Raw genomic sequence first — 57,671 nt, 5'->3', positions numbered from 1 at the left:
AATTTAGAAGAAACGCTTAGTATTTTTGGAGAAAAAGGTACAGTTTGTATTGGCGGACTTGCAGTTAATAGAATTGAAACTTGGAGATTTGGAGATGAGTTAGACTCAGAGGATGAAATTATTAGGGCTCAAGAAGGAGATCCAGATAGTGTATATGGTTATGGTCATACTCCTTTATTTAAAGATTTCATAGATGCCATTAAAGAAGATAGAGAGCCTTTAATTAGTGGAGAACAAGGGGAAAAAGCTTTGTCAATAATTCTTGCAGCATATAAATCTAGAAAAACAGGATTACCTGTGAAATTTCCTTTAGAAGATTTTTCAACTATGGAAATGATAGATAACATAATTAAATAGTTCGGAGGTAATCAAATGAATTATATTTCAGAGAAAGCAGCTCTAGGTAAGAATATACAAATAGGGAAATTTGTAGTTGTTGAAGATAACGTGAAAATAGGAGATAATTGCATTATAGGGCACAATGTTGTAATAAAAGAAAATAGTGTTGTAGGGAATAATATTAGAATAGATGAAAATACAGTAATTGGTAAAAAACCTATGAGGTCTGTAAATAGTATATTTAAAGACGAGAAAGAATTACCACCATGTCGTATCGAAGATGAATGTCTAATAGGGGCAGGAGTAGTTATTTATTGTGGCTGCACTATTGGAGAAAAGACATTGGTAGCTGATTTGGCAACAATTCGTGAGAATGTAACTATAGGCACTAAAACAATTGTAGGTAGAGGAGTTGCTGTTGAAAATTTTTGTACTGTAGGTAGCTATTGTAAATTAGAGTCAAATGCATATATAACAGCATATTCAACTATTGAAAACAATTGCTTCATCGCACCTTGTACGGTGACATCTAATGATAACTTTGCAGCAAGATCTAAAGAAAGATATAGTAACTTTAAGGGAGTTACTGTTAAAAAAGGCGGTAGAATTGGCGCTGGAGCAGTGATTTTACCAGGTAAAGTTATAAATGAAGATGGATTTGTAGGGGCAGGTAGTGTGGTCACTAAAGATGTTGAAAGTAAAAAAATAGTAGCAGGAAATCCAGCTAAAGAGTTTAAAGATGTACCAGAGGAGCAGTTGCTTCAAAATCAATAAAAGTATAGCATTAAACACAAACAAAATAGATATTTTAATATGGAGTTGTTTGATATGTATAATAGTAAAAAAATATTAGCTATTATTCCTGCTAGAGGCGGCTCAAAAGGAATTCTAGATAAGAATATAAAAGAACTAGATGGAAAGCCATTGATTAATTATACAATTGAAGCAGCAAAAAGATCCAAATATATTGACAAGACTATTGTTTCTACTGATAGCGAGAATATAAAAAAAATAGCTGTTGAAGCATTAGCAGAAGTCCCATTTATAAGACCGGCATCTTTATCAGATGATAATGCTAAGTCTATTGATGTTGTAATTCATACGATAGAATTTTTAGAGGAAAATGGAGAAAATTTTGATTTAGTAATTCTATTACAACCAACATCACCTTTAAGAGATGAAAAAGATATAGACCAGGCATTAGAAAATATGATTTTGAGTAAAGAAAATTCCTTAGTTAGTATCTGCGAAGTTTCAGAAAATCCTATATTAATGAGGAGAACTGAAGAAAATAAGCTCAAACCAATATTACATAGTGATTTGACTAATCTCAGAAGACAAAATTTACCTAAATTTTATATTTTTAATGGAGCAATTTATATAAATACTGTAGATATGTTAAAGAAAGAAAAAATATTTGTTAATGATAATACAATGCCTTTTATTATGGAAAAGGAAAAATCAATAGATATTGATGATATTATTGATTTTAAACTGGCAGAGTTATTAATGAAAGAGGAAATAGTATGATGAAGATTGGTAATAAGTTTGTAGGAACTGAAGTTCCTTGCTATATTATAGCAGAAATAGGGGTTAATCATAATGGCAATATTGAATTAGCAAAAATATTAATTGATGAAGCAGTAAAATCTGGAGCAGATGCTGTTAAATTTCAAACCTTTAAAACTGAAAAGCTAGTTACAGAGTATGCTAAAATGGCAGAATACCAAAAAGCTAATCTTAAAAAAGATAGTAGTCAGTTTGAGATGCTAAAAAAACTTGAATTATCCTATGAAGATTTTAGTGAACTAAAAGAATACTGTGATATTAAAAATACTACATTTTTATCGACACCATTTGATATTGAAAGTGCTAAATTTTTAAATTCTATTGGAGTTGAAGCTTTTAAAGTAAGCTCTGGAGATTTAACTAACATTCCATTAATTGAATACATAAATAGTTTTAATAAACCAATAATTATATCAACAGGCATGGCAAATTTTGAAGAAATAAACGATGCCTATAATGTGATAGAAGATAAAAATAACCTTGCAATATTACACTGTACATCAAATTATCCAGCTCCTTTTGATAGCCTAAATCTAAATGTATTAAAAATCATGAAAGAGAAATTTAATAGTATTGTAGGTTATTCTGACCATACAGAAGGCATTATTGTACCCTCTACAGCTGTTGCACTTGGAGCTAAAATAATTGAAAAACATTTTACTGTTGATAAGTCAATGGAAGGTCCGGATCATAAAGCTTCTATTGAACCAAAGGAATTTAAGGAAATGGTTAACAATATTAGAATTATTGAGATGTCATTAGGTTCAAGTGAAAAAGTGATACAAGAATGTGAAATTAGTACAACAAAAGTAGCCCGTAAAAGTATTGTGGCGGCAAGAAATATAAATAAGGGTGATATGATTACCATAGAAGACTTGGATTATAAGAGGCCAGGAACAGGATTAAGCCCTAAATATTATAAGGATTTAGTTGGAATGGTTGCAAACACCGAAATTAAAAAGAATGAGCAAATAGATTTTGAAATGATTAACAATTGATAAAGGAGATCCTATGAATAGAAAAATTGCAGTGATAACAGGAACAAGAGCTGACTATGGTTTGTTTTATTATGTTTTAAAAGCTATAGAAGAACATCCTAATTTAGATTTAGAATTAATTGTTACAGGAATGCATTTATGCCCTGAATATGGAATGACAGTAAATGAAATAGAAAAAAATGGATTTAATATTTCGGAAAAAATAGAAACTATATTAGCATCTGATACAGGGGTATCAATGGCTAAAACTGTTGGATTATCAATTGTTGAAATTTCACAAGCATTAAATAGAATTAATCCTGACATTTTAGTAATATTAGGAGATAGAGGAGAAATGTTAGCTGGAGCTATATCGGCTATACATTTAAATATCCCTATTGCTCATATCCATGGAGGAGAGGTTACGGGAACAGTAGATGAATCAGTAAGACATGCAATCACAAAACTTTCGCATATACATCTCCCTGCAAATGAAGATAGTAAAGAAAGAATTATTAAGCTTGGTGAAAAAAAAGAAAACATTTTTGTTGTAGGAGCTCCTGGACTTGATTACATAAGAAATGCAGAGTATTTGTCTAGAGAAGAAATAAACAAACGATTTGCTTTAGATGACTCAGAGTTTATTATTATGACACAACATCCTGTAACAACTGAGAGAGAGCAAGTAAGAAATCAGATAATAGAAACTATGGAAGCTGTTAAAGAATTGAGAAAGCAAATAATAATTAGTTATCCTAATAGTGATAATGGTGGAAGAGAAATTATAGAGATTATTGATGAATATAGTGAAAAATATAGTTTTATAAATACATATAAAAACTTAAGCCAAATTGAATATTTAAGTATTTTAAAGTACGCAAGTGTTATGGTTGGTAATTCATCTTCGGGAATAATTGAAGCTCCTAGTTTTAAACTTCCTGTTGTAAACATAGGAACAAGACAAAACGGTAGGCTTAGAGCCAATAATATAATTGATGTTGAAAATAACAAAGAAGAAATTAAAAAGGCTATTGAATATGCCTTATATAATGAAGATTACAAGAAAATTTTAAATCAATGTGTTAATCTTTACGGAGATGGGAAATCAGGTAAAAGAATAGCGAAGATACTAAATGATATAAAAATAGATAGTAGCTTAATTCAGAAAAGAATTACATATTAGGGAGATTACATGGATAAAATTGTTTTAATAGGTGCTGGTGGACATTGTAAAGTAATTATTGATATTATTGAAAACTCATATAATTATGAGATAGTAGGTGTTTTGGATAAAACAAAAAAAGGGTATATAAATGATACCCCTATTATCGGTAATGATGATGAATTATTACAGCTCTTTAATAATGGGGTAAAAAATGCCTTTGTGTGTTTGGGCGCATTAGATAATTTAATTATTAGACAAAAAATATATAATAAATTAAAAAAAATTGGATTTGAAATTCCTACTTTGATTCATAAAAATTCAATTGTATCTAAATTTGCAACAATAGGTGATGGTACAGCAGTGATGCCTTGTTCTGTAATAAATTCGGGAGCTATTATTAAAGAGAATTGTATTATTAATACATCAGCAGTTATTGAACATGATTGTGTTATAGGCGCAAACTGTATGATTTCTCCTAGAGCAGCTTTGGCAGGAGGGGTAACAGTAGGTGATAATTCTTTAATAGGTATAGGTAGTTCTATCATTCAAGGTGTAAATATTGGATCAAATACAATTATTGGAGCTGGTGCAGTTGTAATAAGAGATATAGAAAATAATGTAGTTGCCGTTGGAGTTCCAGCTAAAATACTTAATAAGAGAGGATAGTTATGAAAAATATAATTGAAAAATATTGTATTGACGAGTACTCAACTATAAGAGAGGCAATGTTCAAGATAGATAGAAATCTTATTGGTGGAACTTTTGTAATAAATGCTACTAACAAAGTCTTAGGGGTAATTACTGATGGGGTTATAAGAAGGGCATTGCTTAAAGGATGTACACTTGAAGATAAGGTTAATGATATATATATAAATGAATTTAAATTTGTAAATAAGGAAACAGAAAAAAGAAAAGTAAAAGAAATTATGTTAGATTATAAAATTAGGCAAATTCCTGTTCTGAATGAAAAAGGGCAGATGATAGATTTATACTTTATAGATGACGTAGTATCTTATGGTGATAAGGATAATTATGTATTTATACTGGCAGGTGGTCTTGGCACTAGATTAAGACCTTTAACAGAAAACATTCCAAAACCAATGCTTAACATTGGAGAAAAACCAATTCTACAGAGAATTATTGAATCCTTTAAGGAATATGGTTTTAGGAATTTTATTATTTCTCTTAACTATAAAGGAGATATAATAGAAGAATATTTTGGTAAAGGTGATAGATTTGGAGTTAATATTGAATATGTTTGGGAGAAGAAAAAATTAGGGACGGCAGGGTCAATTAAATTGGCAGAAGAACTAATTAATAAACCATTTATAGTGATAAATGGAGATATACTCACTGGACTTGATTTTGATAAATTTATCAACCATCACATAGAGAATGATAATGATATAACTGTTGGTGTAAGGAATTATGAAGTTAATATTCCCTACGGAGTGCTACTTACAGAGAATGATAAAATCACTTTTTTAAAAGAAAAACCTACATATAATTATTACATAAATAGTGGTATTTATTCTGTTAACCCTGATATGATTAAACATATACCATATGAAAAAAGTTATAATATGACAGACTTAATTGAAGATATTATGAAAAATGAAGGAAATGCTGGAGTGTATCAAGTTACAGAATACTGGACAGATATTGGGCAACATGAAGATTTTAAAAGAGCAAATCAAGAATTTCATAAACATATATAATGGAGGTAGACATGGAATTAAAGGGGAAGAAAGTTTTAATTACAGGATCAGAAGGATTTATAGGAAGTCATTTAACTGAAAAATTAGTATCTCTCGGTGCAGAAGTTACTGCATTAGTGCAGTATAATTCCTTTAACAATTGGGGATGGATAGATACGTTAGATAAAAAAATTGTAGATAATTTGAATGTTGTTACTGGGGATGTTAGAGAGTATGATGGTATAAGTAAAATTATTAAAGGACAGGATGTTGTTTTTCATCTGGCTGCTTTAATTGCTATTCCATATTCATATTTGTCTCCAATGGCATATGTACGAACTAATGTTGAAGGAACAACAAATGTTCTTGAAGCATGCAGAGAATATGATATTGAAAAAATAGTGCATACATCTACTAGTGAAACCTATGGGTCAGCTTTGTATGTTCCTATTGATGAAAAACATCCTATGCAAGGACAATCACCATATTCAGCGTCTAAAATAGGGGCAGATAAGATGGCAGAAAGCTTTTATAGATCTTTTAATATGCCTATTGCTACAATTAGACCTTTTAATACATATGGACCTAGACAATCTGCAAGAGCAGTAATTCCAACGATTATTTCTCAAATTTTAGCTGGGAAAAGAGAAATTAAACTTGGTAGTTTGACACCAACGAGAGATTTCAATTATGTAAAAGATACAGCAGAAGCTTTTATCAAAATTGCTGAAAGTGATAAAACTATAGGTGAAGTTATAAATGCTGGGTCAAATTTTGAAATAAGTATAGAGAACCTAGTAAAAGAAATTATAGATATTATAGGTGAAGACGTTAAAATTTTATGCGATGAAGATAGATTAAGACCTGAAAAAAGTGAAGTGAACAGACTATGGGCTGATAATAAGAAAATAATTTCTTTAACAAATTGGAAACCAGAATATACGCTAAGAGAAGGTTTGGTTGAAACAGTTCAGTGGATAAAAGAGAATATGAAATATTTCAAGACAGATATATATAATGTATAGATTCGTATCTTAACTTTGATAAATGAAAAAATTAATAAAAAATAATAAAGTGGGTGATTATATGATACCTTTATGTATACCTGAAATAAGAGGTAATGAGTGGGAATATGTAAAAGAGTGTATTGATACTAATTGGATATCTTCAGTGGGTAGTTATGTTAACCTTTTTGAAAAAAGATTCCAAGAATATTTAAAAATTAATAAGGCTATAGTTACTATGAACGGTACTGCTGCACTTCAATTAGCTCTCGAGACTATGGGAGTAGGAGAAGGCGATGAAGTAATAGTTTCTTCAATGACTTTTATTTCTCCGGTAAATACTATAAAATATGTTGGTGCTACACCAGTTTTTGTTGATTGCTGTAGAGATACGTTTGTTATGGATGTAGAAAAAATAAAGGAACTTATTACTGAAAAAACAAGAGTTATTATGCCTGTACATATATATGGCCATCCTGTTGATATGGATGCTATCATGGAAATTGCAGAGAAATATAATTTATATGTAATAGAAGATGCAACAGAAGCTTTAGGATCTAAATATAAAGGGAAAATGGTTGGAACAATTGGGCATATGGGTGCTTTCAGCTTCAATGGAAATAAACTTATTACTACAGGAGCAGGAGGAATGCTTGTAACAAATGATGAAAACTACGGAGAAAGAGCTAAATTTTTATCTACACAAACTAAAGTTGTTTTAGATAACAAAGCATTTTATCATCCTGAAATAGGGTATAATTTTAGGATGCCTAACCTATTAGCAGCTTTTGGAGTAGCTCAACTTGAAAATATTGATGAGTACCTAAAAATAAAAAGAGAAAATGCTAAATATTATAATGAAATTTTAAAAGATGTAAAAGGAATAACTGTTCCAATGGAAAAAGAATGGGCAGAAAACTGTTTCTGGCTTTATTCAGTAGTAATTGAGGATGAATATCCTTTGAGTAGAGATGAATTAATACAAAAATTCGAAGCATGTAGTATACAAACTAGACCGTTTTTTATGGCAGTGCATAGTATGCCACCATTTAAGGATAATAAATGTGGAGATATGAGTGTTACTGATGAATTAGTTGCAAAAGGTCTTAATTTACCAAGCTCTGTATCATTAACTAAAAAAGAAATTGAAGAAATTTGTAGTATTATTAAAAAATATAATAAATAGAATGATGGAGTAAAATATGCTTAAACAGTTAAGTGTAAAATTATATAATAATAAACTTGTAAAAAGTGGAATTTGGTATACTATAGGTAATTTTTTTATACAAGGAATATCATTTTTAACAATAGGGATATTTACCAGATTATTAAGCACTAGTGACTACGGGATAATAACACTTTATGGCACATGGCTTTCTATAATTACAGTGATATCTAGTTTGGGTTTAGAATCTTGTGTTAGCAGAGGCAAATTTGATTATGAAGGTGAATACGATGATTTTTTATCTTCTACGCTTTTATTAGCAACTATATCATTTGGAGTAGTTTTTATAATAGTATTGTTGTTCAAGGCTCAGTTTGCAGCAATTTTTTTTAGAAAATCTATCTCGGAAATTACATTAAATGATAAGATACTTGTTTTGTTTCTTGTTTTTCAAAGTTTTTTCTCATTTGTAATTAATTTTTGTAATACAAAATTCACCACGCTGTACAAATATAAAAAATATTTGACTGTAGCGATTACTAGTGCTTTATTAAATGTAATACTAGCAATAATATTTATTTATAATTTGAATGAAAATAAATATATGGGCAAAATAGGTGCAGGGGTAATTATTGCAGTTATTCTAGGTACAATTTTATATTTTAACACAATAGTTAAAGGGAAAATACAGATTAGTAAGAATTATTGGAAATATGCATTAGCCATATCGATACCACTTATTCCGCATAGTTTATCATCAATTATTCTAGCACAGTTTGATAGAATTATGATAAATAGCAATAGTGCTAGGGGTATATACAGTTTTGCATATAATATCGGATTGATTTTGACTGTTATATGGGCGGGATTAAATAAAGTGTGGGTTCCTTATTTTTTTGAAAATATGAAATCTAAAAATTATAATGATATAAAAGAAAAATATAAGTACTATATTTTCCTTTTTTCGATGATAACTTTTATGATAATATTTATATCACCGGAAATAGTGAAGATAATGTCACCTAGTTCATATAGTGATGGATTAAGTATAGTTCCAGTTATAATTATTTCTAACTTTTTCATTTTTTTATATAGTTTTCCTTCTAATATGGAGTTTTATGAAAAAGAGACAAAATATATTTCTATAGGTACTTTTATGGCCGGATTCACTAATATTGTTTTGAATATGGTATTTATTCCAATGTTAGGCTATAAAATAGCAGCATGGACAACATTAGCAGCGTATATACTTCTTTTTATATATCATTATATTATAGCAAGTAAAATATCAAAGATAAAAATTTTTGATATTAAATACTTTCTCTACAGTATAATTTTTGTAACTTTTATTAGTCTGATTTTTTATATATTTAGAAATGATTGGATTCCAAGATATTGTTTTGTTTTTTCAGTATTCTTTATAATAATATATAAATCCAAAGATTATATAAAAAAATATATAGCAAAAACTTAAAAACCAGGAGAATTTATATGATGGCAAAAATTATATATAATAATAATAATAATAAAATTTTGCTCGCAAATGACGAAAATATACAATTAGATAAATATATAGAAAATACTGATATTGATAATATAGCTTTTAATTATCTTAGAAATCTTGAAATTCAGCAGATTTATAATGAAAATCTTGAGGATTTATATGTATATGACGGGATACCACTATATTATTTTGAGAGACCATCACTTTATCTTAAATTAAAGCATATGCTTACATGTTTTATACTAGTGAAAAATATATTAGATGATATAGATGATGAAATTTATGTTGAAACAGACGACGATATAATGTTTGATATATGTAAATATATCTTTAAGATTAGATGTAATTTATTAGCGTATAATTCACGTGAAAAACAAAAAAAGCATATTGTAGGAAAAGTGTTTTTAAGACAAATAAAAGGGTTCCATAATTATTTGAAGTTTAAAATTAATAAGAGTAAAAAAGAAAATATTCTAGTAATTTCAAATATAATAAATGTGAATTATATAAAAAAGCACAATATAAATCAATTGGTTGATACACAAATTGGCAGTGTTATAAATGTGCTGAATAATTCATTTAATATTATAAATTTGCAAGGGTTGTTTAATCTTGATTATATTGATAAATCATTAAAATATAAAGAAGACTATGTTCCTTTTGAATCCTTTATATTATACAAGAAGTTCTTTTCTAAAAAAATTCTTAAAAATAGTTTTCTTAAAAATAATTTAAATAATATAGAATTATTAGATTTTTCATATGATAATTATGATTTCAAAGAAGTTATAATTAAATACATATTTAATAATATAGAAAATAAATACTTAGAAGATTTAAAGGAAATTCTTGCTGCTGAACAATTCATCAAAAAGCATAAAATAGTTAAATGCATTGTTACAGATGAAGGGGATAGACCAAGATGTTTTATTGCAGCGGCACATAGAATGAAAATAAAATCTTATGCTCTTCAACATGGAGTAATAAATGACACTTCTCCTGCTTATACAATAATTACTAAATATAAAAAGAGTATTATTCCTGACAACACTTTTTTGTGGGGAGAAAAATATAAGAAAATGCTAATGCAAAACACAAATTTATATAATAATGATAATTTATTTGTTGTGGGTCAAGTAAGAACGGATTTATTAGTTAACAATAATAAAGTAACGAAACAATATAAAGATAATAAAATTAAAATATTATATGCTACACAGTATTTTAAAGATTTGTTAATACAAGCAACTGATATGTTATTTCAAGCATTATCTTTATTAGAAAAAGAATATGAACTGATAATTAAGCTTCATCCGGCAGATAACTATTTTAGTATTTATGAGGAAATGATTAGTAAATATAATATAAAAAACGTTAGAATTGTAAAAGATGAAGATTTATATGAACTTCTCAATTGGTGTGATACGGTAGTAAGTGTTCATTCTACAGTTATTGCTGAAGGAGCCCTCCTTAAAAAGCCATCAGTGTGCATAAAATTACCAAAATACGATGATGCTGCAAGTTTTATAAAAGATGGATTATCTGTAGGAGTTAAAAATAAGTATGGATTGAGAAACTTTTTTGAAAATATAGATAAATATGAATTTGACGAAAAGTTTAATAACTATATAGAAAATAATTTTTATTGCGTTGATGGTAATGTATCTCAAAGAATAGTTGACTTAATAAAATAATTACAAAGGAATAACTTGGAGGTTAAGATGGAGTTTTTTACAGACTTAAAAGAATATATGGGCTATTTAAAAAAAAGATTATTTATAATTCTCGGCTTATATTTTTTCATTGAATTATTTATATTTATGCAGTTATGGACTACTAATAAGTTTATGTTCATTAGTAGTATATTTATTACCTTATATATGATTGTTAGTATTTTTCTTTGTTTCAAAGATTTTGAAACTACAATAAAAGTCTATGTGCTATCTATACCTATAGTTCCAATACTTTTATATTTATGTTTTAGATTAGGCATTGTTTGGGTTGGTACTGGAGTATATTGGTTATATTTTATTTTGTTTATTGTAGGTACATTTAAAGCATACAAGAAAAATGAAATAGACTTTGACCAAATATCTTTTAAAGGGAAGTATAGAAGAGTTTTAATAATTTATTCTGTGCTAACAATAATAAGTATGATTTCGTCTTTTTTAAGCTATAGTAAGATTGAATCTTTTAATTTAACATTATTGGCAATAGTTTCTATTATTTTGATTAGTTTGATTTTATTATCGTATAAAGGAATGAATAGAAGATTTATTGAATCAATAATAACATATTTATGTATAGGAGTTTCTATATCATCTATACCTGATATAACGGTTTCAGTATATAGCTTGATTTTTTCAGGGAATAATATACATTTATACGGTGTTTTAGGAAGTAATTTTATGCTAGGATATACTATTATTATATTGCCGTATATATTATATTTTGCAGTAAATAAGAATATTTGCAATAGATACAATCAGATTTTCAAAGTATTGTTACTGATTGAAATCTTGAATTTATCAACTCAATTATCTAGAGGAATTTTATTAACAGTATTTATATGTATATTGTTAATAATATGTATAGATAGAGAAAATTTTAAAAAGTATTTGCTGGTTTCAATTATTATTTTTACTTGCCTAGGTTATAATGTTACTCATAGATGGGAATTTAATCAAATTAAAGATGATATAAAAGTAGAAGGCATTCAATTTATTATTGAGGATGAAGGGATATTATCTAAGATAGCTCAACAATTTAAAAGTAGACGACCTATCTGGATTGTAGCTACAAATATGATAGAAGATAACCCCTGTTTTGGTGTTGGTTTAGGTAGTTTTAAGTATAGATACTTATATTATGGTGGAAGTGAATCAAGACTTTATATTGATTCTCATAATATTTTTCTAAATGTAGCTACGGAGCTTGGATTGATATTTGCTTTAGTTTTATTTTCTTGCTTGTTTATATTTTTATTTACTAGTTTTATTAAAAATTTAAAATTCAAAGAGTTTGCAAGTATTATATTTCCTGGAATAATAGGTATAATTTCTTTGCTTGTATACGGTAATATAACAGGGCAAGCCTTTATTACCTCAACATTTCCTGTGAGTATAGTTCCAGTATTTGTTTTTACAGTTGTAGTTACTATTATTATTAAAATGAATTCACTAAGGGAAGGAGAATAAAATGAAAAATGTTTTGGTTATAGCATATTATTATCCACCTAAAGGTGGTGCAGGAGTGCAAAGGACTTTGAAATTTGCAAATTATTTATGTTATATGGGTTACAATGTTAGTGTCTTAACGGTTAAAGAAGAAAGTAACGGTATAATAGATAAATCGCTTAATCAAGGAATAGAGGAAAGAATAAAGATTTATAGGACAGATATAAAAGAAACAAATGTAATAAGTACAGTGAATAATTTATTATTCAGTAAAAAGTTAAGTAATAATGTGGTTGACAGTAGTAATTCTCAAGATGAGTTTTTGCATTTAAACAGTATACAAAATAAAATTAAAAAAAATATAAAACATATTGGGAAAAAAGTGTTTTTAGATGTTTATAATTTAGTGTATATACCTGATGATAAAAAAGGATGGATAGATTTTGCAGTTGAAGAAGGTAGAAAAATTATAAAAGAAGAAAAAATAGAAGTTATATATACAACTTCGTGTCCTTATTCTACACATTTAATAGGATACGAACTTGCAAAAGAGATACCTATTAAATGGATTGCTGATTTTAGGGATCCGTGGGTGAGTAATCCATTTATTAAAAATGGGCCTATACTAGAGAGGATAAATATAGGATTAGAACAAAAAGTTGTAAAGAAATCTGATAAGGTTATTAGTGTTAGTAAGCCTATAATTGATAATTTTATTAAAAGATATAAGAAGGAAGATAAAAATAAGTTTGGTATTATAACAAATGGATATGATGAAAAAGATTTTATTAGTTTAAACCTTTCCTTAGGAGAAAAAAATGAAAGGTTTTTAATATTGTATAATGGTGCTTTATATGGAAGACGATCACCTGAAAAGATATTGAAAGCAATTGATACATTAATAAAAACTAATAGAATAGATAAGGAAAAAATAAGAATTAAATTTGTAGGTGAGATAGGGAAAGAACATATGAATATAGTTAATTATTATAGTTGCAAATTCCCTGAAGTAGTAGAGCAACAAGAGTATTTACCTCATGAAGAAAGTTTAGAGCAACTATGTATGGCAAATGCACTTTTGCTGATAATTGATGAAGGTGAAGGAAGTGAAGGAATATACACTGGTAAAATATTTGAATATATTAGAACAGGAAAACCAATTTTGGCAGTTGTACCAAATGGAGTGGCTAGAGATTTGATTTTAGAAACTAATACAGGTTATGTTGCTTATCCTTCTAGAATAAATGAAATAGAAAATATAATATATAAAGCGTATTCTACATTTGTTTTGGGTGATATTGCTATTGAACCTAAATGGGATATAATAAAAAAGTATAGTAGAGAAAAGCTGACCAAAGATTTAGTTGAAGTTATGAATGATATTAAATAAAATTCAAACAAAAGGTGATATAGTATGAGAATTTGCTTTTTAGGGGATGGAAATAGCGTACATATTAAGAGGTGGTTATCCTTTTTTAGAAATAAAGGGTATGATGTTCACCTTATAACATTTTCAACAGTTGTATATGAAAATATAACTGTCCATAAAGTAGGAAAACATAATATAAATCAGAATGGTGGAAATTGGAAAAGCATATTTAGTACTTTAGAAATAAAAAAAATATTAAAGGAAATAAAACCAGATATAATTAATGCTCATTACGTTACTAGTTATGGTTTTATAGCAGCATTGACAGGAATTAAACCTTTAGTGATTTCAGCATGGGGAAGCGACATACTTGTAACACCTAAACAAAATAAGTTCTATAAAAATATAACAAAATTTACATTAAATAGAGCTGACTTAATTACATCAGATTCGGATATTATGTCTAAAGAAATTAATCAGCTTTCTAGGAGTAAAACTATTACTGTTCCTATGGGAGTAGAAAAAATACTTTGTGATTTTGAAAGAAAAGACAATATTAATGAAATTAAGATATTAAGTTTGAGGACATTGAACAAGAATTCTAATATTGATACAATAGTAAAATCTTTTTCTAAGATTGTAAAAGAATATAAAGATATGACATTAAAATTAATAATAATTAACGATGGTCCTGAGAAAAACAATATTAGAAATCTTATTGAAGAATTAGGTATTTGTGAGGACATAGAAATGAAAGGTTTTGTTTCAAGAAAAGAACTTTTAGATTTAATGATTTCATCACAGATATATATATCTATTCCTACTTCTGATTCTACATCTGTTACTTTGTTAGAAGCTATGGCTTGTGGCATTCCAATTATTGTCTCAGATTTACAAGCAAATAGAGAATGGATTGAAAATAGAATCAATGGATTGGTACTTAACAGAATAGATGAAGAAGTTCTTTATGAAAATATTAAGAGTATTATTAACAACAATAAATTAAAAGAGGATTTCTTTAAAATTAATAGAGATATAATTTTAAAAAGAGCTATTTGGGATGATAATATGGAAACGGTAGAAAGAGAGTATTTATCTCTCTTAAAGAAATAATATGAAAGTTATAGATATATAGATTAATTAATAATTTGTATTAGTATAAATCAAGTATTACAGCGAAAACACTATAATACGATAGAATGGAAGGATGAAAACATGAAAATACTAACAATAGTAGGAGCAAGACCACAATTTATAAAAGCGGCGGCAGTTTCTAATGTTATTAGAGAACAACATGATGAAATATTAGTACATACAGGTCAGCATTATGATGATAATATGTCAAGAGTATTCTTTGAAGAACTTGGCATTCCAAAACCTGATTATAACTTAGCCATAGGATCCGGAAATCATGGAAAGCAAACTGGCGAAATGCTTATTAAACTTGAGGAAATATACTTAAAGGAAAAACCCGATTTTGTTTTAGTATATGGTGATACTAATTCTACACTCGCTGGAGCTTTATGTGCCAGTAAATTGCTTATTCCATTAGCGCATATAGAAGCTGGATTAAGAAGTTTTAATATGACAATGCCTGAAGAGCAAAATAGAATTCTTACTGATCATTTATCAAATATTTTGTTTGTTCCTACTTCTTCTGCTGAAGAAAATTTGAAGAAAGAAGGTATAGATAAAAAAGTTTATAATGTTGGAGATGTTATGTATGATGCTGTACTAAATTTTAAAGAGTTATCAAAACAAAAATCTAGTGTTATAAAAAAACTTGATTTAAAAGGCAAAGAATTTATATTAACAACAATACATAGAGCAGAAAATACTAATTCTATAGAAAGATTAAAAAATATAATAGAAGCTTTAAATGAAAGTGATAAAAATATAGTTCTTCCTCTACACCCAAGAACAAAAAAGTATATTGAAGATTATGGACTTGAGTTTAACAAGAATATTAAAGTAATTGAACCTGTTGGCTATCTTGATATGATTGCCCTTGAATCCTCAGCAGAAAAGATTGTTACGGATAGTGGTGGAGTTCAAAAAGAAGCATTTTTTATGGGAAAACCATGTATTACAATGAGAGATGAAACAGAGTGGATAGAGACAGTAGAAAACGGATGGAATATTATTGTTGGAACAAACAAAGAAAGAATTTTAGAGTCAATTAGAAAATTCAAACCAACTAAAAAAAGAAAAGATATTTTTGGAGATGGAAAAGCAGCTGAAAAAATATTGAAAATTATTAATCAAGGTTTATAGATGCTTTTAATATATTAAAATTTAAAAAGTTTCGAAATAAGAACTTGAAAAAAGTATTAGACAAGTATCTTTTATGTGGAACAAGAGGAGATATAATGATTGAAAATAAATTAAAGACAGTTTCGATTATCGTTCCATGTAGGAATGAAAAAAAATATATTTCACAATGTATCGAGTCTTTTATACATCAGTCTTATAATAATTATTATTATGAAGTCCTTGTTTGTGATGGTATGTCTGATGATGGAACTAGAGATATTATTAAAGAGTATGAAAAAAAATATGATAATATTAGATTACTAGATAATCCTGGTATTACAGCACCAAAAGGGATGAATGTAGGCATAAAAAATTCGAATGCAGACATTATAATTATTTTTGGAGCACATGCTTATGCTGATACATATTTTATAGAAAATAACGTAAAGGCTTTAAATAAAGAAGCTAATATAGGGTGTGTAGGTGGACCAATAGAAACAATAAATGAAAATAAAGTAGGTAAAGCTATTGCACTAGCAATGAGTTCACCTTTTGGAGTTGGAAACGCTTTATTTAGGTATTCAAAAAAAGAAATATATGTTGATACTGTTGCTTTTGGAGCATATAAACGAACTGTGTTAGATAAAATAGGGTATTTTGATGAAGAGTTGGTCAGAAATCAAGATGATGAGATGAATTTTAGAGTAACAAAAGCAGGGTATGAAATATTGCTATCTCCAACTATAAAATCTAAATATTTTAGCAGAGGCTCTCTAAAAAAATTATGGACACAATACTTCCAATATGGGTTTTGGAAAGTTAGGGTAATGCAAAAACACGGTAAAACAGCATCTATTCGTCATTTAGTACCGTTATTATTTGTATCAGTGAATATATTGGGTGCCATATTAAGTCTTTTTAGTACAGTAGTTTTTTACTTATGGCTTACGGAGATAGCATCATATATCATGTTAGATTTGTTCTTCTCATATAAACAATCAAAAGAAAACAAAGATGTTTTTGGAAGTATATTTAAAATCTTTCCTATATTACATATAAGTTATGGATTAGGTTTTATCGAGGGTTTATTTTCATTTTATATTTTTAAATCAAAAAATAATATAGGCAAAAATACAAAATTATCAAGGTAACTAGGAGGCAATTATATGTCAAAAGAATGTAAAAGAGAAGAGTTTTTACCATATGCACTACCATTAATTGAACAGGAAGAAATTGATGAGATGGTGGATACACTAAAATCAGGATGGGTATCAAAAGGACCCAAAACAGTGAAATTCGAAAAAATGTTTGCAGAATTTGTAGGTGCTAAGCATGCTATTGGGACTAATAGTGCTACTGCAGCGCTTCATATGGCTCTTGTAGTAGCTGGAATTGGGCCTGGTGACGAAGTTATCACAACACCTTTTACTTTTGCATCTACAGTAAATACGATAATGCATGTGGGAGCTACTCCGGTATTTGTAGATATCAATGAAGATACATTATGTATAGATGAGGAAAAAATAGAAGAAAAAATTACTGAAAGAACTAAAGCCATTGTTCCTGTCCACTTTGCTGGACATGCTTGTAATATGGATAAAATTTTAGAACTAGGCAAAAAATATAACTTATTAATTTCAGAAGATGCAGCTCATGCAGTTTATACAAGATATAAAGGTAAAATAGTTGGTGGCATTGGAGATATAACATCTTTTAGTTTTTATGCAACTAAGAATATATGTACAGGTGAAGGTGGTATGATTACTACAAATGATGATGAAATTGCTGAAAAATTAAGAGTAATTAGTCTGCATGGTATGAGCAAAGCAGCTTGGGGAAGATACAGCAAGGGTGGTTCTTGGAGATATGATATCGAATATCCTGGCTATAAATATAATATGACAGATATGCAAGCAGCACTTGGTATACATCAATTAAATAAAATAGAAAGAATGCAAAGAAGAAGAGAAGAAATAGCTAAAGCCTATAATAATGCATTTTGTGAACTTGATGGAATAATAATACCGAAAGTTGCTGAGTATTCAAATCACCCTTGGCATTTATATACTATTAGAATAAATGAAGAAAAACTTAATATAAATAGAGATGATTTTATAGTTGAATTAAACGATGAAAACATTGGCACAAGCGTACATTTTATACCAGTACATCTGCAACCTTATTATAAAGATAAATTTGGCTACAAAGAGGGAGATTATCCTGTTATAGATGCTGTATTTAATAGTATTTTATCATTACCACTTTATCCTAAAATGAGTGATAAGGATGTAGAAGATGTTATTTATGCTGTTAAGAGAATTTTTGATAAATATAAAAAATAGCTATAAAATATGTATTAAAGGATGATTTTGCTATAGCTAAATCATCCTTTGTAATTCAAAAATAATAGTATAGTCTTATAATTATTAATTTATATGACAATACTATAATTGTAACGAAACTGTCACAAAAATTAATGTTTAATAAACTATTATAAAAATTGATAGAAAATTTAACTCAAATATCTTATAATATAAATATGTTTTAAAAGGTATTATTTATTTAAAAATATTTAGTTAAAAATTATGATGTGGAACATGAGGAGATAAGAATGGAAGTAGAAGCGATAAACACAGAATTAGTTGAAAATATTAAATTGAGAGAAAGCCAATTATTTATAAAAAGAATTATAGATATAGTATTATCTTTAATTGGTATAATTGTTTTGTCCCCATTCTTGTTAGTGATTGTACTAGCAATAAGATTAGAATCAAAAGGTTCAGCAGTATTTAAACAAAAAAGGGTAGGTAAAGATGATAAACTTTTTACAATATATAAATTTAGGACAATGATTCAAGGTGCAGATAAAAAGCAAGTTTTAAATATTGACCCTGATAAAGTCGGTGAGTTTATATTTCAAACAGCTAATGATAGCAGAATAACAAAGGTCGGTGCTTTCTTACGAACAACTAGTTTGGATGAATTACCACAACTTTTTAATGTTTTAATTGGGAATATGAGTATAGTTGGTCCTAGACCAGAAATACCAGAAGTTGTTAATTATTACCCTGAAAAATATAAACAAAGATTGAAGGTTTTACCAGGAATCACAGGACTTGCGCAGATTAGTGGTAGAGGCGAAATTGAATTAGAGAAAACTATATATTATGATTTAACTTATATAAAGGAGTTTTCTGTAGTTAATGATTTGAAGATAATGTGGAAAACATTTGAAATTGTTATAAAAAAAGAAGGAGCAATGTAAGAGGCAGATGCCTCTTTTTTGTTGCATAATATTTCTTACTTAGAGAAAAATAATAATGAGGAGTGATGTTATGCAATTTTATGATGTAATAAACAAAAGAATAAGTGTGAAGAAATTTAAAAATACAAAGGTAGAAGATGAAAAGCTTGATCGCATGATTAAAGCAGCTATGGCTGCACCTACTTGGAAGAATAAAAGCGCATTTAAATTTATATTAGTAGATGAAAAAAATGTAAAAGATCAAATTTCTAATTGTGTAATTAATAAAACTAACGAAGCGGCTAATTCCATAAGAGAAGCTCCACTTATAGCTGTAATTGCTTCCGATAAAGAAGAATCGGGTGAGGTAGATGGGAAAGCCATGTATCTTGTAGATAGCGCTATTGCTATGGAACACTTCATACTAGCAGCAGAAAATGAGGGTTATGGAACTTGTTGGATAGCAGATTTAGATGAAAAGAGCATAAAAAGTATTCTTAACATTCCACAAAAATATAAAGTTGTTGCAATGACACCTGTAGGTGAAGCTTTAGAAGAAAAAGAACATTATCCTATGAAAAACATTGGAGAATATTTTTTTAAAAATGAATTTCACAAACCTTATTATTTAAATTGAAAAACTACATTTCAAGAAAATACAGCAAAATTCAAATTTAAATTTTCAAAAGTGTGTTGACAAATATATGAATATATTATACAATTGTATAAATATTAAAAATCAAGCCTTTGATTGGAAGAAGTACTTATTGTGACGTTTATAGCGAGTCGACGGTGGTGCAAGGTCGATAACATAATCATTAAGGAATGGGTCCATGAGGTGTAGGGTGAAATTAAAGTAGCCTGTTCCGTGTCCTCACGTTATAGAGGTAAGATATCGAGTTTATACTCCGTATCTGAATAGAGATTAGATTTATATATAGGTGGTATAGCGAAATATGGCATTTCGTCCTAAAGGACGAGATGCCTTTTATATTTTTACTAATACAAACTTATTTAGATATAAATTTAAAATTGGGTGGTACCGTGAAGACCATTTCGCCCCAACATATGGGTGAAGTGGTCTTTTTTGCGTTGATATATAAGAAAAAGGGGGCTATTAAATTGAAAGAAAGTATTTTAGTAACGTACAGCGAAGAGTTAAATGGGGATAAGGAGACTCCAATAACTTTATATGAAAAATATGTTGGAGAGGATATTGGATTTTTACTTGAAACTTATGATATAGAACATGGTCGATATTCATTTATTGGTAAAAACCCTAGCACTATATTGAAAATGGATAATCAAGATGAAGTTATTGTGAAAGATGGTGAGAAGAAAGCAGTAATAAAAGGTAAAGCTCTTTCAATATTAAGAGAATACATGAAAAATTTTAAGGTTAAAAATACAAGTTCATTACCATTTATAGGCGGAGCTGTTGGTACCGTTGGATATGATGTTATTCGGCAATATGAAAATCTTCCTAATTTAACAGAAGAGAAAATGGATATTCCTCTTATGGAAATGATGATAACAAAAGAAATGATAGTTTTCGATCATCATTTTAACAAAATAATTCTTTTAGTAATTGAAGATGAAAATATAGAAGGAAAAGAGAAAGCACAAATTAAGTTAAAAACAATGAAAGAAATAGTATTACATGGTAAAAATTTATTAAAGAATGTTTATTTTGATAGAAAGCAATTAAATACGGAAACATTGAGCAATACAACAAAAAATGAGTACAAAGAAATGGTTGAAAAAGCTAAAAAGTATATTTTTGAAGGAGATATATTTCAAGTTGTTTTATCACAAAAATGGGAAAAAGAAATTATGGAACATCCTTTTACTATTTATAGAAAGTTACGAAGTGTTAATCCATCACCATATCTTTATTATTTGAATTACGGAGAATATCAAGTTGTAGGAAGTTCTCCAGAAATGCTTGTTAAGCTACAGGATAATAGAATATACACATGTCCTATCGCAGGAACAAGAAAAAGGGGGAAAACAACCAAGGAAGACAAGGAACTTGCAATAGAATTGTTAAATGATGAAAAAGAAAAAGCTGAACATGCAATGCTAGTAGATTTAGCTAGAAATGATACAGGAAGAGTTAGCACAATAGGAACAGTTGAAGTAACTCAGTTTATGGAAGTGAAAAATTATTCACATGTTATGCATATTGTTTCTTTAGTTGAAGGAGATAAAATGCAAAATAAAGATGCCTATGATATTCTTGGAAGATTTATTCCAGCAGGAACACTTTCAGGTGCACCTAAAATTAGAGCTATGGAAATAATTGAAGAGCTTGAAAAGGAAAGAAGAGGAGTTTATGGAGGTGCTGTTGGATATTTTGGATTTGACGGAAATATGGATACTTGCATAGCTATTAGAACAATGATAATTAAAAATGGTATAGCGTATATGCAGGCAGGAGCAGGAATTGTAGCAGATTCAATTCCAGAGAAAGAATTTGAAGAAACAGAAAATAAAATCAAAGCATTGATGAGCGTTTTGGAGGTGTAATAATGGTATTACTAATAGATAATTATGATTCATTTACATATAATTTATTTCAATATATAGGAGAATACGATGATGTAGAAATTGTTAGAAATGATAAAATAACGATTGATAAAGTTAGGAAAATGAACCCTGACAAAATAGTAATATCTCCCGGTCCTGGTACTCCTGATGATGCTGGAAATTGTATAGAAATAATAAAAAATTTTTATAAGGAGAAACCTATACTTGGAATATGTTTAGGGCATCAATGTATAGTAAGAGCTTTCGATGGTGAGGTAGGTTACGCAAAGGAACTTTTTCACGGTAAAACTAGTAATATAACGCATAATTCATCAGGTATATTAGAGGACGTACCTAATCCAACGAAAGTTGCAAGATATCATTCTTTAGCTGCAAAAGAAGAAACTTTACCAAAAGAATTAATTATTTCAGCGAGAACTGAAGATGATGAAATAATGGCAATTGAACATAAAGAATATTCTTTGTTTGGATTTCAATTTCACCCAGAATCAATTTTCACGATAGAAGGTAAAACAATGATTAAGAATTTTATGGAGATATAATATTGGTGAGGTAATAAGTGAATATTTACGGTTATTTATATTTATAAAAAAGGGGAGAAAAATAATGATAAAAGATGCAATGGAAAAGTTATTAAAAAAAGAAAATTTAACTATTGATGAAATGATGATGTCAATGGATGAAATTATGAATGGTGAGATTTCTGACATTGTTATCTCTAGTTTTTTAACAGCACTAAAAATCAAAGGTGAAACTATTGAAGAGATTACAGGCGGAGCTATGAGTCTTAGAGGGAAAATGGATAAGATAGAATTAGACAATTGCAAAACTATAGATACCTGTGGAACCGGTGGAGATAAATCAGGTACATTCAATATATCTACTGCATCAGCTTTTATTTGCGCTGCAGCAGGGTGCATGGTTGTAAAACACGGTAATAGATCTGTTTCAAGTAAAAGCGGAAGTGCTGATGTTCTTGAGAAACTAGGGGTAAAAATAGATTTAAAAAAAGATGAAGTAAAAGAATGTATTGAAAACGAAAAAATCGGGTTTTTATTTGCACCAGTTTTTCATAAAGCTATGAAAAATGTTGTGAAGACAAGAAAAGAACTAGGATACAGGACAATCTTTAATATTTTAGGACCTCTAGCTAATCCTGCTGAAGCTGATTTTCAAGTGTTGGGCGTATTTGATCCTAAATTGACAGATATTATGGCAAATGTACTAAATAATTTAGGTGTAAAAAGAGCGCTTGTAGTATATGGTATGGACGGTATAGATGAAATTTCACTTAGTGATGAAACGAAAATTACAGAATTGAATCAAGGTAATATAAGAACATATTTTGTGAAACCTGAAGATTTTGGATTAAATAGATGCAACAAGGATGAACTAGAAGGAGGTTATGCTGAGGAGAATGCAGAAATTATAAAGAGACTATTGAAGGGAGAAAAAGGACCAAAGAGAGATATTTTACTATTAAATAGTGGAGCTGCCTTATATGCATATGGTAAGGTTAACTCTATAAGAGATGGAATAGATATGGCTAGGCATATAATAGACGGTGGAAAAGCTTTTGAAAAATTAGAAAGTTTCGCTGAATATACAAGGAGGTTCTAATGATTCTAGACAAAATTGTAAAGAAAAAAATAGAAACTTTAAATAGTACAAAATTTCCATTGATAGATGAATTTTTAATGGAAATAGATAATTTAGATGCTGTACCAAGTTTTTATAAAGCACTTAGCAAAGAAGGGCTATCTATTATAGGTGAAGTAAAAAAGGCATCTCCGTCTAAGGGACTTATAAATGCATTTAATGAACCTGAAATTTTTGCAAAACAATACAATGATGCCGTTGATGCTATTTCGGTTTTGACGGAAGAACATTTTTTTCTAGGTAGCCCAGAGTATTTAAGGCGTGTTAAAGAAGTAACTACAATACCTCTATTAAGAAAAGATTTTATTATAGATGAAAATCAAATATATGAAGGAAGAATTCTTGGTGCTAGTAGTATATTGCTAATTGCCTCAATTTTAGAGGAGAATAGATTAAAAAAGTTTCTAAAAATTGCAAGAGATATTGGACTTGAACCTTTAGTAGAAGTTCATAAAGAAGAAGAGGTTTATAAAGCACTTAATTCTGGGGCAAGAATAATTGGAATTAATAATAGAAATTTAGAGGATTTCACTGTTGATTTAAATACTACAATGGAATTAAGAAAGCTTATTCCAAAAGATATTATAGTAGTTAGTGAAAGTGGAATAGATAAAAAAGAAGATATAGCTCTATTAAAACAAGGAGATATTGATGCTGTTCTTGTAGGGGAAAGCTTTATGAGGTGTAATAGTATTTTTGAAAAAGCAAAGGAGTTCAAAGAAATTTATGGTAACTAAGATAAAAATATGCGGACTTAAAACTGAAAGAGATATTGAAATTATTAATAAGTATGATGTTGATTATATTGGCTTTGTATTTGCAGAAAGTAAAAGAAAAGTGACTAAAGAAAAAGCTAAAGATATGGTATCGAAGTTAAGAAAAGATATAAAGGCAGTAGGTGTTTTTGTAAATTCCACAAAAGAAGAAATAAATGAAGTTGTTGATTTTTGTGGTTTAGATATTATTCAGCTTCATGGCAAAGAAACTACTGAATTTTCAAGTTGTTTTGATATTCCTGTTTGGAAGGCATTTTCTATTAAGGATAAAGCTTCTCTTATAGAAATAGGTAAATATCATGAAATCAATGGGTATTTATTAGATGGGCTTAATCCAGGTTCAGGTAAAAGTTTTGATTGGAATATTATAAATGGATTTTCAAAAGATCACTTTACTATATTAGCAGGCGGATTAAATTCTATTAATGTTAAGACTGGAATCGAGTTAGTTAAGCCAGCTGTAGTTGATGTAAGTTCTGGTGTTGAAGTTGAGGGAATTAAAAATGAAGAGAAAATAATTGAATTTATTAGGAAGGTGAAAAGATATGGAGAACAATAGAAAATTTGGAGAATTTGGTGGACAGTACGTTCCAGAAACAGTAATGACTGCGTTAAAAGAGTTAGAAGAAGGATTTATAAAATATTGTAAAGACGATAAATTTAAAGAAGAGTATATGTACTATTTAAATGAATATGTTGGTAGACCTTCTCCCTTATACTACGCTGAAAGTATGACAAAAGCTTTAGGTGGTGCAAAAATATATTTAAAAAGAGAAGATTTAAATCATACAGGAGCACACAAAATTAATAATGTTATAGGTCAATTACTGCTTGCAAAAAAAATGGGTAAAAAGAAAGTTATAGCCGAAACTGGTGCCGGTCAACATGGTGTTGCTACAGCTACAGGAGCAGCTTTGTTTAATATGGAATGTACAATTTTGATGGGTGAAGAAGATATGGAAAGGCAGAAGCTTAATGTTTTTAAAATGAGACTTTTAGGTGCAGAAGTTAAGGGAGTTACGTCAGGTACAAGAACTTTAAAGGACGCAACAAATGAAGCTATTAAAGAATGGGTACGATGTGTTGAAGATACTTTTTATGTTATTGGCTCTGTTGTAGGTCCTCATCCTTATCCATCAATGGTAAGAGAATATCAGAAGATTATTGGTGAAGAGGCTAGAGAGCAGATTTTAAAAAAGGAGAATAGATTACCTGATAAGATAGTGGCTTGTGTTGGTGGTGGAAGTAATTCTATGGGGATATTTGCTCCTTTTATCGATGATAAAGAAGTAGAACTTATAGGGGTGGAAGCAGCTGGATTAGGCATTGAAACTGGCAGTCATGGAGCAGCTATGCAAGAAGGAACTACAGGTATATTGCATGGTATGAAGACTCTACTTTTAGTGGATGATAACGGCCAAATCATACCTGCATATTCAATATCAGCTGGATTAGATTATCCTGGGGTTGGACCTGAACATGCTTATTTGCAAGCAATAAAAAGAGCAAAATATGAAGCAGTAAAAGATGATGAAGCGATAGAAGGTTTTCATTTTTTATGTAGACAAGAAGGTATAATTCCAGCACTTGAAAGCTCCCATGCCATAGCTTATGCAATGAAAATCGCACCTGATATGAAGAAAGATGAAATTCTAGTAATTAATTTATCAGGACGTGGAGATAAAGATGTACATACAATAGCAAAATATTTAGGAGAAAAGGATATGGAGGTATAAGGATGAATAGAATAGATGAAAAATTTATAAAATTAAAAGAAGAAAATAAGAAAGCTTTAATTACCTTTCTAACAGCAGGACACCCAACTATAGATAAAACCGAGAGGCTAATATATGCTCTTGAAAAAGCTGGCTCAGATATTATAGAAGTTGGTATTCCTTTTTCAGATCCTTTAGCTGATGGACCTGTTATTCAAAAGGCTTCACAGCACGCAATTGATAATGGAATAACTCTGCGGGCAATATTTGATTGTATAGAAAGGGTTAGAGAAAATTCAGATATTCCTTTGTTATTTCTAGTATATTATAATTCTATATTTTCTTATGGAATAGAGAAATTTATAAGTAAATGTACGGATATAGGAATTGATGGCCTTATTATTCCAGATTTACCTTTAGAAGAACAAGATGAAATAATGCCATATATTGCAAATAGTGATATTGCTCTTATTCCCTTTGCAACCCCAACATCAGGAGAGAGAGTAAAAGATACAACTAAGAATATGAAGGGATTTGTATATTGCGTATCTTCTTTGGGAGTTACAGGTATGAAGGATAGTTTTTATAATAATATTCAGGAATACTTAGAAAAAGTCAGGAAACATACAGATATGCCATTAGCTATTGGATTTGGGATTAAATCAAAAGAGGATATTAAAAGATTTGAACCTTTAGTTGATGCAGTTATAGTAGGAACAGCTATAGTAAAGTGCATTGAAGAGAGTAATGGAGATACTGAAAAAGTAATAGAGTTCGTTAAGAAATTAAGATAATTAATTTTAAAAAGATGTAATAAAGATTTTGAGAGAATAATAAAGAATCGATGTTCAATGTAAAATTGGCATTGATTCTTACTTTTTATATGTATAAGTTTTTTATATGTTGACTTTCTTTGATGTTAAAATTAGAATATATAAGATGGGGGTGGATGTATGCAAAAGAAATTAGAAATACATAATTATATGGATGAATTATATTCAGCAAACCCTATTCCAGGAGGAGGAAGTGCGGCTGCACTAACAGCAACTACAGCAGCTTCTCTTTGCGGAATGGTTTTTAGTTTAACTATTAACAAAAAAGCTTTTAGTAATTTAACTCCTGAGATTAAAAATAGATTTATTAAAAATAATGAAAGTTTAATTAAATTAAAAGATGAAATTTTAATTTTTATGGACAAAGATGGTGAAGCTTTTATGAGCTTAATGAATGCATTTAAGTTACCAAAGACATCTTATGAAGAATTAGAAAGAAGAAAAGAAGCTATTCAAAAAGGTTATGAAGAAGCTCTTCAAGTACCTCTTGAATTAATAGAAAAGATAATTAGGATATATGATTACATTTTTCTAGCAGCAGAGCATGGTAATAAAAATGTAATATCAGATGCAGGTGCAGCGTGTATATTGTTGCATAGTGCAATTGAAACATCCCTTTTAAATATTAGAATTAATTTAAATGGAATAAAGGATGAAGTATATTTAACAAAAATAAAAAATACAATTGAAGAATTTAAGCAGAAAAATGATTTGAAGAAAATTGAGATATCCAATTTAATTGATGAATTTTTATAAACTTAAAACTGGAGAATAAAATGTACAATGATTTTGAAATAGCTTTAGATGAAATTGATATATTATTAAAACAACCTATACATACAACTTTTAAGATTGTTGGAATTAAAAATATACTTAAAAAATACAATTTTGATGGTAATAAGAAACTATCGGAAATATATTTAAACGCAAAGGAAAATAAGAAAAAGAATGGGATAGTTTATACTCCCATTGAAATTGCAACTTTTATGGTTGAAGAAATTATTACTGCTGTTGATATTGTGAAAAATCCTTTTATTAAAGTACTTGACCCAGCTTGTGGCTGCGGTAATATCCTAATCCCAGTATTTAATCATTTAAGAAAAATATTCATGGAAAATCTTTTAGATATTAATAGCAATAATAAAATGGACTTACATGTAGAAGAGATTAATGAACATATATTAAGAAATAATTTGTATGGGTTTGATATTGATGCTATTCCATTAAAAATATTAAGGGTAGATTTATTTCTTTTAACTGGCGAAATTATTAATGATAACTTGTTATTAGGAGATTTTCTCTTAGATGATTATGAAAAAAAATTTGATATAATTGTTGGGAATCCTCCATATATTGGTCATAAATCTGTTGATAAAGAGTATCATAATAGCCTAAAGAAAGAATATAAGAATATTTTTAAAGGTAAATCTGATATTTTATATTGTTTTTTTCAAAAAGCTATACAGATTTTAAGTAAAGGAGGAAAACTCTGCTTCATTACTTCTAGATATTTTATGGAATCACAGAGTGGAGAAGGATTAAGAACTATACTTAAAGAATATTGTTCTATATACAAAATAGTAGATTTTTATGGTATCAGGCCCTTTAAAAATACAGGAATAGATCCTGTTATTTTGTTCATTGAGAATAAAATGGATTCTACTAATGCAATCCAAATACTAAAGCCAAAAAAAATTGATAAAATTGGAAGAAAGGCATTTTATGAGTCTTTATTTTATGGAAACAAAGAAGATATTAAATCTTTTTATATAAATAAGAATTTGCTTAATAACAAAAGATGGATTTTAAGAGATGAAGCAGAAAGAGAAATAATAAGAAAAATTGAGGAAAAAAGCTTTACAACACTGGGTAATATATGTAAAAGTTATCAAGGTATAATAACTGGTTGTGATAAAGCATTTATTGTTACAAAAGAAGAAATTGAAATGTATAATTTAGAAAAAGAAGTTTTGAAACCTTGGATAAAAAGTAGTGATATTAACAAATTTGGAGTAAATACATCTAATAAGTATATTATTTATTCTGATAAAATAAAAGATATTGATGAATTCCCTAATTGTATTAATTACATAAAAAAACAAAAGATAAAATTGATAGAAAGAAGAGAATGCAAACGAGGAGTAAGACAATGGTACGAGCTACAATGGGGTAGAAAAGAAGAAATATTCGACAAAAGCAAGATGATTTTCCCTTATAAATCTAATAGTAATAGATTTGCATTAGATAAAGGAAAATGTTTTTCAGCAGATGTATATGCACTTGAATTAATAGACAATGTACCTTTTTCTTATGATTATTTGTTATTCTTATTGAATAGTAAGGTATATGAATATTATTTCATGAGTTTTGCCAAAAAATTAGGAGATAATTATTTTGAGTATTATCCTAATAATCTTTTGAAACTTTGTATTCCAAGTATGGATAAAATAGATATTAGTAATTTTAATGAAGAATTAATTTATGAATTCTTTAATTTAGAAGATAAAGAAATTGATATAATAAATTCTTATTTTGAATAAAAACCCAAAGCTTTTATTAAAAGCTTTGGGTTTTTGTATATAATAAGAAAAAATGGACATAATCAAAATAATTGGAGAAATAATTATTAACAAAAGAAGGAAATAAAAGAATTATATAGAAATACTTATTATAAAGCTTTTAGGGGGTATAGGATGTTTTTGAAATATGAGTATAAAGGAAGGAATTTGATAATTCACTTAAATGGTGAATTAGATCATCATAGTTCAGAGGATATTAGGAATAAGTTTGATGATATTATAGAGAGTAAAGCCTTTAATAACATTATAATTGATTTTTCAAAAGTAACATTCATGGATAGTTCAGGGATTGGAGTTATAATAGGAAGATATAAAAAACTCTTGAACAAAAAAGAAAAAATGTGTGTTATTAATGCTAAAGGTTCTGTAAAAAGAGTGTTTGAATTATCTGGTATGTTTAAAATAATTCCACTTTACAAAAATCTAGAAGAAGCATTAAATTATCTTTAGCGGGGGGTAAAAATGGATAAGAATAGAATGAAATTAGAGTTTGATAGTTTATCACAAAACGAAAGTTTTGCAAGAGTTGCTGTAGCAGCATTTATTTCTCAGTTAGACCCGACTATTGAAGAACTTACTGATGTTAAAACAGCTGTTTCAGAGGCAGTGACAAATTCAATTATTCATGGATATGAAAGTAAATATGGAGAAATTGCAATTGAAGTTGCAATATCTAAAAATGAAGCTGAGATTTCAATTATAGACAAGGGTAAGGGCATCAAGGATATTGAACAAGCTATGAAGCCTTTATATACTTCAAGGGCAGACTTAGAAAGGTCTGGGATGGGTTTTACAGTTATGGAATCATTTATGGACGAACTTGAAGTGGTTTCAAATATAGAAAATGGAACTACAATAAAGATGAAAAAGATTTTTGAATCAGTAGAGGTTGGAGGAGAAGACTAAGAGAGGAGGATTTAGCTTGATAGATGAGTAAAAAAAATTATGATAATAATATTGAATTAATTATTAAAGCTCAAGATGGCGATGAGGAAGCTTTGTCTAAAGTGGTAGAACAAAATATGCCATTAGTCACAGCTCTTAGTAGAAAGTTTCTAAATAGAGGATATGAATACGATGATATATTCCAGATTGGATCAATAGGTTTAATAAAGGCTATAAACAATTTTAATACAGAATTTAATGTTAAATTTTCTACTTATGCGGTTCCTATGATATTGGGAGAAATTAAAAGATTTATTAGAGATGATGGATATATAAAGGTAAGTAGAAGTATAAAATATACTGCTAAGAAAATTCATTTTGAAAAAGAAAAATTAGAGAAAAAATTATGTAGGGAACCACGAATCGAAGAATTAGCTGAGTATATGGGAATAAATAAAGAGGATATAATATTTGCTCAAGAAGCTGTTACTACTCCAGAATATTTGTATGAAACTATTCATCAAGATGATGGAGCGCCTATTTATTTAATGGATAAAATAAAATCAGAAGAAGATGCTTTTAGTATTATTGACAAAATTGCTTTGAAAGATGCTTTAGCTACTTTAGATAAAAGATCTAGACAAATAGTGATATTAAGATATATTAAAGATATTACTCAAGTTCAGGTTGCAAAGATGCTTGGTATAAGTCAAGTACAAGTGTCAAGAATAGAGAAAAGAGTTTTAAAAATGATTAGAAAATCCATGGAAGAGTAGAATTATTAATAATTCTATTCTTTTTTTGTTTAAAAAATGATTATATGCAAATAATAAATTTGTAATAAATAGGAGGTGACAAAAATGATTTCTAAAGAAGAAACAAAAATAAAAAATAAATTTGGTGAAATTTCAAAACAAGATACTCCTAATTCAAAACTTATTAAAAATATAGTATGGGCATTTTGTGTAGGCGGTATTATTTGTGATGTAGGTCAATTTTTTTTAAATTTTTACACTAGAATTGGATTAAATCAACAGGATGCTGGTACAAGTGTAGCCATAACGATGATATTGATAGGAGCCCTTTTAACAGGGATAGGAATTTACGATAAAATCGGTGATTATGCCGGAGCGGGTTCCGTTGTACCTATAACAGGATTTGCAAACTCTATAGTATCACCAGCTATGGAATTCAAAAAAGAAGGGTTTGTTTTTGGTGTCGGTGCTAAAATGTTTGCAATCGCTGGTCCTGTATTGGTATATGGTATTGGTTCTTCAGTCATAGTAGGATTGATATACTATGTGTTTTCATATTTAATTTAAGTAGATAAGTTTATGGAGTGATTATAAAATGAATAAAAGGATTGGAAAGCAAACGTTATTATTGAATTCATTGCCAAAAATTATAGCAACTACAAGTATAGTAGGTCCAAAAGAAGGAAATGGACCTTTAAAAGAATATTTTGATATTATTTTAGATGATGATTTAAATGGGCAGAAAACTTTTGAAAAAGCAGAAAGTTCTATGTTAATTAGAGCTATTAACGAGACAATATTAAAAGGTAGAGTGAGTTCTGATGATGTAAATTATATTTTCTCTGGTGATTTGCTTAATCAGTTGACAGCTACTAATTTTGCCGTACGAGAGACAAACATTCCTTTTATTGGATTATATGGTGCTTGTTCTACTATGGCAGAATCAATTAGTCTAGCCTCTATTTTTATAGATGGAGGATACGCAAACTATACAATGGCCGCAACTTCATCTCATTTTTCATCAGCAGAAAGACAATTTAGGTTGCCATTAGAAATGGGAAGTCAAAGAGCACCTTATTCTCAGTGGACTGTTACAGGTGCGGGGTCTATGCTATTTGCAAAAGAAGGTGAATATCCTTATGTCAAATATGTTACCTTAGGCAAAATAAAAGACTATGGAATCCAGGATACCAGCAATATGGGAGCGGCTATGGCACCGGCAGCAGTAGATACAATTAATCAACATTTTATAGATACTGGTAGAAAACCGGCAGATTATGATTTGATTGCTACAGGCGATTTAGGGGCAGTAGGAAGAAAAATAACTTATGATCTTTTAAATGAATATGGATATGATTTAGGCAAGGGTTATATTGATTGTGGAGAAGAAATATTTGATTGCAACAGACAAAAAACTAATGCAGGAGGAAGTGGCTGTGGCTGCTCAGCAGTTGTAAGTTGCGGTTTAATATATAAAAAGTTGTTAGAAAAAAAACTCAAAAAAGTTCTATTGGTTTCTACAGGAGCATTGATGAGTACAACTTCTTCTTTGCAAGGAGAGTCAATTCCTGGTATTGCTCATGCCATAAGTATAGAGTTTGGAGGTGAAGAAAATTAGTGATTATATAATGGCTTTTTTGATAGGCGGAACGATTTGTGCGATAGGACAAATATTAATAGATAAAACCAGTTTGACACCTGCAAGAATTCTTGTTCTTTTTGTTACTTTAGGTGTTATATTAGGAGCACTTGGTATATATGATGTTGTTGTAGAATATGGAAAAGCTGGGGCGACAGTACCATTGCCGGGGTTTGGATATAATTTAGCTAAATCAGTTATGAAAGAAGTGGATGAGGCAGGCTTTATAGGTGCATTTACAGGTGGAATAAAGGGTGCAGCAGGAGGTATAAGTGCTGCTATTGTATTTGGATACACAATGGCATTAGTTTTTAATCCTAAGTCAAAAGGGTGATGAAAGTGATAGAAAAGAGGAAAGTCATAGTAGTTACAGATGGTGATAGAATAGCAAAAAAAGCTGTAGAAAAAGCATCCATGAATAATAACTGTAGGTGCATTTCAGCTTCTGCAGGAAATCCAACTAAGATTGATTATAATCTTTTGATTAAGTACATACAGAAAACACCATATGGCCCTGTAGTGGTTATGTTAGATGATAGGGGACATACAGGGAAGGGAAAAGGTGAAGTTATTCTCGAGAAACTATTAAAGAGTAAAGAAGTTGATGTAATAGGACTAGTAGCAGTAGCTTCTAATACAGAAAGGGCAAAAGGAATAGAAGTTGATTGCTCTATTGATAAATTTAAGACTAATATAAGTACTGCAGTAGATAAACACGGCAATGGGAAATTCTCTAAAATATTAATGGGAGATACTATAAATACAATAAAGAAAAATAAAGATTTGTTTGTAGTAGGTATAGGTGATCCAGGTAAAATGGATGGGTTTGATTATATTGAATATGGCTGCCCAGTGCTATCGAAGGCAATTGCAAAAATAATAATGCACAATTAGAAATAAGTAAACCCGACAATGAATTGTCGGGTTTACGTGCTGTTTAAATAATTATTGTATAATTTAAAAGGTTAGCTAGTTTTGACCATTTTGCTGTTGATTTCCTTGAGTAGTATCTCCATTAGGAGTTTCAGGTTCTGGTGCAGGGTTAGCAGGTGTTTCAGATGTACCTTCAGTAGGAGGTTGTTCATCTCCTGTTTGATCTTCGCCTGGTTCTCCTTCTCCAGGTTCTGGTTCAGGTTCTGGTGGTGGTGTATCATCTAGTTCAGTTGGTAATACATACTCTTGGTCACCTAATGTTACTGTAGGTTCATAATCTCTAGTTATGAATACTTTCTTTACTAATAATTCAGGAGGAGTAAATTCTGTAGCAAGTAGATTGTTTTCAGAGTTTACTTCTGCTTCTACATGTATATCATCTTCTTTGTTTGGAACGGTACCAGCTATAAACATTTCTGAATATACCAAACTTCCTCTTGGATCTTGGTAGGATAACTCAGATGGAAGTAAGCCTGACACTCCATCTATTTTAGCATATACAACACCGTCTGGTCTTTCTAATGTTATGTTTTCAAGTCCTTCGTTGGCATAGTTCATTATTGCGCCCCATAATTTAGCGGAATGACTACTATATATTTTCTTTTCATCGGGGTTATCTATCCAGACAGCACCTGAATAATATGGTGTTAAACCACAAAACCATAAATTTTTATTGTTTGTTGAAGTCCCTGTTTTACCTCTAATAGCTACCTTTTGTTTATAGGTGCTCCAAATTCCAGAGGCTGTTCCTCCAGATTGTGTTGGCCCTTTCAATAAATCATACATTATATATGCTGTTTGAGGTGAAATTACTTCTTCAGTTACAACTTTAGTTTCAAGAAGAACTTTACCCTCACTATTTACAACTTTAGTATAAAGTCTTGGTTCGGTATATTTTCCTTCATTTCCGAAAGTTCCAAATGCATTAGCCATTTCGTAAGTGTTAGAACCCCAAGTTTGTTGACCTAATGCAAGTGGAGCAAGTGCTTCATCTGATGGGTCAAGGGTTAATCCAAATTTCTTAGAATATTCAAAAGCAGTACTAATACCCACTTGATCTACTATTTTTGCTGCCACTACATTAATCGAATATTTAAGTGCATTTCTTAAAGTAACATAGCCTTTATATTTTCTATTATCATTTTGTGGCCAAGATGTATCGTTCCCTTTACCATATTTACTAGTAACTGATACAGTAAGAGGGGAATCTTCTATTACTGTTCCAGCTGTAAACATTTTTGTATCGATAGCAGGGGCATAAACAGTAAGTGGTTTAATACTTGAGCCTGTTGGTACTTGAGCATCATAAGCTCTGTTGTATGGGTCTGGACCATAATCAAAACGGCCACCTACCATAGCTTTAACTTCACCTGTATGATAATCTACAAGTGTAGCAGAAGCTTGTGGTTGCATATTTCCATCCTTATCTACATACGTGTCAACAGGATAGTATTTAGGGTCATTTAATATTTCTTTAGTTTTTTCTTGAAGATCTCTATTCATTGAACTATAGATTTTTAAATTTCCATTAACTAGCATATTATCTGCTTCATCTTTTGTAAGATTGTATTGTTCCATTAAATCTTTTTCTACTTGATCTACAAGCGGACGAGAATACCATTCATAGTTAAATACTTCTTCAAAGGTTGAAGAGCTTGTTATGATTTTGTTTCCAAGTGAACTTTCAATGTCTATACCTAAAACCATATAGTTATATTCTTCATTTGTTAAGAAACCATCTTCATAAATGTCAGCTAAAATACATTCTTCATCATATTTTATTTTTAACATACTTAAAGTCATGCGTGATGCATCAGCAGTAAAGATTGTATCAGTAGAAATACTGTCTAATTTACTTTTTAAGTATTCAATAAATTCATTTTTATTCATATATTGTTTATCTGTATTTTGGAATATTTTAGTAATATTCTGTGCTGTATCATCATTTTTTAATTTTAATTCTGATAAAGCTAAATTGTAGTTTTCTTCCGTTAATATGTTTTTGCTATATAAAGTAGGCAAATCTTCTGTCATTACTATATTTGATAGTAATTGATTTTCTAAATAATCTACAAGAGTGTCTTCAGATATTAATTTATCAACATCCTCTTGTAAAATAGTTCCCGCTTCAATTAGAAATCTAGAAGTATCTTTTGATAGTATTACTACAGACTCTTTTTTATATAGTTTTGAAACATTGGAATCATAAATATTTCTAATGTTTATTGATGATTCGGGATTTTCAGGATCACTTTTATAATCCATCAAATATAGATTAACTAAATTTTCATCTACAAGGTCAGGATTAAAATCTGATTCTGTAACGGCTTTAGTGTAATATTCTTCAGTTATAAAGCCTTCATTGTATAGTCTGTAAAGATTTCTAGTTAAATTACTATTATTAAGTTCTTCTAATAATTCTGAATATTGAGTTTCTGAAATAGCACCAGTTTTTTTCATAGCTGCAAGAACAGTTTTTGTTCTAGTTATGTATTGAGGTTCTGACTCAGTATCACTCGCAATAGGATACATTTTTTTCTTTGCAGAAAGTGAGTATGGGTAATATACAGATGGACTTTGCGTTATACCAGCTATGAAAGCACTTTCAAGAGTATCCAATTCTAGTGCAGTTTTATGAAAATATTGAAATGATGCTGCTTCAACGCCGATAGCTTTTCCACCACAATAAATAGTGTTCAAATAAGTCGCTAATATTTCATCTTTGTCTAATTGTTGGTCTAATTGATAAGCTAAGTAAATTTCTTGGAATTTTCGTTGTACTTTTTCAGAAAATGTATCACCGGGATCTAGTAGGGTGTTTTTTAAAAGTTGTTGAGTGATTGTAGATGCGCCTTGTAGAGTCCCATCTTTATTTATAACTCCTAAAATATCTTGGTAAAAAGCACCTATAATTCTTTTTGGATCTATCCCATCATGTTCATAAAACCTTTCATCTTCAATGCTAACTATAGCATTTTTTAAGTCTTGTGACATTTTATCGATAGTTATTATTTTTCTTTCTTTCTCAGTTATAATTTTATCCATTTCGTCACCAGCATCATCTAAAATTATAGATGGTTGATCAGTATTAATTACTACGGACATATCTAAATCTGGAGCTGATTTTATCATTGCGATAGTTATTCCACCTGCAATAGCACCAGAAAATAGAATAATTAAAAGTATTGAAAGTAATATTAATTTTAGAGCCATAAAGCGCTTCTTCTTTTTGGGTTTTTGAACGGAATTATTTTCTGTTCCGTTTTGTCCTTTTTCAGACATAAAAAAGCCTCCTTAAATAAATTATATGTTTAAATTATACACTATTTTGTTCTATTTGATAATATATCTTATAAATGATATTAAAGGGTTAAAAAATAATTAAAATTATAAAAAATAAACAAATTGCTGTAGCAATCTGTTTATTCCCAATTAAAAACATAAGGTGCATTTCTGAAATAATCACCATAATTTAGTCCATAACCAACAACAAATACATCGTCAATTTCAAAACATCGATAATCTGGAGTTAAATCAGTTTGTCTTCTGGATGGTTTGTCAAGAAAAACACAAGTTTTAACAGAAGATGCCCCTAACTCTTTCACATGATTTTTAACAAAATTCATAGTAAAGCCTGTATCTATTATATCATCTACTATTAAAACGTTCCATCCTGCAATGTCATCTGCTATATCAGATATTACTTGTACTTCTCCAGAGGAAGTTTCGCTATGGCCATAGCTTGAAGTGGTCATAAAGCCTATTTTAATAGGAAGATCTATATTTCTCACAAGGTCAGCAGTATAAATAAAACTACCTCTAAGCAGTGATAATACATAGATTTTTTCTCCGTTATAATCTTTAGCTATTTTTTCACCTAAGATTTTAATTCTTGCTGTGATTTTTTCTTCAGATAATAGTATATTTCTTTTTTTGTTTTCCATACTAATCCCCCAAACCATAGATATTTACAATATCGCTTATATAGTATAGAATAAAATGAAAGTTGTCAAGTATATGGAATAGTTGACAATAAAATTAAAGATTAGAAAGAGGTTTTACTATGATATATGGAAATGTCGAAGGAATTAGAAAAACAATTATAAATAGACTAGAAGAACTTTACGAATATAAAATAGAAAAAGATGTATTAGTATCAGAAGAAGTGGTGGATTTAATTTGTGAAATTACTTCGATAATTGGCAGAGAAATTAGTATCGCTATTGATAGGCGTGGGAAAATAATTTTTGTAGCAATAGGTGATAGTAGTACAGTTGAACTTCCACAAATTGAATTGAAAGAAAAGAGACTGTCAGGTGTTAGAATAGTTCATACCCATCCAAATGGTATTCCTTATTTATCTGAAATGGATATTTCAGCTATGATGCAAATGAAATTAGATTGTATTGTAGCCGCTGCTGTAAAAGATAATAAATTTTATGCAGGGACAATAGGATTTTGCAAACTAAAAGATGGGGAAATAGTTCATGAAGAATATCCTAAACTAAGTAAGGATAAATTTTTGAATTTTAATTTCTTATATAAGGTAGAAGAAATACAAAAAGATTTTAATAGTACACTTATTGAAGAAAAAGAAATTGAAAAAGCAATTTTAGTTGGAATAGAAAACATGGAAAGCTTGGATGAATTAGAGGAATTAGGAAATGCTTGTGGTGTTAAAACACTTTTTAAGGTAATACAAAACAGGATTAAGATAGATAGTACTTTTTATATTGGTCAAGGTAAAGTGGCTGAAATAGCAGCACTTAGACAAAGGATTGGGGCTAACCTTATTATTTTTGATGATGAATTATCTTCTTCTCAATTAAGAAATCTTGAAATTTTTACAGGGACAAAAGTTATAGATAGAACATCTTTAATTCTTGAAATATTTGCAAGAAGAGCACAAAGTAGAGAAGCTAAGATTCAAGTTGAGCTTGCACAATTAAAATATAGATTGCCAAGATTATCTGGCATGGGAGATGTTTTATCAAGAACTGGTGCTGGAATAGGTACTAGAGGACCTGGTGAAAAGAAATTAGAAATTGATAAAAGACGTATAAGAGAAAGAGTATTTGATTTAAATAAACAGCTCATTAAGATAAAAAACGTAAGGGAAGTACAAAGAGGTAGACGAAATAAAGATAATATTCCTAAAGTATCCATAGTAGGATATACAAATGCTGGCAAATCAACTCTTAGAAACAAAATGGTTAAGCTGTATTCTAAAGATGAGGGTAATTTAGAAGGCAAAAGCGTATTTGAGGCAGATATGCTTTTTGCTACTCTTGACGTAACTACTAGAGGGATAAGACTAAATGATAACAGAGTAGTAACTTTAACTGATACCGTTGGATTTGTTCGTAAATTACCACATGATTTAGTTGAAGCGTTTAAATCTACTTTAGAAGAAGTTGTGTTTGCAGATTTACTGATTCACGTTGTAGATTCTTCATCAGAGAAAATATTAGAACAAATTGATACAGTTAATAAAGTGCTAGAAGAACTGGGAGTTAAGGACAAAAAAATTATTTTAGTTTTAAATAAAATTGATAAAGAAAAAAATGAAAAATTAGTTGGCCAGGTAGAAAGTCTGTATAGTAATTGTCCTATTTTAAAGATAAGCGCTATCAATGAATTGAATTTAGATATGATGATAGAACAAATAGAAAGAAATTTACCTAATAATTTAAAAAAAGTAAAATTTATGGTACCATATAGTAAACAGGCGATTGTTTCATCAATTCATAATAATGCTAATGTAGAAATTGAAGATTTTAAAGATAATGGGACAGAAATAGTGGCTTTTGTTGATAATGAGATTTATAATAAATATAATGAATACATTATTGAAGAAATGTAATAATTAGCATATTAGTGTGTGTGCTAATTATTGAAATTGTGGAAAGTCAAAATCTTGATCAACCTTAGGAGTTAATATGGATAGTAATTTAGAAGAATTAGCTAACAAACTAGAAAATATCAATATAATAAGGGAAGAACTTATAAAATTGAATTTAAATCCAGAGGGAAGGCTTTATTATGAAAATGATGTATTACCTCTATTAAAGGTAATTGAAATCCTGAGTTATTCTTCAGCCAATATTTCAAGGACTGCTTTGGATTTGAATTCAATTAACGTTTCTAAAAGTTCAAAGGTTAAAGATGCAGTAGAAATAATCTATGATTTGAATGATTTAGTTGAAGATGTGTTAGGACAACTAGAGAAAAAAGTACATACATTATTAGCTATTAGTTCAAATTGTTGTGATAAAAAATAATTTTATTGGAGCAAAAATATGAGAGATAATATTGCGAATTATCAAAAGGCATTTAATATCGTTATTAATAAATTAAAAGAGAAAAAGGATATTGTAGCTGTATTAGTATTTGGTAGTATGGTTACAGGGGATTTATGGGAAGGTTCTGATATTGATTTTTTTGCAGTAATTGAAGGTGAATTTAATTATATAAGAAACGTGTATACTGAAGAAAATGGTATAGCAGTTCATATAAAAATCATAAGTAAAGATAAGTTTATAAAGATTTCAAGTAATAATTCCATGGGTGGTTTTTTATACAGGATGATTGTATCCTCAAAAATGATATTTTGTAAGGATAAAGAAATAACAAAGAGCTTTGATAAAAGAAGATATCATCCAGATTTAGATAAACAAAAGTGGGATTTAGTATATTTTTCAGCGTTAATCAAAAATATTGATTTATGTAAAAAGTATATGTTTAATTCGGTTTTCCGTACAGCTTATTGTGAAGCTGTATTATGTATGGAAAAGTATTCTAAATTGTATGTTAATCATTTAGGATACACTATAAGCAAAGATACATTAGGTGTATGTATGAATTTAAATGATAGTTTTAAAATTATTACTGATGATTTTTTTAATAATAAAATGAGGTTAGAAGAAAAGAGTAAAATGATTATTGATTATTTGGAAGAAGATATTATGAAAAACATTAAGGAATATACGGCTACATTATTGAATTATATGATTAGTAAAGATAGCTTTTTAAGTGCTGAAGATATTATGTCTGATGATATTTTTAAAGGATATAATATACATTGCGAACATTTATTAAATAAATTATGGGAATTGGATATAATTAAAAAAGATAAAAGGGATTGTAGTTTTGAAAATACAAAAATAATTGAAGAAAATATATATTTTCTTTAAAGAGATAAAAATATGAATAAAATAAATAAATATAAAATTAAGTTCAGGAAAAACTTACCGAAGTATATTCAGATTGCAAGCCATATAAAGAATCTTATTGACAAGGGACAAATAGAGGACGGCGAAAAGCTAATACCGATTAGAAAATTGTCGAAAATTTTAGAAGTCAATAATGTAACTGTAGTTAATGCTTATGAAAAGTTGGATTCCGAAGGCTATGCAAATAAAAAAATGGGTAGCGGTACATATGCAATGAAAAAAGAAGGAAACAAAAATATTTTAAAAGAATATACGGTTATGTATAAAAAAATTACTAGAGGTAATTTATCAAGTTATATTGATTTTACTGGAGAATCAACCTCCCCAGATTTTTTCCCAGCTACGCCTTTTAAATTTGTTCTTAACAAAGTTTTAGACAGAGATGGAGCTAAAGCTTTTATATATCAAGACGTTTTAGGCTATAGAGGTCTTAGGGAAGTTATCAGTGAATATTTTTGGGACGATACTGTTGATTTAGAGGATATCTTGATAATTTCAGGTGCCCAACAAGGTATAGATATTATAGCTAGAGCATTATTAAATGTTAATGATAACATAATAGTTGAAAAACCAACTTATGGTGGAGCACTTAATGTTTTTAAATATAGAAGAGCTAATATATTTGAAATTGATATAAGAAAAGATGGAATTGATATAGAATTAATGGAAAAAGTGTTGCAAAAGCAAAAAATTAAGTGTTTTTATATGATGCCTTATTTTCAGAATCCTACAGGATATAGCTATTCTTTAGAGAAAAAGAAAAGATTATTAGAATTAGCAGATATTTATGATTTTTATATAATTGAAGATGACTATTTATCTTATCTCAAATATGACGAAGAATTGTCATATAAGCCATTGAAATCTATGGACATAAATGAAAGGGTAATCTATATAAAAAGTTTTTCTAAAATTTTTCTACCAGGTATTAGATTAGGATATTTGATTTCACCTAATAAATTTAAAGATCAGATACAAATGCATAAGATTAATACAGATATTACTACGTCTAGTTTAATGCAAAGAGCTCTAGACCTATATATAAGGGAAGGGTTTTGGAAAAAACATATCGCATATTTAAATTGTGAATATAAAAATAGATATAATTATTTAATAAGCGCAATTGAAAATTCGCTCAGTGAATATATTCAGTGCTTTTCTATTGATGGGGGACTAAGTGTTTATTGTAAAATTAAAAATGGCGTTAGTTCTATTGATTTGTTTAAAGAATGTAGTAAGAATAAAGTGCTAATTACTCCCGGAGTTATATACTATTTGAATCATAATGATGGTTTAGGCTATTTTAAATTAGGTTTTTCAAAGATTGAAAATGAACAAATAGATAAAGCGCTAAATATAATAAAAATGGTATTAGAAAAAGAGAGTGAAAAACTATGAAAAAAGGTTTGCTAAATGTAGATTGGGGAAATATTTTAGACTTTAGTTCAGCAGAAATAAGTTATTTTCTTTTTCTTGAAGGAAAGAATATAGAAACTATATCTTTAATTAGAAATATAGATAGAGGAGAAATTCAGAAACAAATAATTGAAGGTAAAATAAAATATCGATATCTTCTAAAATCAAAGAGACCTATAGATTTGATTAGGGAAATTGATTCGGCACCTAAAATTGATAGAAAACAAATTTTAGAAATGTTAAATGAAAGTAATAAAAATGAGTTGATTTACTTTATTAATGATAATTATGTAGACATGAGTGTTAATGAGAAGATACGTTCAGTATGGATAATAGGCGAATTGAAAGCTTTATATTGTAAAGGAATTTTAGTTAAAGCTTCTGTACACAAATTAGTAAATGTAAGAAGGATGGCTATTTCTGCTATGACAAAGATAAATAATATTTATTTTGAGCAAGTTTTAATTAGAACTTTAAATGATAATAATCCTCAAGTTGTGATGTATTCAATAAAAGGGCTAACTAATTTAAAAAGCTATAAGGCCAAGGTGAAAATTATTCAGATATCAGAAAAATGGAATAAAGACTATATTACTAGAATAGCAGATGATTATTTTAAGGCTATAGAAAGTAAAGATATAATATAATTGAAATGGTTTATTTATAGTTTAACAAGTTTTTAGTCAGGAGTGAATAAATGGAGTATTTAACAATACTAGAAGAAGCTGAAGATGAGTTTGAAGTTAAGAAATCAATTTTTATAGGATATATAAATAGAGTGTCATGTGAAGAAGAGGCTATTCAGTTTATTAATAATATTAAAACTAAAAATAAAGATGCTAGACATAACGTTTATGCTTATGTTATAGGACAAAATAAAGAAATACAAAGATATAGTGATGATGGTGAGCCAAAAGGAACTGCAGGAATACCTATCTTAGAAATATTAAAGAGAAAAAACTTGACAGATGTGGTTGTAGTAGTAACAAGATATTTCGGAGGTGTTTTGCTAGGAACAGGTGGGCTTGCTAGAGCTTACTCAAAAGGAGCTACTATAGCTATTGCAGCAGCGGGTATAGTAGAAAAGGTAATAGGAGTAAAGTGCGAGGTTATATGTACATATGAGTTTTTGGGTAAGATTCAATACATATGTGATATAAATAAGTGGTATATTGAGGATATTCTATATGAGGACAATGTAAAGATATCTCTGTTTTTAGTAAAAGAAGATATAGATATTTTTGAAAATGAAATTAATAGAATTACGTCAGCAAAAGCTAACATTAATGTAGAAAAAGAAAAATACTATTTCAAAAAAGAAAATAGATTGTATTTAGAATGCAATATTTGACCTTTCTTGATAAATTGTTGTATTTATTATAAAATGTATTTGTAGTTTCAAATAAGAACTGCGTAAAACTAGATGTAGTTAACATATTTTAGAATGGGGGATCATAATGTCAGGACATTCAAAGTGGAAAAATATTGCCGCTAAAAAAGGCAAGAATGACGCAAAAAAAGGTAAAATATTCACAAAAATAGGAAAAGAAATTATAATTGCAGCAAAACAGGGAGGGTCTAGTCCAGAGATTAATGCTAGATTAAGGGACGTAATTGCAAAAGCAAAAGCGGCTAATATGCCTGGAGATACAATTCAAAGAGCTATAAAAAAGGGTGCAGGAGAACTAGAAGGCGTAAATTATGAAGAATTTGGATATGAAGGATATGGTCCAGCAGGTGTTGCTATAATGGTAGATATTCTAACAGATAATAAGAATAGAAGTGCTGCTAATGTTAGGTATTATTTTGATAAATACGGTGGGAATTTAGGTGCTAACGGTTGTGTATCTTATATGTTCAATAGAAAAGGACAAATTATAATCGAAAGACAAGAAAATCATGATGAAGAAGAATTGATGATGATTGCTTTAGAAGCTGGGGCAGAAGATTTTGTTGCTAGTGATGAAGTGTTTGAAGTAATTACTGATCAAGGTGAATTTTCAAATGTAAGAGAAGCACTTGAAGAACAAGGATTTGAGTTTTTATCAGCAGAGATAACAATGATTCCAGATGTTATGGTTTCATTAGATATGGAAATGGCTGAAAAAGTTCAAATATTAATTGATAAGCTTGAAGATGATGATGATGTGCAAAATGTTTATCATAACGCGGAATTTCCGGAAGATTTTGAAGGCTAACCCAGTAATAATGCGGTCTCAAGGAAGTACAAGTATTTAAAAAGTAGCGATTTTCCGACATTCTTCCACCGTAATTTTTTTTGGGAGGAAGATTATTTTAATTTAGAGTTAATTAGCTCTAACTTATTTATACTATCTTGTTTTATTTTTCTAGTTAGATGTGTATAAGTATTCATTGTTGTAACACATGTACTATGACCTAAACGTTCTTGAATTTCCTTAATATTTACGTCATTTTCTAGAAGTAGTGTAGCATGAGTATGTCTTAATGAATGAAATTTAAATCGAATACCAAGCTTATGATTAATAATATAGCTTAAATATTTAATATTGTTTGAGGTGATAGGATTTCCTGTTTTATCAGTACATACAAATTTTGAATTGTAGTACTTTTCACCATATTTAAGCTTATTAAGTGCTTGGTATTTTTTCTGTTTTTTTAAACAATTTTGCACTGTTTCTCCAATAAATATTTCACGACAAGAGGATGATGTTTTAGGAGTACTAAAAATCCATTTTTTATCTTTCTCAACTAAAATCTTTTCTATTCTAATAGTACCATTTGTTAAATCAACGCAATCCCAAGTTAAACCACATACTTCTGAAGCTCTCATGCCAGTGCCAAAGCCTAATTGTAATGGAGTATGAAATCTATCTCCCTCAGGGAATCTTTTAAGTATCTTATTAAAGTCCTCGGTACTTATTATTTTTAAATCATCTCTATCTTTTTTTGTTTCATCGAACTTTGGTATTCTAACACCTTCCATAGGATTTATTTTCAGTATATTATATGGGAAAACAGCCATTTTTAAAGAGAGCTTTAGTATGCTATTAATACTTTGAACTGTATCTTTAGAATAATTTTTATCAGATATTTCATTAATAAAGTTTTGTAAAACTATAGGCTTCAGATCAATTAATTTATAATCACTTAGATATGGTAATATCTGATTTTTTATATATCTTTCATATCTCTCCTTAGTTGAGTATTTACAGTTAAGGGTAACATATTCATTAACCCAATAATAAATGTAGTCTTTAAAAATAACATTGCTATCATAGATTTGAGAATCTAAATTTTCATACTTTCTAAGTGCATTATTTAGAGCAGAAATAGCCTCACCTTTTGTAGTGCCTCCTTTTCTTTCGATTTTATTCCTTTTACCATTTACTTTTGCTAAATCAAATGTGTAATACCAGGATTTGCCTCTTTTTCTTATATAGCCTTTCATATATCTTCACCTTCATTTATTTTTTTATTGATATTACATAATATCTTTATATATATTTTCAAATTTATCAACTGTTTCAGTTTTCATTTTTTTAGTGACATGTGAGTAGGTATCCATCGTAATTTGTATTTTACTGTGACCTAATCTTTTTTGAATATCAATAATTTTGGCGCCAGCTTCTAATAATAAAGTTGCGTGTGTATGTCTTAAGCAATGAGAAGAGAAATCTATTTTAAGCTCATATTGTATTACTCTTGTCATATACTTTAAATGGTCCATTGTTATATTAGTACCATTTTCTTTAGTACATACAAAGTTTGAATCAAAATAGTGTTTTCCGTACTTGTTTTTATTGGCAAGTTGAGATTTTTTTTGGGATTTAAGTATTTCTATTAAGGTATTTCCAATAGAGATACTTCTATATGATGATTTAGTTTTTGGCGTTCCAAAAGTCCATTCTCTATGTTTTTTTAATAGAATTTTTTTAACTTCAATAATACCGATATTTAAATCAACACAATCCCATGTTAACCCACAAATTTCAGAAGCTCTCATACCTGTATTGAATCCAATTTGTAAAAAAAGATGATAATAACTTGAAGAGGGGAATCTTTGTAGAATTCTTTTATATTCATCTATAGTAATGGTTTTGATTTTTTTATTCTCCGTAGATGAATTTTTAATTACTGGTATTTTAATATACTTAATTGGATTCTGATTTATATATGCATATGGAGTAACTGCCATTTCTAAAGCTTTTGATAATATAGTTCTATAACTATCTAAACTTGATTTAGAGTATCCTTTTCTACATTGGTTGTTTAAAAATTCTTGTAAAATTATCGGTTTCAAATCTCTTAATTTAAAATAACCTAAATTAGGTTTCAAGTGATTTTTAATAGTACTTTTGTAATATACATAAGAATTATATTTACAATTAATTTTCACGTAATCTTCAAGCCAAAAATCTAGATAGTCTGATACACTAATATTATTTTTAATTGGGACATAGCCTAAAATCTCAAATTCACTAATAGCATTTCTTAATGTTTTAAGGGCCTCCTTTTCACTTTTTCCGCCTTTTCTTTCTATTCTTTTTCTTTTGCCCTCAATATTTCCTATATCAAAATAATAGTACCAATAGTTCCCTCTTTTTCTTACTCCACCTTTCATTTTGTGCCTCCATAATTACCTGTTTTCCCTGGGTTTAAACTTGCTAGTTTAGTAATCTCAAAAACATCTTCATATTTATTTATTAGTTTTTGCTTGGTTTTATTATCCAATTTATCATAGTATAGATTAAAAAAATATTTAAGAGATTTAAACCCAAGCCTATGCTGTATCCTTGTGATATCCATATTTGAATTTATCAGTTTCTTTGCATAGCTATGCCTAAAAGATTGAAAACTCATATCGATAAATAATTCATAGTTTATTAGTTTGCTAATATCCATAGCTGCTCTTTTAGTGATTAGTTTGCCAGTGGTTCTAGTACATATAAATTCTGAAAAAGAGCTATCATAGTCTAAATCTTTTTCTCTTTTTGTTTGATAGTCCTTATGAGCTATTAGAATTTCTTTTAACTTATTTTTTAAAGGTATAATTCTATAGTACTCTTTGCTTTTAAGCGGTTGTAGTTGCCATGTTTTGTTTTTGTATGATATTATATTTTCTACTCTAATAAAATCCCTACATAAATCTACACATTCCCATCTTAATGCAAAAACTTCACTAGTTTTCATGCCTGTATAATAGGCAATGTTGATGGGAACGTAATAATCAGTTCCTTTAGGAAATTTATTTAATATTTTTTTATATTGATTGTCTGTAATGAACTTAATTTGATCTCCTATTTCATAATTTTCTTCACTACCTGGTATTGTAACATCATCCATAGGATTAGTTTTTATATAATTATACTCACTTATTGCAGATTTAAGTGAGGTATTTAATATATCAGATAAGCCATATATTAATGTTTTAGGTAACCGTCTGATGTATATTTTGTTAATAAAACTTTGTATCGTAAATGAAGAAAGCGTTTTTAATTCATAAAGACCTAAATTAGGTACTATAAAATTATTAATTAATTTTTCATAAAATCTTTCTAAATCCATATCGTAATTTTCGCTTTTAAATTTTTCAAACCACAAATCAATGAATTTGATATATTTTATATCATCATTTATTTTTTGAAGGTCATTATTACATTGATTAAGTATTAATTTAAGAGTCTTTAATGCTTCTTGTTTTGTGTTTCCTCCTTTTCGTGTAATTCTTCTTAACTTCCCATTCTTTGTATCAATATTTACGTAATAGTGCCATGCACTATTTTTTTGAAATACTCCATAATTCACAAATATACCTTCTTTCTGTTGCTTAAAGAAATTACATAAATATCTTTTTCTTTATTGATTTTTTATTTTTTATACCTCTCACTAAAGTACTTTGTAAATCCTAAAATCTCTTTAGCAAATTCATTAAAATCCTCTTCTGAAAGATTTTCTAACTCATATCCACAATACTCAATTAATTTTGTATTCATAAGATAAAGCTCGGTTGCTTCTATTGGAGATTCTACTCCGTTAATGCAATATGAGGCTCTTGATTCGTATATATAATCAAGATCTGCTTCTGGGTCTCCTTTAATTTCTTCTACAGCTTTTTTAAGTTCCTCTTTATTCTCCCAATTAGTAACGCTTTTTAAATAGTTCTCAATCTTTTTATTTAATTCTTCTTCACTATAAAAGAAACTAATGGGTACATCGCAAGTGTCGGCTATCTTTGCTAAAGTTGTATAGTTAGGGTATTTACTACCAGCTTCAATATCGCCTATATAACTTTGCGAAAGGCCGATATTGTCTGCTAATTTTTTTTGAGTGTAATTTTTGATTCCTAATGAATTTGCTTTAATTTTTCTTGCTTCTTTAATTTTTTCACCTAGTTCTTTTTTATTTAGTACCATGTGACACCTCCTTTACAACTATTATAACGCATTTAGCGTTATTGTGTCAATAAAAGTAAGAAAAATCTAGAATTTGTAAGTTAAGAAGTGTACAAACTCTTAAAATAATCTTATATAGCGTTAAAAATGGTTTGAGTAATTATATAAAGTTATTATATTATCTTGTTAAGAGATATTAGAAATTGAAAAATAGATTTGCAAGAGCAAATCCACCTTTACTGTAAAATGTAAATTACAAAAAGAGAGGGGGACATTATGACCTTTGAAGAAAAAGTAAAACTTATTCCTTGGTATAAGAAACTACAAATTCTTAGGATTGTAGATGATTTAACGCAACTAGAAGCTGCTGATAAATGTAATACTACTCGGAAAATATTTTGGCTTTGGGAAAAGGGGAAAAGCTATCCAAATAGAAATTCACGTAGATCTATTGCAAAGGCATTTAGAATTGATGAAAAAGAACTATTCAATAGCGTAGCAAAATAAGATTAACTAATAAGATTTTATTTTTAGAAAGGAGTATTTTATGGAAGATTATTTATATACCGTTGATGAAATAGCTAAAATTCTTAAAGTTAACAAAAATGCAGTTTATGATCTAGTAAGAGGTGGGGTCTTGGACGCTTTAAAACTAGGTAGATTAAAAATTACTAAGTATGAGCTTATAAGATTCCTCAAAGAAAATAGTGGAAAGGATTTGACTGATTTAAATAACATAAAAGATTTACAATTTTAACGGTCAAATACTTAACACCTAAGTATGCTGCTATATTAAAATTATTAAAACAACAAAGTATAAAACTTATTAATTACTTGAAGTATTATTTAGTTTTTTAAAAAGTTTAGGTATATCAAAGCCGGCATCTTCAAGATGAGTAATTAAATTTCTAACATTTACATCGTATGTTATGAAAGTATCATTAGTTTTAAAGCTATATCTAATTACGTTAGAATTTTTGAGCATACTTCTATCCATTAGATAATCAATTGATACATCAAAATAATCGGCAAGAGACATAATAGTTGTAATATCAGGGATGCGTTTACCATTTTCCCAATTGCTAATTGCAGTTCTTGTTACACCAAGAATTTTACCAAGATCTTCACCAGACAGTTTTCTACTTAAACGTTCTTCTTTAATTTTTCGACCTAAACCATTTATCATCATTAACCCCTCCAGAACATTATACTTTTATTATAAGATATCTAAATGGTTATATAAACTAATTAACAAACAAATAAGATAAATTTAAAAAAATAATACAAAAAATCTAATTTAATAAATATTTAACAATATTTACATAAAAATGGTTGAAAGTAACAGAATGATAACATATAATGTAAAATAAAGCATTAAATATAAAAAAAACATAAAAGAAAGGAGAAAAAGATTGAACCTTGCAGCTTATAGAAGATTTATAAATGTTAGTCAAAAAGAAATGGCTAAAATAGCAGGTATAAGCCTAACTAGTTACAATCAGAAGGAGCTAGGTAAAAAGGAATTTACACAAACACAAATAGGAAAAATCACTAAATTTCTAAAAGAGAAGATTCCAAATGTGACAATTGAAGAAATTTTTTTCGGTTAAATTGTTATCATTGTGTTAACAAAAACAATTTTAGGAGGTAGATTATATGGATATCAGAAAATTACCGGTATTACTCAAAGTAGAAGAGATGGCAGAAATTTTAAACGTTGAAAACAACTCAATTTATAAGCTTATAGTAATAAACAGGTTACCAGTAGTAGTGTGCTATAATCAAACGATTAGAGTACCAAAGAAAGATTTTATTAAATTTTTGATAAGAAAAGAGGTTATGGTAAGTTAAGAAGGAGGCATATTATGAATCTAACTAAGATTGAGCATAAACATAAAAGAGTGCTTACTACAGAAAAATTAGCAGAATCTTATGGAGTTACAGCAAAGCAAATAAGGAATAATTATTATAGGAATCAAGGTCGTTTTAAAGAAGGAATTCATTTTTTCTGTTTAACAGGCCAAGCATTAAAAGACTTTAAAGATGCGACACCTCTTTCAGAGGTTTTGCAAAATGTAAATAGCTTATATCTCTGGACACTAAAAGGAGCCTTTAGACATGCAAAAATTTTGAACAATGATGCGGCCTGGTACATATATGAGCATCTTGAAGATAGCTATTTTATACAAAATGAACTTATAAAAGATGATTTAAGTCCGCAGCTGCAGCATCTGATCAATTTAGAAGTTCAGCAAAATAAAATGAAAGTGGATTTAGATAGAAATATAAAAGAAACCCAATCTGTAAAAGGCCAGATTGAGATTATAAAAAGTGCGATAATTATAAATCCTCACCAGGAATGGAGAGAAAGTACTAATAAAATTATAGCAAAAATATGTAAAAAAGAAAACAACTATAAAGAGGTAAAAGATGGCATATACAAGGCTCTAGACAGAAGAGCTAAGTGTAACTTAAGAATAAGGCTTAATAATATACGTAAGAAAGCTTTAGTAAGAGGAGAGCCTTCATCTGATATTAAGAAGCTTAATTATTTAGATGTAATAGCTAAAGATGATAGATTAATTGAGATATATCTATCAATAGTAAAAGAAATGGCAATAAAGAATGGTGTAGATGTTGCAGGATATTGAAGGAGGGGTTTAAATGGCAAAATACAGACAAATTCAAACAAGTTATTGGAATGATGGTTTTGTTTTAGATCTTCTTCCTGAAGAAAAACTTTTCTATATATACATCATGAGTAATCCTAAATCTAGCCAATGTGGTATTTATGAATTACCAAAGCAGATAATTAGTATGGAGACAGGCTATGATAGAAAAACTGTGGATAAGTTGTTGATAACATTTGAGAAATATGGAAAAATAAGCTATTGCAATGAAACTAAAGAAGTTCTCATCTTAAACTGGGCCAAATACAATCCACCTAATAATACCAATGTTATTAAATGCATTAATAAAGAGCTAAATGAAGTAAAAAACACACCATTTATAGAGGAATACTACAAAGCAATAGTTAAGCTTAAAATAGAGACTAGAGAGATATTTGAGGGTATAGAGTTAACGTTTTTAAATAATACAGAAGCTGAATCAAGAAATGAACACGAGGATACTGAGAAAACTGAAATGATAAATACACAAGAGAATAATAAGAAAGTTGAAATGATAAATACAGAAGAAAACAAAAAAGCCTGTGAAATGATAGATAAACTAGAGAATAATAAGGGAAATGAAAATAACAACTATAATGATGAAAATAGAGATAACAAAAACATAGATGAAGAAAGTATAGATGAAAATGAAACAAGGAAAACCAATATTGATGATTGGAAAAATTGCAAAGAGCTGAATAATAACAGCTCTTTGCAATATACAAATCAGACTATTAAAAGCCCCTTTATAGGGGCTATGGAGGCCCTACCAAGTAAAGAAGTAATAAGTAATAAAGAAGAATTAATAAGTAATAAACAAAAAAGAAGAAGTAGTAGTAATAATAACTATAGTAATTATAATAACAGGGAAAGTGGAGAAACAAAGGATGAAACAATCAAGGATAAAACAACTGCAACTGCAGCTACTTTCCAAAACGTAATTTTAAAATTTGAGAGAAACATTCATAGAATATGCCCAGTAGAAGAAAATCTTCTTGAATTTTGGTGCAATGAAATGGGTGATGATTTAGTTAATAAAGCAATAGACGAAGCTGTTATGTATGATGTTAAGAATATAAGATACATAGATAAAATACTTAAATCCTGGAATAAGAGTGGAGTTAAACAGGTTATTGAGCTTAAAGAATATAAGAATAATTGGGAACATAACCGCTTGAAAAAGAAAAATAATAACGGGATAGCTCCGTGGAATGGGTATGTTGGTGAACCAGATAGATATGATTTTGATGCTATTGAAAAGAATTTGCTGGGGTGGAACTGATTTCTTTTTCTAAACTCAAAATATTGCTTATATATTTAAATTTGCTTGAGTAGTTAAATTGATTTTTATATTAATTTGCAATGTTCAATTTGCAATTAAGAATGATTTTACAAGGTAAAATCTTTGAATTAATTAAAAGATTTTTGGATAAGGGAGAAAGTGCCTATGAGTTACAACTGGCAAATTGTTAGTTGGTGTGTTAGCAAAAAATATAACCGCTGTTTCTGGAGTATAAAGTGAAAGGTTGGCAGCCAAATCAGCTTTTTAGAAACAACGGTAATATTAATTTAAAAATGGGGTTTTAAAATACTTATATCTAAATACTTGACAGATTTTTGATTTATATACATGAAAGTTAATAAAAAAATAAAAAAGATAGTTTACAAATTTATTTCTGGATATAGAGTGCAATTTGAACAAACTGTGAACTGTGCACCGTGAACTGCAATATCTAAAAGGGTGGTGTTTTTATTGGGAAAAGTTGATATGGAAAAGGTAATCTTAAAAGCCAAAGATGGTGATGAAGAATCACTAAAATTCTTGCTAGAAAAATATAGACCGTATATTTTAAAATTAGCTTCAAGATACACAATACCAGGTTATGATTTTGAAGACCTGGTCCAGTTTGGATATTTGTCTGTAATTAAAGCTATAAAAAAGTACAAGATAGGCAGCCACTCCTATAATGGATATATAATACGAGCGGTACGGAATAATGTATTTGATCTCTTAAGTAAAACGATTAAAAAAAATAATGAAATACATTATATTGATAATTTAAATATTCTTGTGGCAAAAGAACTTACTATAGAGGAGCATATAGTAACAGAAGATGAAATGAAAAGGCTTAATATTGCTTTGCATATACTTAGTGAAGAAGAACGTAAAATCATTAAAGAGTTCTATTGGGATAAAAAAAGCTATAGAGCTATGGCTAGGGAAAATAATTTGGATTATAGGAAATTGATAGGTGAAAAGAATAAAGTGATTGAAAAAATTAGGTGGATATTGGGGGATTGAAGTAGGTAGAAGAGCTATACAAAAATACTGATGTTGTAGTTTGTAACAGTGTTTTTGTATGGTGTCTATTGAGAAAATTTTCCGTATTGTATATAATATAGGAAAAGGTTTTGATGTTATAGGCGTAGTTGTAAAAAATTATACATCAAAGGAGAGAGTTTTATGTTTAAAAATAGTGAATTTAAGGCTTTTATAATTGGATTTATAACGTATTTTTTATTATCAGTTATTTTAGAATTCTTAGATATAAATACTGTAATTGTTAAAACGAGTATTTTTGCTATTATACTAATAATCTATTTTGTAATGAAGTTGTATAAAAAAAATAATAAATAGTAATGTTTTTAAGTTGTGTAATAGTAGTGAAAATTTATGAATAATAAATTTAAAGCATTTTATTTAAAGGGGGATTAAAATGAAGGATAATTATAGAACTACCAAAATAGCACTAATTATTTCTGTAATCTCAGTTATTATTTCTTTAGTGGGCATTACTTTTGCTGTAATGTATTTTAGATTATCAATTTTTAACGGAAAGTCCACAGATAGTGCCACAACATTATTTTGGTGTATGATTTCAATCTTTTTTGCAAATATAACCATGCTTATAATATGTAAAAATAAGTACAAAAAATTGGTTAAGTAAGAAATATCTATTTTAACTGATTTTTTAAGTTGTGACAGAACAGTAAAATATTGTGTACTAAGTAATAAATAAAACATTTAGGGGGAGATTAATTTGAAATACAAATCAATGTTTAGTTGCATTCTAATGCTCGGACTAATTATCATTACTGGTTGTTCCAATACAACGCAAGGTGAAGCGGAACAAGTTGCTACAAATTTTACAACACAGTTTTATAATTTGGAATCAGAGGAATCTAAAGATACTATAGAATCTATAGATAAAATTCAATCTTCTCACGATAAATTTAAAACTATTATGACTGAAGAAGCACTAAATTTATTGTGGGAAAATAGAATGTATGCGAGAAATATTTATTACTGTGCAAATAAAGGATGTAGCATAAAGATTAAGGAAGTAGATTTGAATAAAAGATTTTATGACGAAAAAGAGAATAAGATAGGTTTTGACTACAGTGCAGTGATTGAAATAATTTATGATAATGATGAAATAAAAGAAGTCAAGGAAGAAGGATATGTAGGACTTATTAATGAAGATAATGAATGGAAAGTTTATTCAAATGAAATTACACGATATTCAAAGGTATTGATGGATGAAGACTAATTATAATTCGTGATTTTCACAAACTGTGTCGTGATCGTATAATAGGGGGAGTTTAAATATGAAATATTTTGGATATGCAGTATTAGGATTTATAGTATTTTGGGTTGTTGAATTTTTATCTATAAATATTGGTAGTGCACTTGGTTCAGGACCTAGTGAGGCAGGTCTTGTAGTTAGTGCCATAGCAATATTGTGTGCAATAGTAGTAATATGCACATTAATAATAGTAGATACGATTAAAAATATTCAAAAATAGAAAATCTATAATTTGTTTCGCAGTATTCTAATATTATGTAGTAGATTACTAAGAAACCTATAGAAAGGAATTAGATTATATGCATAAATATATTTATGTTGAAGCAAGTTCAGATGGAGTATTTAGAAATTCTAATCATAGAGAATTAATTGATAAATATAGTTCAGAAGGGTGGAGATTTGTTACTGCTATTCCGACTAAATTTAGTGGATATGGTGTTATTAAAGAATTTGATTTAGTTTTTGAAAAAGAAGAATAATAGAATACTATTAAGTATTAACAATGAACTTCAATACAATGAGGTTCTTTTTTATTACCCAAAAATCTAAAAATATTCAGTAAACTATCTTCAAACTACATATATATAAGTGAATAGCAGTTACTGTGATTTTTGCAGTACCAGAGGAGGTGATCCTATGTATCAAGATTTTGCTAACTTGATTTCAACAGTGGGATTCCCAATCGGAGTAAGTATCTTTTTACTTGTTCGCTTTGAGAAGAAGATTGAGGAGTTAACTCAAGTTCTTACAGAGCTAAAAGTAGTAGTTACTGCTGTTATTGAGGATAAAGAAAGGTAAGTTTAACTTGCCTTTTTTTACGTTGGGGGAGATTTTTATAGTACTGCTTTTGGTCCATATATAAGAAATATAAATCTAGAAATGCACAATGCACAATTCACAATGCACAATTAAGGTCAAGACACTAAAATAGAACACAAAAGAAATTTACAATTTTCAATGTGTAATTAGCAATTGAGGATGATTTTGCTATGCAAAATCTTTAATTGAACTAAATAATTAGCGGTTTTTTTACCTTTCTTCTTTATATCTAGAAAAAGATAAAATTATTTTGGGAAACTTCAGATAAATACATATATATAAGTGAAAGAAGATTTAAGAGAAATATGGAATTATGGATGATTTTCTTCCATTAAGTCAGGAAATATCTAATTATATAGAAGATTCACAGATGAAAGAAGAAAATCATCCATTATTAAAATATGTATTCAAGGCATTAATGCTTTAGATTTTTAGATTCTAATGGTTTAATTGCAAACTGCAAATTGAACATTGCAAATTATTTTTAAAAGGAAGGGTTTTAGCTTTTAATCTTTTAATTGCAAATTGAACATTGCAAATTGCACATTATATTTTAAAAAAGAGGGGGTGATAGATTTGAATATTATAGATACACATCTAAAATTTAACGGTAATTTTAGTAGAGGTAACAAACCTAAATTCCTTGTACTGCATCATGCAGACATAAGCCGCTGCTCTATACAAGATATTCATTCTTGGCATCAAGCAAAAGGGTGGGCAGGATGTGGTTATCACTACTTCATCACAAAGAGCGGAGATATTTACAGAGGCAGAACTGATGATATGATTGGCTCCCACTGTAAGGGACATAATACTAATTCTCTTGGCATTTGTTGTGAAGGTGACTATGTTGAAGAGACTATGCCTGATAAGCAACAAGAAGCTTTATGTGAGTTATGTTGTAGCTTGATGGATAAATACAACATTAAGACTATATATGGACATAAGGAGCTAAGAGCTACTAGTTGCCCAGGGAATAAATTTCCTTTAGATGTAGTTAAGAATAAAATGACTTTAAAAAAAACTTCAGGAGGCTCCAATCCCTACTGTGGGTACCTATTAAGAATAAATTCAAATCATTTCGATGAGAATGTAAGACTGGTACAAAAGAGGCTTGTTGAGTTTGGCTATGATGTAGGAATATGCGGGGTAGATGGCTATTTTGGTGATGATACTTACCTTGCAGTACTCCACTATCAACAAGATCATGGGCTTAAGGTTGACGGTATAGTAGGACCGGAGACTTGGAAAATTCTATTTTAAAAACCAATGTGCAATTTGCAATTGGCAATTTGCAATTGAGGATGATTTTGCTACGCAAAATCTTTGATTAATTAAACAAATATTTTTAAAAATGTATTAGGTTTTTAATGTTTAATGGTTTTATCTTTTAATCTTTTAATCTTTTAATCTTTTAATTGCAAATTGAACATTGCAAATTGCAAATTATCCTTTAAATGAAGGGAGGTGATATTATGGCAGTAGTTTCTCAACCATCAGGAAGTACTTTAGAAATGAAGTATTATGCTGGTAAAGATGAAAATGGAGATAATGTCTACAAAACTCAAAGATACACTAATCTAAAAGTTGCAGCAACTGATGAAGATGTATTTTCCATTTCAAACTCACTAGCAGCATTACTTGAAGATCCAACTATTGAAGTAACTAGAGTTAATGAAGAGTTACTTGAGGAAGAATAGTTATTAAAGATAATGCACAATTCACAATTATCAATGCACAATTAAGATCAAAAGAAATTTGCAATGTGCAATTTGCAATTTGCAATTG

General features: G+C 28.7%; 64 protein-coding genes and 1 other annotated feature (1 of these 65 running past the window's edge). Of the genes, 57 read left to right on the top strand and 7 right to left on the bottom strand.

Annotation, left to right across the window (positions count from 1 at the left end; translation table 11 throughout):
• The 35 genes from ACVHXK_RS11135 to ACVHXK_RS10965 form a co-directional block, all read left to right on the top strand.
• A protein-coding gene (locus tag ACVHXK_RS11135; RefSeq protein ID WP_461206467.1) for a Gfo/Idh/MocA family protein crosses the window boundary here: on the top strand, positions 1–357 show its 3' portion. 753 nt of this gene lie to the left of the window's left edge; the window shows 357 of its 1,110 coding nt (coding positions 754–1,110); the start codon falls outside the window, past its left edge; the stop codon is at positions 355–357.
• 15 nt (positions 358–372) lie between these two features.
• Complete coding sequence (locus tag ACVHXK_RS11130) at positions 373–1,113, top strand: acyltransferase (RefSeq protein ID WP_461206466.1); 741 nt, start codon at positions 373–375, stop codon at positions 1,111–1,113.
• A gap of 54 nt (positions 1,114–1,167) precedes the next feature.
• Entirely contained in the window at positions 1,168–1,869 is a 702-nt protein-coding gene (locus tag ACVHXK_RS11125) for an acylneuraminate cytidylyltransferase family protein (protein WP_461206465.1), read from the top strand.
• A complete protein-coding gene (neuB, locus tag ACVHXK_RS11120; protein WP_461206464.1) occupies positions 1,866–2,906 on the top strand; it encodes an N-acetylneuraminate synthase in 1,041 nt (346 codons plus the stop codon). The genes ACVHXK_RS11125 and neuB overlap by 4 nt, the downstream gene beginning before the upstream one ends.
• 13 nt (positions 2,907–2,919) lie before the next feature.
• A complete protein-coding gene (neuC, locus tag ACVHXK_RS11115) occupies positions 2,920–4,068 on the top strand; it encodes a UDP-N-acetylglucosamine 2-epimerase (protein ID WP_461206463.1) in 1,149 nt (382 codons plus the stop codon).
• A 9-nt stretch (positions 4,069–4,077) separates the two neighbouring features.
• Positions 4,078–4,716: an acetyltransferase gene (locus tag ACVHXK_RS11110; protein WP_461206462.1), complete on the top strand. Its 639-nt coding sequence runs from the start codon at positions 4,078–4,080 to the stop codon at positions 4,714–4,716.
• 2 nt (positions 4,717–4,718) lie between these two features.
• The gene (locus ACVHXK_RS11105; RefSeq protein ID WP_461206461.1) at positions 4,719–5,768 is read left to right on the top strand and encodes a nucleotidyltransferase family protein; all 1,050 of its coding nucleotides are present in this window, start codon (positions 4,719–4,721) and stop codon (positions 5,766–5,768) included.
• Between the two features lie 11 nt (positions 5,769–5,779).
• A complete protein-coding gene (locus tag ACVHXK_RS11100) occupies positions 5,780–6,772 on the top strand; it encodes an NAD-dependent 4,6-dehydratase LegB (RefSeq protein ID WP_461206460.1) in 993 nt (330 codons plus the stop codon).
• Positions 6,773–6,833: 61 nt separating this feature from the next.
• Positions 6,834–7,937 carry a LegC family aminotransferase gene (locus ACVHXK_RS11095; protein WP_461206459.1) on the top strand — a complete coding sequence of 368 codons (1,104 nt, stop codon included), beginning with the start codon at positions 6,834–6,836 and terminating at the stop codon, positions 7,935–7,937.
• A gap of 16 nt (positions 7,938–7,953) precedes the next feature.
• On the top strand, positions 7,954–9,390 hold the full coding sequence (locus ACVHXK_RS11090) for a lipopolysaccharide biosynthesis protein (protein ID WP_461206458.1): 1,437 nt from the start codon (positions 7,954–7,956) through the stop codon (positions 9,388–9,390).
• 17 nt (positions 9,391–9,407) lie between these two features.
• On the top strand, positions 9,408–11,114 hold the full coding sequence (locus ACVHXK_RS11085) for a UDP-N-acetylglucosamine 2-epimerase (protein ID WP_461206457.1): 1,707 nt from the start codon (positions 9,408–9,410) through the stop codon (positions 11,112–11,114).
• A 27-nt stretch (positions 11,115–11,141) separates the two neighbouring features.
• Complete coding sequence (locus ACVHXK_RS11080) at positions 11,142–12,617, top strand: O-antigen ligase family protein (RefSeq protein ID WP_461206456.1); 1,476 nt, start codon at positions 11,142–11,144, stop codon at positions 12,615–12,617.
• Between the two features lies 1 nt (position 12,618).
• The gene (locus ACVHXK_RS11075) at positions 12,619–13,986 is read left to right on the top strand and encodes a glycosyltransferase family protein (RefSeq protein WP_461206455.1); all 1,368 of its coding nucleotides are present in this window, start codon (positions 12,619–12,621) and stop codon (positions 13,984–13,986) included.
• A 24-nt stretch (positions 13,987–14,010) separates the two neighbouring features.
• Positions 14,011–15,078 (top strand): glycosyltransferase family 4 protein, encoded by a 1,068-nt coding sequence (locus ACVHXK_RS11070; protein WP_461206454.1) that lies wholly within the window; start codon positions 14,011–14,013, stop codon positions 15,076–15,078.
• Positions 15,079–15,180: 102 nt separating this feature from the next.
• Positions 15,181–16,239: a non-hydrolyzing UDP-N-acetylglucosamine 2-epimerase gene (gene wecB, locus ACVHXK_RS11065; protein WP_461206453.1), complete on the top strand. Its 1,059-nt coding sequence runs from the start codon at positions 15,181–15,183 to the stop codon at positions 16,237–16,239.
• Between the two features lie 95 nt (positions 16,240–16,334).
• Complete coding sequence (locus tag ACVHXK_RS11060; protein ID WP_461206452.1) at positions 16,335–17,369, top strand: glycosyltransferase family 2 protein; 1,035 nt, start codon at positions 16,335–16,337, stop codon at positions 17,367–17,369.
• A 15-nt stretch (positions 17,370–17,384) separates the two neighbouring features.
• On the top strand, positions 17,385–18,560 hold the full coding sequence (locus ACVHXK_RS11055; RefSeq protein WP_461206451.1) for a DegT/DnrJ/EryC1/StrS family aminotransferase: 1,176 nt from the start codon (positions 17,385–17,387) through the stop codon (positions 18,558–18,560).
• A 269-nt stretch (positions 18,561–18,829) separates the two neighbouring features.
• Positions 18,830–19,483: a sugar transferase gene (locus ACVHXK_RS11050; protein ID WP_461206450.1), complete on the top strand. Its 654-nt coding sequence runs from the start codon at positions 18,830–18,832 to the stop codon at positions 19,481–19,483.
• A 70-nt stretch (positions 19,484–19,553) separates the two neighbouring features.
• Positions 19,554–20,099, top strand: a complete 546-nt coding sequence (locus ACVHXK_RS11045; protein ID WP_461206449.1) for a nitroreductase family protein — start codon at positions 19,554–19,556, stop codon at positions 20,097–20,099.
• Positions 20,100–20,200: 101 nt separating this feature from the next.
• Positions 20,201–20,529: a binding site (T-box leader), on the top strand.
• Between the two features lie 55 nt (positions 20,530–20,584).
• Positions 20,585–21,991, top strand: a complete 1,407-nt coding sequence (gene trpE / locus ACVHXK_RS11040; protein ID WP_461206448.1) for an anthranilate synthase component I — start codon at positions 20,585–20,587, stop codon at positions 21,989–21,991.
• A gap of 2 nt (positions 21,992–21,993) precedes the next feature.
• Complete coding sequence (locus tag ACVHXK_RS11035) at positions 21,994–22,554, top strand: anthranilate synthase component II (protein ID WP_461206447.1); 561 nt, start codon at positions 21,994–21,996, stop codon at positions 22,552–22,554.
• A 64-nt stretch (positions 22,555–22,618) separates the two neighbouring features.
• Positions 22,619–23,632 (top strand): anthranilate phosphoribosyltransferase, encoded by a 1,014-nt coding sequence (gene trpD / locus ACVHXK_RS11030; protein ID WP_461206446.1) that lies wholly within the window; start codon positions 22,619–22,621, stop codon positions 23,630–23,632.
• Positions 23,632–24,408, top strand: a complete 777-nt coding sequence (gene trpC, locus ACVHXK_RS11025; protein WP_461206445.1) for an indole-3-glycerol phosphate synthase TrpC — start codon at positions 23,632–23,634, stop codon at positions 24,406–24,408. The genes trpD and trpC overlap by 1 nt, the downstream gene beginning before the upstream one ends.
• Positions 24,398–25,006, top strand: a complete 609-nt coding sequence (locus ACVHXK_RS11020) for a phosphoribosylanthranilate isomerase (RefSeq protein ID WP_461206444.1) — start codon at positions 24,398–24,400, stop codon at positions 25,004–25,006. Before trpC ends, ACVHXK_RS11020 begins: the two co-directional genes overlap by 11 nt.
• Complete coding sequence (gene trpB, locus ACVHXK_RS11015) at positions 24,993–26,183, top strand: tryptophan synthase subunit beta (protein WP_461206443.1); 1,191 nt, start codon at positions 24,993–24,995, stop codon at positions 26,181–26,183. The genes ACVHXK_RS11020 and trpB overlap by 14 nt, the downstream gene beginning before the upstream one ends.
• 2 nt (positions 26,184–26,185) lie before the next feature.
• Complete coding sequence (gene trpA / locus ACVHXK_RS11010) at positions 26,186–26,956, top strand: tryptophan synthase subunit alpha (RefSeq protein ID WP_461206442.1); 771 nt, start codon at positions 26,186–26,188, stop codon at positions 26,954–26,956.
• Positions 26,957–27,115: 159 nt separating this feature from the next.
• A complete protein-coding gene (locus ACVHXK_RS11005) occupies positions 27,116–27,751 on the top strand; it encodes a cyclodeaminase/cyclohydrolase family protein (protein ID WP_461206441.1) in 636 nt (211 codons plus the stop codon).
• 20 nt (positions 27,752–27,771) lie between these two features.
• A complete protein-coding gene (locus tag ACVHXK_RS11000; protein ID WP_461206440.1) occupies positions 27,772–29,535 on the top strand; it encodes an Eco57I restriction-modification methylase domain-containing protein in 1,764 nt (587 codons plus the stop codon).
• Positions 29,536–29,688: 153 nt separating this feature from the next.
• On the top strand, positions 29,689–30,024 hold the full coding sequence (gene spoIIAA, locus ACVHXK_RS10995) for an anti-sigma F factor antagonist (RefSeq protein WP_461206439.1): 336 nt from the start codon (positions 29,689–29,691) through the stop codon (positions 30,022–30,024).
• A 12-nt stretch (positions 30,025–30,036) separates the two neighbouring features.
• The gene (spoIIAB, locus tag ACVHXK_RS10990) at positions 30,037–30,480 is read left to right on the top strand and encodes an anti-sigma F factor (RefSeq protein ID WP_461206438.1); all 444 of its coding nucleotides are present in this window, start codon (positions 30,037–30,039) and stop codon (positions 30,478–30,480) included.
• Positions 30,481–30,503: 23 nt separating this feature from the next.
• Positions 30,504–31,235, top strand: coding sequence for an RNA polymerase sporulation sigma factor SigF (gene sigF, locus ACVHXK_RS10985; protein WP_461206437.1), 732 nt, complete (start codon positions 30,504–30,506; stop codon positions 31,233–31,235).
• Between the two features lie 87 nt (positions 31,236–31,322).
• The gene (gene spoVAC / locus ACVHXK_RS10980) at positions 31,323–31,781 is read left to right on the top strand and encodes a stage V sporulation protein AC (protein ID WP_461206479.1); all 459 of its coding nucleotides are present in this window, start codon (positions 31,323–31,325) and stop codon (positions 31,779–31,781) included.
• Between the two features lie 28 nt (positions 31,782–31,809).
• Entirely contained in the window at positions 31,810–32,832 is a 1,023-nt protein-coding gene (gene spoVAD / locus ACVHXK_RS10975) for a stage V sporulation protein AD (protein WP_461206436.1), read from the top strand.
• A complete protein-coding gene (spoVAE, locus tag ACVHXK_RS10970; protein WP_461206478.1) occupies positions 32,828–33,187 on the top strand; it encodes a stage V sporulation protein AE in 360 nt (119 codons plus the stop codon). The genes spoVAD and spoVAE overlap by 5 nt, the downstream gene beginning before the upstream one ends.
• A gap of 5 nt (positions 33,188–33,192) precedes the next feature.
• Positions 33,193–33,747 (top strand): stage V sporulation protein AE, encoded by a 555-nt coding sequence (locus ACVHXK_RS10965; protein WP_461206435.1) that lies wholly within the window; start codon positions 33,193–33,195, stop codon positions 33,745–33,747.
• Between the two features lie 75 nt (positions 33,748–33,822).
• Here ACVHXK_RS10965 and ACVHXK_RS10960 read toward each other — a convergent pair whose 3' ends face one another.
• Both ACVHXK_RS10960 and hpt read right to left on the bottom strand, forming a co-directional pair.
• Positions 33,823–37,068, bottom strand: coding sequence for a transglycosylase domain-containing protein (locus ACVHXK_RS10960; protein WP_461206434.1), 3,246 nt, complete (start codon positions 37,066–37,068; stop codon positions 33,823–33,825).
• 140 nt (positions 37,069–37,208) lie between these two features.
• On the bottom strand, positions 37,209–37,730 hold the full coding sequence (gene hpt, locus ACVHXK_RS10955) for a hypoxanthine phosphoribosyltransferase (RefSeq protein WP_461206433.1): 522 nt from the start codon (positions 37,728–37,730) through the stop codon (positions 37,209–37,211).
• A 119-nt stretch (positions 37,731–37,849) separates the two neighbouring features.
• Here hpt and hflX point away from each other — a divergent pair, with 119 nt between their 5' ends.
• From hflX to ACVHXK_RS10920, 7 genes are all read left to right on the top strand, one after another.
• Complete coding sequence (gene hflX / locus ACVHXK_RS10950) at positions 37,850–39,649, top strand: GTPase HflX (protein ID WP_461206432.1); 1,800 nt, start codon at positions 37,850–37,852, stop codon at positions 39,647–39,649.
• Positions 39,650–39,725: 76 nt separating this feature from the next.
• On the top strand, positions 39,726–40,067 hold the full coding sequence (locus ACVHXK_RS10945; RefSeq protein WP_461206431.1) for a hypothetical protein: 342 nt from the start codon (positions 39,726–39,728) through the stop codon (positions 40,065–40,067).
• Positions 40,068–40,085: 18 nt separating this feature from the next.
• The gene (locus tag ACVHXK_RS10940; protein WP_461206430.1) at positions 40,086–40,979 is read left to right on the top strand and encodes a nucleotidyltransferase domain-containing protein; all 894 of its coding nucleotides are present in this window, start codon (positions 40,086–40,088) and stop codon (positions 40,977–40,979) included.
• Between the two features lie 21 nt (positions 40,980–41,000).
• Complete coding sequence (pdxR, locus tag ACVHXK_RS10935; protein WP_461206477.1) at positions 41,001–42,416, top strand: MocR-like pyridoxine biosynthesis transcription factor PdxR; 1,416 nt, start codon at positions 41,001–41,003, stop codon at positions 42,414–42,416.
• Complete coding sequence (locus tag ACVHXK_RS10930; protein WP_461206429.1) at positions 42,413–43,081, top strand: HEAT repeat domain-containing protein; 669 nt, start codon at positions 42,413–42,415, stop codon at positions 43,079–43,081. Before pdxR ends, ACVHXK_RS10930 begins: the two co-directional genes overlap by 4 nt.
• A 50-nt stretch (positions 43,082–43,131) precedes the next feature.
• Entirely contained in the window at positions 43,132–43,785 is a 654-nt protein-coding gene (locus tag ACVHXK_RS10925; RefSeq protein ID WP_461206428.1) for a YigZ family protein, read from the top strand.
• Positions 43,786–43,891: 106 nt separating this feature from the next.
• Positions 43,892–44,632, top strand: coding sequence for a YebC/PmpR family DNA-binding transcriptional regulator (locus ACVHXK_RS10920; RefSeq protein WP_461206427.1), 741 nt, complete (start codon positions 43,892–43,894; stop codon positions 44,630–44,632).
• A 92-nt stretch (positions 44,633–44,724) separates the two neighbouring features.
• On the opposite strand, the gene ACVHXK_RS10915 is transcribed toward ACVHXK_RS10920, so the two are convergent.
• From ACVHXK_RS10915 to ACVHXK_RS10900, 4 genes are all read right to left on the bottom strand, one after another.
• Positions 44,725–45,864, bottom strand: coding sequence for a tyrosine-type recombinase/integrase (locus tag ACVHXK_RS10915; RefSeq protein WP_461206426.1), 1,140 nt, complete (start codon positions 45,862–45,864; stop codon positions 44,725–44,727).
• Between the two features lie 33 nt (positions 45,865–45,897).
• Complete coding sequence (locus ACVHXK_RS10910) at positions 45,898–47,037, bottom strand: tyrosine-type recombinase/integrase (RefSeq protein WP_461206425.1); 1,140 nt, start codon at positions 47,035–47,037, stop codon at positions 45,898–45,900.
• On the bottom strand, positions 47,034–48,221 hold the full coding sequence (locus ACVHXK_RS10905; RefSeq protein ID WP_461206424.1) for a tyrosine-type recombinase/integrase: 1,188 nt from the start codon (positions 48,219–48,221) through the stop codon (positions 47,034–47,036). Before ACVHXK_RS10905 ends, ACVHXK_RS10910 begins: the two co-directional genes overlap by 4 nt.
• A 62-nt stretch (positions 48,222–48,283) precedes the next feature.
• On the bottom strand, positions 48,284–48,829 hold the full coding sequence (locus tag ACVHXK_RS10900) for a helix-turn-helix domain-containing protein (RefSeq protein WP_461206423.1): 546 nt from the start codon (positions 48,827–48,829) through the stop codon (positions 48,284–48,286).
• Positions 48,830–49,084: 255 nt separating this feature from the next.
• Between ACVHXK_RS10900 and ACVHXK_RS10895 the strand changes: the two genes are divergently transcribed.
• The gene (locus tag ACVHXK_RS10895; protein ID WP_461206422.1) at positions 49,085–49,315 is read left to right on the top strand and encodes a helix-turn-helix transcriptional regulator; all 231 of its coding nucleotides are present in this window, start codon (positions 49,085–49,087) and stop codon (positions 49,313–49,315) included.
• A 40-nt stretch (positions 49,316–49,355) separates the two neighbouring features.
• Positions 49,356–49,565, top strand: coding sequence for a helix-turn-helix domain-containing protein (locus ACVHXK_RS10890; RefSeq protein ID WP_461206421.1), 210 nt, complete (start codon positions 49,356–49,358; stop codon positions 49,563–49,565).
• Positions 49,566–49,634: 69 nt separating this feature from the next.
• Here the strand turns inward: ACVHXK_RS10890 and ACVHXK_RS10885 are convergent, their stop codons facing one another.
• Positions 49,635–49,997, bottom strand: a complete 363-nt coding sequence (locus ACVHXK_RS10885; RefSeq protein ID WP_461206420.1) for a helix-turn-helix domain-containing protein — start codon at positions 49,995–49,997, stop codon at positions 49,635–49,637.
• 223 nt (positions 49,998–50,220) lie between these two features.
• Here ACVHXK_RS10885 and ACVHXK_RS10880 point away from each other — a divergent pair, with 223 nt between their 5' ends.
• The 13 genes from ACVHXK_RS10880 to ACVHXK_RS10820 all read left to right on the top strand — a co-directional run bounded on the left by ACVHXK_RS10880 (position 50,221) and on the right by ACVHXK_RS10820 (position 57,583).
• Positions 50,221–50,418 (top strand): helix-turn-helix transcriptional regulator, encoded by a 198-nt coding sequence (locus ACVHXK_RS10880; RefSeq protein WP_461206419.1) that lies wholly within the window; start codon positions 50,221–50,223, stop codon positions 50,416–50,418.
• Positions 50,419–50,464: 46 nt separating this feature from the next.
• On the top strand, positions 50,465–50,659 hold the full coding sequence (locus ACVHXK_RS10875) for a helix-turn-helix domain-containing protein (RefSeq protein WP_461206418.1): 195 nt from the start codon (positions 50,465–50,467) through the stop codon (positions 50,657–50,659).
• A 14-nt stretch (positions 50,660–50,673) separates the two neighbouring features.
• Positions 50,674–51,459, top strand: coding sequence for an ORF6N domain-containing protein (locus tag ACVHXK_RS10870; RefSeq protein WP_461206417.1), 786 nt, complete (start codon positions 50,674–50,676; stop codon positions 51,457–51,459).
• 13 nt (positions 51,460–51,472) lie between these two features.
• Entirely contained in the window at positions 51,473–52,759 is a 1,287-nt protein-coding gene (locus tag ACVHXK_RS10865) for a DnaD domain-containing protein (protein ID WP_461206416.1), read from the top strand.
• 471 nt (positions 52,760–53,230) lie between these two features.
• Entirely contained in the window at positions 53,231–53,779 is a 549-nt protein-coding gene (locus tag ACVHXK_RS10860; protein ID WP_461206415.1) for a sigma-70 family RNA polymerase sigma factor, read from the top strand.
• A 162-nt stretch (positions 53,780–53,941) separates the two neighbouring features.
• Positions 53,942–54,115 carry a hypothetical protein gene (locus ACVHXK_RS10855; protein ID WP_461206414.1) on the top strand — a complete coding sequence of 58 codons (174 nt, stop codon included), beginning with the start codon at positions 53,942–53,944 and terminating at the stop codon, positions 54,113–54,115.
• A gap of 79 nt (positions 54,116–54,194) precedes the next feature.
• A complete protein-coding gene (locus tag ACVHXK_RS10850) occupies positions 54,195–54,425 on the top strand; it encodes a hypothetical protein (RefSeq protein WP_461206413.1) in 231 nt (76 codons plus the stop codon).
• 93 nt (positions 54,426–54,518) lie between these two features.
• A complete protein-coding gene (locus ACVHXK_RS10845) occupies positions 54,519–55,028 on the top strand; it encodes a hypothetical protein (protein WP_461206412.1) in 510 nt (169 codons plus the stop codon).
• Between the two features lie 58 nt (positions 55,029–55,086).
• The gene (locus ACVHXK_RS10840; protein ID WP_461206411.1) at positions 55,087–55,284 is read left to right on the top strand and encodes a hypothetical protein; all 198 of its coding nucleotides are present in this window, start codon (positions 55,087–55,089) and stop codon (positions 55,282–55,284) included.
• A 79-nt stretch (positions 55,285–55,363) separates the two neighbouring features.
• A complete protein-coding gene (locus ACVHXK_RS10835) occupies positions 55,364–55,543 on the top strand; it encodes a DUF4177 domain-containing protein (RefSeq protein ID WP_461206410.1) in 180 nt (59 codons plus the stop codon).
• Between the two features lie 157 nt (positions 55,544–55,700).
• Positions 55,701–55,862, top strand: a complete 162-nt coding sequence (locus tag ACVHXK_RS10830; protein WP_461206409.1) for a YvrJ family protein — start codon at positions 55,701–55,703, stop codon at positions 55,860–55,862.
• A gap of 597 nt (positions 55,863–56,459) precedes the next feature.
• Positions 56,460–57,146 (top strand): peptidoglycan recognition protein family protein, encoded by a 687-nt coding sequence (locus ACVHXK_RS10825; protein WP_461206408.1) that lies wholly within the window; start codon positions 56,460–56,462, stop codon positions 57,144–57,146.
• A 212-nt stretch (positions 57,147–57,358) separates the two neighbouring features.
• The gene (locus tag ACVHXK_RS10820; RefSeq protein WP_461206407.1) at positions 57,359–57,583 is read left to right on the top strand and encodes a DUF1659 domain-containing protein; all 225 of its coding nucleotides are present in this window, start codon (positions 57,359–57,361) and stop codon (positions 57,581–57,583) included.
• The last annotated feature ends 88 nt before the right edge of the window (positions 57,584–57,671 follow it).

The organism is Clostridium sp. DL1XJH146, from assembly GCF_054819755.1.
The sequence above is the reverse complement of the archived record's forward strand: the minus strand, read 5'-3'. Positions and strand labels throughout refer to the sequence as shown.

Bases quoted from the DNA above. Each gene is read 5' to 3' on its own strand.
- ACVHXK_RS11130 (WP_461206466.1), top strand. From the start codon at position 373: ATGAATTATATTTCAGAGAAAGCAGCTCTAGGTAAGAATATACAAATA.
- ACVHXK_RS11125 (WP_461206465.1), top strand. From the start codon at position 1,168: ATGTATAATAGTAAAAAAATATTAGCTATTATTCCTGCTAGAGGCGGC.
- neuB (WP_461206464.1), top strand. From the start codon at position 1,866: ATGATGAAGATTGGTAATAAGTTTGTAGGAACTGAAGTTCCTTGCTAT.
- neuC (WP_461206463.1), top strand. From the start codon at position 2,920: ATGAATAGAAAAATTGCAGTGATAACAGGAACAAGAGCTGACTATGGT.
- ACVHXK_RS11110 (WP_461206462.1), top strand. From the start codon at position 4,078: ATGGATAAAATTGTTTTAATAGGTGCTGGTGGACATTGTAAAGTAATT.
- ACVHXK_RS11105 (WP_461206461.1), top strand. From the start codon at position 4,719: ATGAAAAATATAATTGAAAAATATTGTATTGACGAGTACTCAACTATA.
- ACVHXK_RS11100 (WP_461206460.1), top strand. From the start codon at position 5,780: ATGGAATTAAAGGGGAAGAAAGTTTTAATTACAGGATCAGAAGGATTT.
- ACVHXK_RS11095 (WP_461206459.1), top strand. From the start codon at position 6,834: ATGATACCTTTATGTATACCTGAAATAAGAGGTAATGAGTGGGAATAT.
- ACVHXK_RS11090 (WP_461206458.1), top strand. From the start codon at position 7,954: ATGCTTAAACAGTTAAGTGTAAAATTATATAATAATAAACTTGTAAAA.
- ACVHXK_RS11085 (WP_461206457.1), top strand. From the start codon at position 9,408: ATGATGGCAAAAATTATATATAATAATAATAATAATAAAATTTTGCTC.
- ACVHXK_RS11080 (WP_461206456.1), top strand. From the start codon at position 11,142: ATGGAGTTTTTTACAGACTTAAAAGAATATATGGGCTATTTAAAAAAA.
- ACVHXK_RS11075 (WP_461206455.1), top strand. From the start codon at position 12,619: ATGAAAAATGTTTTGGTTATAGCATATTATTATCCACCTAAAGGTGGT.
- ACVHXK_RS11070 (WP_461206454.1), top strand. From the start codon at position 14,011: ATGAGAATTTGCTTTTTAGGGGATGGAAATAGCGTACATATTAAGAGG.
- wecB (WP_461206453.1), top strand. From the start codon at position 15,181: ATGAAAATACTAACAATAGTAGGAGCAAGACCACAATTTATAAAAGCG.
- ACVHXK_RS11060 (WP_461206452.1), top strand. From the start codon at position 16,335: ATGATTGAAAATAAATTAAAGACAGTTTCGATTATCGTTCCATGTAGG.
- ACVHXK_RS11055 (WP_461206451.1), top strand. From the start codon at position 17,385: ATGTCAAAAGAATGTAAAAGAGAAGAGTTTTTACCATATGCACTACCA.
- ACVHXK_RS11050 (WP_461206450.1), top strand. From the start codon at position 18,830: ATGGAAGTAGAAGCGATAAACACAGAATTAGTTGAAAATATTAAATTG.
- ACVHXK_RS11045 (WP_461206449.1), top strand. From the start codon at position 19,554: ATGCAATTTTATGATGTAATAAACAAAAGAATAAGTGTGAAGAAATTT.
- ACVHXK_RS11035 (WP_461206447.1), top strand. From the start codon at position 21,994: ATGGTATTACTAATAGATAATTATGATTCATTTACATATAATTTATTT.
- trpD (WP_461206446.1), top strand. From the start codon at position 22,619: ATGATAAAAGATGCAATGGAAAAGTTATTAAAAAAAGAAAATTTAACT.
- trpC (WP_461206445.1), top strand. From the start codon at position 23,632: ATGATTCTAGACAAAATTGTAAAGAAAAAAATAGAAACTTTAAATAGT.
- ACVHXK_RS11020 (WP_461206444.1), top strand. From the start codon at position 24,398: ATGGTAACTAAGATAAAAATATGCGGACTTAAAACTGAAAGAGATATT.
- trpB (WP_461206443.1), top strand. From the start codon at position 24,993: ATGGAGAACAATAGAAAATTTGGAGAATTTGGTGGACAGTACGTTCCA.
- trpA (WP_461206442.1), top strand. From the start codon at position 26,186: ATGAATAGAATAGATGAAAAATTTATAAAATTAAAAGAAGAAAATAAG.
- ACVHXK_RS11005 (WP_461206441.1), top strand. From the start codon at position 27,116: ATGCAAAAGAAATTAGAAATACATAATTATATGGATGAATTATATTCA.
- ACVHXK_RS11000 (WP_461206440.1), top strand. From the start codon at position 27,772: ATGTACAATGATTTTGAAATAGCTTTAGATGAAATTGATATATTATTA.
- spoIIAA (WP_461206439.1), top strand. From the start codon at position 29,689: ATGTTTTTGAAATATGAGTATAAAGGAAGGAATTTGATAATTCACTTA.
- spoIIAB (WP_461206438.1), top strand. From the start codon at position 30,037: ATGGATAAGAATAGAATGAAATTAGAGTTTGATAGTTTATCACAAAAC.
- sigF (WP_461206437.1), top strand. From the start codon at position 30,504: ATGAGTAAAAAAAATTATGATAATAATATTGAATTAATTATTAAAGCT.
- spoVAD (WP_461206436.1), top strand. From the start codon at position 31,810: ATGAATAAAAGGATTGGAAAGCAAACGTTATTATTGAATTCATTGCCA.
- ACVHXK_RS10960 (WP_461206434.1), bottom strand. From the start codon at position 37,068: ATGTCTGAAAAAGGACAAAACGGAACAGAAAATAATTCCGTTCAAAAA.
- hpt (WP_461206433.1), bottom strand. From the start codon at position 37,730: ATGGAAAACAAAAAAAGAAATATACTATTATCTGAAGAAAAAATCACA.
- hflX (WP_461206432.1), top strand. From the start codon at position 37,850: ATGATATATGGAAATGTCGAAGGAATTAGAAAAACAATTATAAATAGA.
- ACVHXK_RS10945 (WP_461206431.1), top strand. From the start codon at position 39,726: ATGGATAGTAATTTAGAAGAATTAGCTAACAAACTAGAAAATATCAAT.
- ACVHXK_RS10940 (WP_461206430.1), top strand. From the start codon at position 40,086: ATGAGAGATAATATTGCGAATTATCAAAAGGCATTTAATATCGTTATT.
- ACVHXK_RS10930 (WP_461206429.1), top strand. From the start codon at position 42,413: ATGAAAAAAGGTTTGCTAAATGTAGATTGGGGAAATATTTTAGACTTT.
- ACVHXK_RS10925 (WP_461206428.1), top strand. From the start codon at position 43,132: ATGGAGTATTTAACAATACTAGAAGAAGCTGAAGATGAGTTTGAAGTT.
- ACVHXK_RS10920 (WP_461206427.1), top strand. From the start codon at position 43,892: ATGTCAGGACATTCAAAGTGGAAAAATATTGCCGCTAAAAAAGGCAAG.
- ACVHXK_RS10915 (WP_461206426.1), bottom strand. From the start codon at position 45,864: ATGAAAGGCTATATAAGAAAAAGAGGCAAATCCTGGTATTACACATTT.
- ACVHXK_RS10910 (WP_461206425.1), bottom strand. From the start codon at position 47,037: ATGAAAGGTGGAGTAAGAAAAAGAGGGAACTATTGGTACTATTATTTT.
- ACVHXK_RS10900 (WP_461206423.1), bottom strand. From the start codon at position 48,829: ATGGTACTAAATAAAAAAGAACTAGGTGAAAAAATTAAAGAAGCAAGA.
- ACVHXK_RS10895 (WP_461206422.1), top strand. From the start codon at position 49,085: ATGACCTTTGAAGAAAAAGTAAAACTTATTCCTTGGTATAAGAAACTA.
- ACVHXK_RS10890 (WP_461206421.1), top strand. From the start codon at position 49,356: ATGGAAGATTATTTATATACCGTTGATGAAATAGCTAAAATTCTTAAA.
- ACVHXK_RS10885 (WP_461206420.1), bottom strand. From the start codon at position 49,997: ATGATGATAAATGGTTTAGGTCGAAAAATTAAAGAAGAACGTTTAAGT.
- ACVHXK_RS10875 (WP_461206418.1), top strand. From the start codon at position 50,465: ATGGATATCAGAAAATTACCGGTATTACTCAAAGTAGAAGAGATGGCA.
- ACVHXK_RS10870 (WP_461206417.1), top strand. From the start codon at position 50,674: ATGAATCTAACTAAGATTGAGCATAAACATAAAAGAGTGCTTACTACA.
- ACVHXK_RS10865 (WP_461206416.1), top strand. From the start codon at position 51,473: ATGGCAAAATACAGACAAATTCAAACAAGTTATTGGAATGATGGTTTT.
- ACVHXK_RS10855 (WP_461206414.1), top strand. From the start codon at position 53,942: ATGTTTAAAAATAGTGAATTTAAGGCTTTTATAATTGGATTTATAACG.
- ACVHXK_RS10850 (WP_461206413.1), top strand. From the start codon at position 54,195: ATGAAGGATAATTATAGAACTACCAAAATAGCACTAATTATTTCTGTA.
- ACVHXK_RS10840 (WP_461206411.1), top strand. From the start codon at position 55,087: ATGAAATATTTTGGATATGCAGTATTAGGATTTATAGTATTTTGGGTT.
- ACVHXK_RS10835 (WP_461206410.1), top strand. From the start codon at position 55,364: ATGCATAAATATATTTATGTTGAAGCAAGTTCAGATGGAGTATTTAGA.
- ACVHXK_RS10830 (WP_461206409.1), top strand. From the start codon at position 55,701: ATGTATCAAGATTTTGCTAACTTGATTTCAACAGTGGGATTCCCAATC.
- ACVHXK_RS10820 (WP_461206407.1), top strand. From the start codon at position 57,359: ATGGCAGTAGTTTCTCAACCATCAGGAAGTACTTTAGAAATGAAGTAT.